We start from the raw sequence: 56,974 nt of genomic DNA, 5'->3' as shown, positions 1-56,974 counted from the left end.
TGTGGCTCAGCCAAGCCAGGGACTGCGGACCCGCGAGAATCCGCCCGCCTGGTCGTAGGCATGGCCCAGCTGCAGCACGGCGGCATCGGTCTGCGCGGGCCCGATGATCTGAATGCCGGCGGGCAGGCCCTGCGGCCCGAAACCGGCCGGCGCGGCGAGTGCCGGGAGACCGGCCATCGTCGCCGGCACCACGGTCTGCATCCAGCGGTGATAGGTGTCCATGTCGCGGCCGTCGATGGCGTGCGGCCAGTCCCATTCGGCGTCGAACGGAAACACCTGCGCGGCGGGCAGCACCAGATAGTCGTAGTGTGCGAACAGCTGGACCAGCGCCTGATACCAGGCGCTGCGCACGCACATCGCTTCGTACACGCGCGTGCCGGGCAGCGCCATGCCGCGCTCGATCTCCCATGCGGCCTCGGGCTTGAGCATCGCGCGCTTGGCGGGGTCGTGCCATAGCGCGGCATTGGCGCCGGCCACCGAGAAGCTGCGCAGATCGATCCATGCGTGCCACAGCTTTTCCAGATCGAATGCGGGCAGGGCGGGCTCGACCGTGCAGCCCAGCGTCCGGAAGTGGTCCAGCGCGCGGGCGCAGGTATCGAGCAGGCCCGGCTCGGTCGGCAATTGGCCGCCCAGATCGCCCAGCCAGCCGATCCGTACGCCGGTCCAGTCGCGCTCCGGCGGCAGCGCGAAACTGCCCGGCGGCTCGCTGCGGCGCGTCAGCGGCAGGCGCGCATCGAAACCAGCCTGCACCGACAGCAGCATCGCCAGGTCCGGCACGTTGCGCGCCATCGGGCCGGCCACGCTGAACTGCTGGAAGAAAACCTCGTCGGTCGGGCCGTGCGGCACCAGCCCGAACGACGTGCGCAGCCCGTACACGTGGTTGAACGCCGCCGGCGTGCGCAGCGATCCCATCATGTCCGAGCCATCCGCCACCGGCAGCATGCGCAGCGCGACGGCGACCGCCGCTCCGCCGCTGCTGCCGCCCGCGGAGCGCGAGGGGTCGAAGGCATTGCGCGTGGTGCCATAGACCGGGTTGTAGGTATGGCCACCGAGGCCGAACTCGGGGGAATTGGTGCGCCCGACGAACAGCGCGCCGGCCTTGCGCATGCGCGCGAAGATCGCGGCATCGGTCTGCGTGACCTGTCCGGCGAAGATTGGCGAGCCCTTGGTCGTGACCATGCCCGCGGCCGGGCTGATGTCCTTCGGGGCCTGCGGGAAGCCATGCAGGGGACCACGGCTTTGCCCCTTGGCGAGTTCGGCATCGCGCTCGGCCGCCTGGGCACGCAGCGGATCGCGGTCGAGCGGGGCGACGATGGCGTTGACGCGCGGATTGTGGCGGTCGATCTGGTCGAAAAAGGCGTCGAGCACCTCGACGCACGAGACCTCGCGCGCATGGATGGCGCGGGACAGCGCGACGGCATCGAGTTCGACGATCGGGTCGGTGGGCTGGGCGGTCGGCCGATTGGCGGGCTGATTCGTGGACTGGCTGGAAGCGGTCTGGTCGGGCGCCATGGTGGTGGTGTCTCCTTCGTTGTTCCGGAAAAGCATACGGGTCGGGCCGGGTTTCGCACAATCGACGATTATTTCAAATATCCTTGCGTAAAACGCAAACCAGAACGGGCCTTTGCGCCAGGGAGCCGGATCGATGCTGTCGCACCGCCTGCAGGACACAGCCCTGCGCTATTTCCTCGAAGTGGTACGCAGCGGCTCGCTGACCGAGGCGGCGCAGCGGCTCAACGTCACCGTATCGGCGGTCAGCCGCCAGGTGGCCGCGCTGGAAACGCTGCTGGGCGTGCCACTGTTCGACCGCCGCCCGCGCGGCATGGTCGCCAGCGCCGCCGGGGAAGTGCTGGCGGCCTATGCCTTGCGAGGCGCGCTGGAAGCGGACCGCGTCGTCTCGGAAATCGCCGCCCTGCAGGGCTTGCGGCGCGGCCGTGTTCGCATCGCCAGCTCCGCGGGCTTCGCCATCGAATTCCTGCCGCGCTGCATCGCCGAATTCCGCGAGCGCTATCCCGGACTGCACTTCCATGTCCGCGTGGCGTCGCCGGCCGATGTCACCGGCATCGTGCTGCACGGCGACGCCGATATCGGCATCACCTATAGCCGCGCTGGCGAGCAGGGCATCCGCGTCGAACACCGCCAGCCCGCGCCCGTGATCGCAATCATGCGCCCCGACCATCCGCTGGCGCGCTTTCGCAGCGTGACGCTGGCGCAGATGCAGCCGTATCCGCTGGCATTGCCGGAGGCCGACAACACGGTGCGCCAGCTGTTCGATATCGCCGCCGGCGAACGCGGCATCGTGTTCGAGCCGGTGCTGGTCACCAATCATTTCGAGACGCTGACCAGTTTCGTGCTGCACGGGGGAGGGTTGTCGATTTCCGGTGCGGTGACCGTAGGCGACCGCTTGCGCCGCGGAGAACTGCACGCCGCGGTGATCCGGGAGCGGGGGATGAAGGGCAGGGCGATCGAACTACAGACGCTGGCGGGGCGGACGCTGCCGGAGGGGGTGAGGGCGTTTCTGGGGTTTGTGAGGGAGAGGTTGGGGGCGGAGGCGGGGGCGGCGGGGTGAGCGGGCATTTCCGCTGCGCGATACCTTCAACTCCGTGGGAACGCCGCCGCCCCTCATGACATCCATCCCCATGAAAGAACCCGCTCGCCCACGCCCCCCGGCGCCGCGGCAACCGAGTCCACTTCATGGAGGAGCGATGAAATGAAACACATCCTGACGGCCCTATCCCTATGCTGCGCCGCGGCAATCGCCTCGGCCCAGTCCCCGAACGACGCCCAAATCGCGGCCATCGTGGTCACAGCCAATCAAGTCGACATCGACGCCGGCGAGCTGGCGCGGACGAAGGCGAAGTCCAAGGAGGTGAAGGAGTTCGCGGACCTGATGGTCACCGACCACTCCAGCGTCAACAAGTCCGCAATGGACCTGGCGAAGAAGCTCGATCTCAAGCCCGAAGACAACCCCACGGCGCAGACCCTGAAGCGCGGCGGGGAAACAAACATCGCCAAACTGAAGGGGCTCAAGGGGGAGGCCTTCGACAAGGCCTATGTCGATCAGGAGGTCGACTACCACCAGGCCGTACTGAACGCCCTGGACAAGACCCTGGTGCCGAGCGCCAGCAATGCCGAGTTGAAGGCTCTGCTGGTCAAGGTGCGGCCGGCGTTCGTCGCGCATCTGGAGCATGCGAAGCACCTGCAAGCCTCGCTGCCGAAGACCAAGAACGCGAAGACGAACAAGAAGCCATGAATTGGAGCCGGGGGACCATTCTGGGACCGCTGGTGATGGCGGCGGTCCTTGGCGGCACGGAGGTCGGTGCGGCGACCTATATTGTCACCATCGAGGGAATGGAATTTCGTCCTTCGACATTGATGGTGCACCGCGGCGATCGCGTCGTCTGGGTCAATCAGGATATCGTGCCGCATACCGCGACGTCGGCGGACGGCAGGACCTTCGATTCCGGCCATATCGCACCCGGTGCGTCATGGGAGCACGTGGTGCAGGGCGATGGATCGGTGCCCTACGTCTGCACGCTCCATCCGACCATGCAGGCGGTTCTGGATATTCGCAAGCGATGATCCCTTCCAGTGCAACGGCGCCCGCTACCGGCCAGCCTCATGGCGAAGACCAGGAGCTGGCCCGGCGTATCGCGGCGGGCGATCGTTCCGCGTTCGAATTGCTGATCCGGCGGAACAACCGGCGTCTGTACCGTCTGGCGCGCGCGGCGCTGCGTGACGATGCGGAGGCGGAAGACGCGCTGCAGGAGGCCTATCTGTCGGCCTATCGCGCGATCGGCGAGTTCCGCGGCGACGCGGCGCTGGCGACCTGGCTGTCGCGGCTGGTACTGAATCAATGCCTCGGTCGATTGCGACGCCACGCACGCCGCGAGAAGGTGATTCCGATGGTGGCTTCATCCGGGGATGACGCTATGGAGCACGACTATCCCGCACCCGACGACGATGCACCGGACAGGGCATTCGCGCGTACCGAATTGCGCGGACTGATCGAGCGCCAGCTGGACCGGTTGCCCAAGACGTTCCGTCTCGTTTTCGTGATGCGCGAAGTCGAGGAAATGAGCGTGGAGGAGACCGCGCAGTGTCTCGATATTCCGGAGGCCACGGTCCGCAGCCGGCATTTCCGTGCACGCAGCCTGCTGCGGGAAGCGCTCGCTCGCGAGATCGATCTCGCCGGTCGCGATCTGTACGAATTCGGCGGCGTGCGCTGCGACCGGATCGTGCAAGGCGTGATGGCGCGCCTGGACCGCGAGAACGCAGGCAAGGCTTGAGCGGAGGGGCGGAATCGACATCGCCGCAAGGAGACCCCACATGACAATTTCACTCTGGCGTGGCACCACAAATCCGACCGGCTGGCCCTTGCTGGTCGAGGACATCCAGACCGATATCGCGATCGTCGGTGGCGGCATTACCGGGGTCAGTCTCGCCTGGCGCCTCGTGCAAGCTGGCCGCAGCGTGGTGCTGCTGGAGGCGAATGGGTTGGGCGTCGGGGATACCGGCAATTCCACCGGCAATCTCTACGCAACGGTCAGCAGCGGCCTGCATGCGCTCCGGCAGAAGTGGGGCGACGATGTCGTGCGGCAGGTCACGCAGTCGCGCGCGGAAGCGGTGGATTGGATCGAGGAACATGTCCATCGCCTCGGCATCGATTGCGCCTTCCGGCGTTGCCCCTTGGTGCGCTATCCGGCCTCGGCCAACGCGCGCGACGGGATCGAAGCGGAATTCGAGGCCTCGCTGGCCGCCGGTCTTGCGATCCGCAGGGAAGGGGCCTTGCCGCCAGGATTGCCGCATGCGCACGGCGATGCGCTGGTGCTCGAGCAGCAGGCGCAATTCCATCCGCTTGCCTACGTGCTGGCGCTCGCCCGGCATGCGGCCGACAATGGCTGCCGCATCTTCGAGCGCTCGCCGGTGGTCGAAATCGACCGCGCGCAGCAACTGCTGCGAACGGAGCGGGGCAGCGTCAAGGCGCAGCACATCGTGCTCGCCACGCATTCGCCGAGCGGCTTCCATCTGATGCAAGCCGGCATGGTGCCGCATCGCGAGTACAGATTGGCGGCGCCATTGGACGGCGATTCGTTTCCGGTGGGGATCTTCTACGCCGAGGGCAGCGAGCGCCTGTCGGTGCGCGGGCTCGACACCACGCAGGGCAACTACCTGGTCTGCGTCGGCCAGACAGCGAAGACCGGTCAGCATGACGCGGCAGCGGCCATGGCAAAGCTCGAGGAATCGGCAAGGCAGCGCCTCGGCATTCGGCAGATTGCCTTTCGCTGGTCGGCACAGAATTTCCCGTCGCCGGACGGCTTGCCCTATATCGGCAAGGACGCCTTCGGCAGCTACGTCGCGACGGGCTTCGCCACCGACGGCCTGACCTACGGCACGCTGGCCGCGGCCATCCTCGCGGACCAGATTCTCGGCATCGACAATCGCTGGAGCGAGCTCTACAAGGCGACGCGGCTGACCGCGGTGAAATCGGCGAAGGGGACCGCCGAGGAAGTGGTCAGCATGGGGAAGGCGCTGATCCAGGACTATCTGACGCGTCGCCAGCACGAGCAGCTGCAGAGCCTCGCACCGGGAAGCGCCGCGATCGCGGAACTGGAAGGCGAACGCGTCGCGGCCTATCGCGATGCCGCGGGGCGCCTGTTCGCGGTATCCCCAGTCTGCACGCACATGAAATGCATCGTGCATTGGAATGCTGTCGAGATGAGCTGGGACTGTCCCTGCCACGGCAGCCGTTTCGCGCCGGACGGCAGCGTGTTGTCGGGCCCCGCGCTCGCGCCGCTGACCATCAAGCTGGTCCCCGATCAGGAAAGCGGAACCTGAGCCGGCGCGACCGGGCCTGCATCGCGCCCGTTCTGCCATGCGGAAAATGGCGGAAAACCCCAACGTGTCGCGGGCTGGAACAGCCACTAAGATGAACCGGCAGCAGCGGACCCCAAAATCAGCTGACCCAAAACAACAGCCGGAGACATCAGCATGGATCGACGACAGTTCCTCGGCGCGGCGGCCTGCGCCACCGCGACGCTCGCGGCAACCGGCCTGGCGCCAAGCGCATGGGCGGCGGATTGGCCGAGCCGGCCGATTCGGCTGGTGGTCGCCTATCCGCCGGGGGGCGGCACCGACGTGGTGGCGCGGCTGTTCGCCGATTACTTCACGAAGGTCATCGGCCAGTCGGTCGTCGTGGAAAACAAGCCGGGCGGGGCGACGATCCCCGCCACGCAGGACGTGATCCGCGCGAAGAACGACGGCCACACCTTGCTGGTCACGCTCGGCTCGTCGGCGACCTCCGGCGCCCATATCAACCGCGTGCCCTACGACCCGCTGACCGATCTGACCGCATTGGCGGAGCTGGGCAAGGCGCCGGTCGTGATGGTGGCGAACAAGGACGCGCCGTTCTCCTCGCTGAAGGAACTGATTGCCTGGTCCAAGGCCAATCCCGGCAAGCCGCTGCATTCCGCGTCGTACGGGCCAGGAACCTCGTCGCACTTCGGGCCGCTGCTGTTCAACCGGCTGTCCGGCACCCATATCGAGCCCGTGCTGTACAAGGGCTCGGCGCCGGCCACGCAGGACCTGGTCGGCGGCGTGGTGCCGTTGATGATCGACGGGCTGACCACGGGGGTGCCGCTCTATCAGGCGGGCAAGACCAAGGTGCTGGCGACCACGATTCCGGAACGTTCCGATCTCGCGCCCGGTGCGCCGACGTTCCGGGAACTGGGATTTGCCGAGATGGAGCAGTTGAGCGGCTATTTCGCGCTGTTCGGTCCCAAGGCCATGCCGAAGGACACCGTCGAGGCGGTATCGGCAGCCGTGCGCAAGGTGCTGGCGGACCCGGCCTATCACAAGCGGCTGGCGGGCGTCGGCGTATTGCCGCCGCAGGCCGTCACGCCGGAGGCCTTTGCCACGCAGATCAAGACCGATCATGCCCGGTGGGGCAAGTTCATCAAGGACATCGGCTTCAAGATCGACGGAACCTGAGCCCCTCCACGATGGCGGGTTTCCCATCCGGGGCGTGGTGCCCTATGCTACGGGCTTTGCGTGGCTTGCCAAGGCAGAGCAAGCACAGCGCAACCCGGCCATCCGGCCCGGTTGCGATCGCCACGCCAGCCTGGAATCAGAGGAATCCGCCTTGAAGGCCGAAAGCAGCGCGTCCACCGTCGACGACTACCAGAACCTGTTCGATCTCGCGCCAGTCTCGTTGTGGCTGGAAGACTATAGTGACCTGAAACGGCATCTCGATGGCCTGCGGGCCGCGGGCATCACCGATCTGCGCGCCTACCTGCATGGCCATCCCGACGAGGTTGCCCGTTGTTCGTCGCTGATGCGCATCGTCAATGTCAACCGCCGCACGCTGGAGCTCTACGGCGCCCGGGATCTCGCCGATCTGGTCGGAAATCTGGACAAGGTGTTCCGCGACGACATGTTCGAGCAGCACGTCGAGGAACTGGTGGACCTGTGGGACGGCCGCGGCGTCTTCGGCGGCCAATCGGTCAATTACACGCTCGATGGCCAGCGTCTCGATATCCAGCTGTCAGGCCGCGTGCTGCCGGGCCACGAGCAGCATTGGGACCGCGTGCTGCTGTCGATCGACGACATCACGCAGCGCCAGCGCGCCGAGCGGGAGCTGCGCAATAGCCAGCAATACGCGCTCGGGCTGTTCGAGCATTCGCCGGTGTCGCTGTGGGTCGAGGACTTCAGCGCGGTCAAGGTGTTGCTCGACGAGGTGCGCGCCGCCGGCATTACCGATTTCCGGACCTTCCTGAACGTCCATCCCGATTTCATCGCGCGCTGCATGCAGGAAATCCGCGTGATCGACGTCAACCAGCAGACCTTGCTGATGTTCAGCGCGCCATCCAAGCCGGTGCTGCTGTCGCGCCTTGGGGACGTGTTCCGCGATGACATGCAGGGGCACTTTGCCGAGCAGCTGGTCGATCTGTGGAACGAGAAGCTGTGGCAGCAGCGCGAGGTCGTCAACTATGCGCTGGACGGCCGCCAGGTCGATGTGTACATGCAATGGTCGGTATTCCCCGGGCACGAGGCCGAATGGGATCAGGTGCTGGTGTCGCTGACCGACATCACCGCGCGCAAGAAGGCCGAGGCCTACGTCGAATTCCTCGGCAAGCACGACGTGCTGACCAAGCTGTACAACCGCGCCTATTACGAGGACGAGCTGGCGCGTCTCGGCCGCAAGGGGCCGTGGCCGGTCAGCGTGATCGCCGTGGATCTGAACGGACTCAAGCAGATCAACGACAACCGTGGCCACGGCGATGGCGATGCGCTGCTGCGCCGTGCGGGAGAGGCCCTGAAGAAGGCGGTCGGCGACGGCTTCTGCATCGCCCGTGTCGGCGGCGACGAGTTCATGGTGCTGCTGCCGGACCGCGACGAACATGCCACGGCCTCGATCGTCGCGCAGATCGAGCAGGTCGTCGAACTGAACAACCAGTTCTATCCGGGCGCGGCGCTGAACTTCGCGATCGGCGCGGCCACCTGTGCGGTCGGCGAGCGCCTGACCGATACGGTCAAGCAGGCCGACGCGCGCATGTATGCGGCCAAGCGGGCGTACTACGAAAAGCTGCGGGCGGAGCGGGAGCGCCGCAGCAACTGAGCCACCCGACCAAGCGCGCCACCAGGCTCAGCGCCAACGTCACCACCAGGCCCACCGCTAAGCCCGGCCGCTAAGCCAAGCCCCGCCGACGGACCCCTCAGTCGCGTTCGCCCATCGCCGGGTCCGACACGAGGTCCTTGCCGGTCTCGATGCGCCCGGCAAAACGGCGGCGGAAGCTGCCTTGCTGGGTAGTCACCGTGAAGTCGTACCAGTTGCCCTGCGAGCCCACCGGCCAGTGCTGGTCCAGCTGCTTGCCGGCGGGGACTTCGAAGGTCCAGGGGCCATCGTTGCGATAGGCGTTCGGCACCACGGTGAAGGTGCAGGCGCTGGCGCCGGCATTGATCATCGTCAGGTAGACCGCCGCGTTGGCGATGTCGTAGCAGACGCGGATCTCCGGCGCGCTGGCACCCGCGGTGCCCAGCGTGCTGACGTCGCCGCGGAAGCTGCGATGAAAGCCATTGGGTCCCAGCACGAACAGGTCGTAGCGGCCTTCGTCGCCAGCAAAGACCTCATAGCGGCCGTCGAGCTGCTTGCCCGGTTCGACGGTGTAGCGGCGCGGCACGCGGTCCAGGTGCAGCCGGTCGTAAACATGGAACACGGCCGCGACCGTTCCGGTATTGCTGAACAGCAGCCACATCGCGCGGCCGCTGGGGTCTTCCCGGCCGCTGACGTGCAGTTCATACGGCAGCGCGCGCGAGGGGCGCGTGCCGGTCGCCTGCGCCGGCATCTGCTGCGCGGTCGTCGGCGGCAGCGGTACCTGGGGCAACTGGCCCTGCGCGGTGCGGATCGCATCGGCGCTGGTCTTGTCCCGCGTTGGCAGCGTCGGCAGCGTCTCGGTATTCGGATTGACGAAGTTGAACGCCGAGAGCAGATCGCCGGCGATCGCGCGGCGGTACGCGCTGATATTCGGCTCCATCACGCCGAAACGGGCTTCGAGGAAGCGCAGCACCGACGTGTGGTCGAACACCTGCGAATTGACCCAGCCGCCGCGGCTCCAGGGCGATACCACATACATCGGCACGCGGGGGCCGGGACCATAGGGCTTGCCGTCGGTGTGATACTCGCCGTCGGTCGCCACCGTCGAGGCGCCGGCCAGCGTGCCGTTGTCGAACGCGGGCGCGCAGGGCGGCGGTACGTGGTCGAAGAAGCCGTCGTTCTCGTCGAAGTTGATCAGCAGCACGGTGCGGCTCCAGACCTCCGGATTGGCCGTCAGCGCGTTGAGCACCTCTTGCGTATACCAGGCACCCTGCACCGGGCTCGACGGCCCGGGATGCTCGGAGTAGGTGGCCGGTGCCACGATCCACGACACCTGCGGCAGCGTTCCCGCCGCGATATCGTCCTTCAGTGCCTGCAGAAAGCCGCCATCCGGCATCGTGTTGCCGATGCCCTTGATCAGCGGGCTGATCGATTCGTCTGCCGGCGTGTAGGGCGGATACGGGCTGCCGTTGGGCAGGTTGCCGCGCGCCGCGTTGGCTTCGCGATATTGCTTGAAGCCCGCCAGCGGATTGTCGGTGAAGTTGTCCGGCAGGTTCTGGTAGACCTTCCAGCTGACACCGGCGGCCTGCAACCGCTCCGGATACGTGGTCCAGCGGTAGCTGATGCTGGTCGCATCGAGCGAATCGCCGCGGTTGTCGATCACCGGGCCACCCATCGCGCCGGTCGGATCGTTGGTGCCGGTCCAGTGGAACAGGCGGTTCGGGTTCGTGCCGCCATGGAACGAGCAGAAGTACGCGTCGCAGATCGTGAAGGCGTTGGCCAGCGCGTACTGGAAATCGAGTTCGGCTTCGGTATAGAAGCCCATCGAATGCGGCTCCTTGTACGTCGGCCACTGGTTCATGCGACCCAGGTCCCAGGCGTCCTGCGCATCGGGATAGCTGTGCGGCGTGCCGCTGACGCGCTGCGCGTTGCCGGCGCTGCTGTCCAGATGGTAGGGCAGCACGATGCGGCTGACGCCATTCTCGGTATAGGTCTGCTCGAAGACGTTGCGCCCGCCGGCAAGCGGAATCGGAAAGCGGTCGCCGAAGCCGCGCACGCCCTTCATCGTTCCGAAATAGTTGTCGAACGAGCGGTTCTCCTGCATCAGGATCACGACGTGCTCGACATCGCGGATGGTGCCGGTGGCGTTATTGGCGGGGATGGCAAGGGCGCGGCGGATCGCAGGCGGGAACGCGGCGAGGGTGGCGGCAGCGGCGGCGCCGGTGCTGGCGATCTTCAGGAATTGACGACGGCTGTTCGATGGCATGGCGAAAGGCGGCTGGGATGGCGGGATGGTACCGGCAGGGCGGCGATCGGGAAACCATTGGCGCCGGCGCCCGAGGCAGCGGGGCGCCGGACAGCCGAAGCCGGCACCGTACCGAACGGCGATGTCAGCGGCATGACGCGGCGATGACAAGGACCACTCCGCAACAGTGCGGGAGTTCGGCGTCGGGTCACAGTGCCGTCATGCAGGCGCACTAGGCTGGCGGGATTTTCCGAAGCCGGAAAAATCTCTCCCCCTTCTTTCCACGCCAGCGAAGGTTCCAATGCAAGCCCTGAGAATGACGAGAGCGCTGTTGGCCGTTCTTCTGACCACCGCCGTGCTGACCGCCTGCGGCGGCGACGACGACAAGCCGGGCGAAACGCCGAAGCCCCCCGAGACGCCCAAGCCGGAACTGCGCTGCGCTCCCTGAGCGCGATCCGCACCCGGCCCTCCGACTCCGCCCACAACAACAAACAGAAATGACCTCCCGCCGCAGATTCCTGCAGGCGAGCGCGGCCGCGGGCTTTTCGGCCGCGGCGCTCGCCGCCTTTCCTCCCAGCATTCGCCGCGCGTTGGCCATTCCGGCCCACAATGCCACCGGCACCATCATGGACGTGCAGCACGTGGTGATCCTGATGCAGGAGAACCGCTCGTTCGACCACTACTTCGGCACGCTGAGCGGCGTGCGCGGATTCGGTGACCGCATCACAATCCCGATGCCGAACGGCCGCAAGGTCTGGCAGCAGGAGCGCGCGAACGGCACGGTGATCACGCCCTACCATCTGGACGGCACCGCCAACAACGCGCAGCGGGTCGCCGGCACGCCGCACTCGTGGAAGGACAGCCAGGAGGCCTGGGATCACGGCCGCATGTCGCGTTGGCCCGTCGCCAAGACCGACACGTCGATGGGCTATTACAAGGAGCAGGAGATCCCGTTCCAGTTCGCGCTCGCCAATGCGTTCACGATCTGCGACGCCTACCACTGCTCGATGCACACCGGCACGGACGCGAACCGGGCCTTCCATCTGACCGGCACCAACGGGCCGGTGCCGCAGAACGTGGCCTTCGTCAACAACGAGTGGGATGCGATCAACGGCATCCCGTCGGACGCGAACGTCGGCTACACGTGGAAGACCTATGCCGAGCGGCTGGAAGAGGCCGGCATCAGCTGGATCAGCTACCAGAACATGCCGGACGAGTGGGGCGACAACATGCTCGGCGCCTTCCAGACCTTCCGCCGCGCCAATCTGGCGTCCGGCTTTCCGGTGTCGAGCGGCGGTGCGCCCGGCGCGCCGTACAACGATACGGGCCAGCCGCTGCCGTATCACGCCTACGATGCGGCGACCGACAACGCCAGCAATCCGCTCTACAAGGGCGTCGCCAACACGCTGCCGGGCAGCCAGCCGGACCAGTATCTCGACGCCTTCAAGCGCGACGTGCGCGAAGGCAAGCTGCCGCAGGTATCGTGGATCAATGCGCCGTCGATCTACTGCGAGCATCCCGGGCCCTCGAGTCCGGTACAGGGCTCGTGGTTCCTGCAGGAGGTCCTCGATGCGCTGACCGCCAATCCGGAGGTCTGGAGCAGGACGGTCCTGATCGTCAATTTCGACGAGAACGACGGCTATTTCGATCACGTGCCGTCGCCGTCGGCGCCGTCGCGCAATCCCGACAACACGTACGCCGGCAAGACCACGCTCAGCGAGGCAGAGTTGGCACCGGAGTATTTCACGCAGCCGCCGCCGCAGGGCAGCACCAGCCAGCCGGCGCCGGACGGCCGCGTCTACGGGCCGGGACCGCGCGTTCCGCTTTACGTGATCTCGCCGTGGAGCCGCGGCGGCTGGGTCAATTCGCAGGTGTTCGACCACACGTCGGTGCTGCGCTTCCTCGAGGCCCGCTTTGGCGTGCAGGAGCCGAACATCAGCCCGTTCCGGCGCGCCGTCTGCGGCGACCTGACCAGCGCCTTCAATTTCAAGACGCCGAATACCGAGGCGTTGCCGACGCTGGCGGGCCGCACCACGCGGGATGCGGCCGACGCGCTGCGCGCCGCGCAGCAGCGGCTGCCGGCCGTGCCGGTGCCGCGCGACATGGCGCTGCCGCTGCAGGCACCGGGCACGCGTCCTTCGCGCGCGCTGCCCTACGAGCTGCATACCAGCGCGCGTTGCCATGCATCGGGCCAGGGGTCGGGCCAGGTCGAGCTGCTGTTCTCGAATACCGGTACGCAGGCCGCCGTGTTCCACGTCTACGACGGCCACAAGCTGGACCGCATCCCGCGCCGCTATATGGTCGAGGCCGGCAAGACGCTGTCCGATACCTGGAACGCCGGGTCCGACAATTTCGGCCGCTACGATCTGTGGGTGCTCGGCCCCAACGGCCACCACCGGCATTTCAAGGGCGACCTGAACCGGCTCGGCGCTGCGCAGGCCGCGCCGGAGATCCGTGTCTGCTACGACATCGCCAACGGCGACGTCTACGTGGACCTGCTCAATCCGGGCGCCGCCGCGTGCCAGTTCGCCATCGCACCGCTGGCCTATCGTGCCGACGGACCCTGGCAGGTCGACGTCGCCGCGGGCGGCACGGCCTCGCGCCACTGGTCGCTGGCCGACAGCGGCCAGTGGTACGACTTCGCGGTGACATGCAGCAGCGATCCGGCCTTCTATCGCCGCTTTGCCGGCCGGGTGGAAACCGGGCGGCATACGGTCAGCGACCCGGCGATGGGCGAGGTCTGACGAGGCGGGTCAGTCATGAGGCGAGTCGCCACGCGAGTCGTCAGGCGAGTCGTCGGGCGAGTCGTCGGGCGAGGCGTCTGGCGAGGCGTCAAGTTAGTCGTCGGGTGCGATGGGCGGCGCGGCTTGCCCGCTCGCTTCCTTCACCCATCGCCATAGCGTCGCGCGGCTGATGCCCAGCCGCTGCGCGGCCTGCTGGCGGTTGCCGCCGCAGGCCGCCAGCACCTCCAGCACCCGCGCGCGAGACGCGGCGTTGGCGCCGGGGCCTGAGCCAACGTCCGAGCGAATGTCCGAGCGAATGTCCGAGCCCCCGCTATCCAACCCATAAAGCTCGGGACAGTCGTGGCGCAATTCGTCGAACGCGATCGCGTCGACGTGCTGCCACTGCGAGAAGAACACGGCCATCCGTTCGCACAGGTTCTCGAGCTCCCGCACATTGCCCGGCCAGCGGTAGGCTCGCAGCCGCTCGCGCAAGGGCGCGAGCAAGGCCGTCGCGTCCAGGTCGCTGTCGAGCCTGTCCAGGCTTCGCCGCAGCAGCACGGTGGCCAGCGCCTCGATGTCCTCCGTCCGCTCCCGCAGCGGCGGGATGCGCAATTGCAGCGTGTTGATCCGATAGTAGAGGTCCTGCCGGAATTGCTTCGCCGCGATCCGCTGCGGCAAGGGCTGGTGGGTCGCCGCGATGATGCGCACGTCGACGGGAATCGGTACGCCGCCGCCCAGCCGCACGATCTCGCGCTCCTGCAGCACGCGCAGCAGCCGCGTCTGCAACGAGACCGGCATGTCGCCGATCTCGTCGAGGAACAGCGTGCCGGTGTGAGCCGCTTCGAACAGGCCGCGCTTGCCGCCGCGGCGCGAGCCGGTGAACGCGCCTTCTTCGTAGCCGAACAGTTCGCTCTCGAGCAGCGCCTCCGGAAAGGCCGCGCAATTGACGGCGACGAACGGCTTGCCGGCGCGCTTGCTGTCGTTATGGATGGCCTGCGCGAACAGCTCCTTGCCGACGCCGCTTTCGCCGGAGATCAGCACGGTCAGGTCGGTCCGCGCGAAGCGCCTGGCGGTTGCGCAGGCCCGTAGAACGGACGGACTGCTTCCGATCAGATTGTCGAAACGATGGCGCGCGGTCGGCTGATGGCGGCGCTGCTGGCTGCGCAGGCTGGCGTCGGCGTCCTGGATATTGCGCGCGTCGTACAGCGTCAGGGCGGCACCGACCGTATCGCCGTGCTCGCGAATCGGCGTGCGATTGGCGATCCAGTCGCGCTGGGCGTAGCGCAGCACGCTGCCGCGCTCCTGCAGCCCGCTGTCCAGCGTGGTCCGCAGCGACAGCGCCGGCTCGATGTCGTCCAGATGCTGGCCGAGCAAGCGGGCGCGCACACGTCCCAGCAGCTTCTCCATCGGCGGATTGACCGCGATCAGGCGATTGTCGCGATCGACCGCCAGCACGGCTTCCTGCAGGTTGTGCAGCACGCCGTTCAGCTGCTCGTAGCGGCCCGCCTCGAGCCGGGCGACACGCGCCAGCTCGATCGCGTCCTCGATGCCCTGGCGCACCGCGCCGAGCGAGTAGGCGAGGCGGCCCTGCAAGCCATACTGCTCGGCCAGCTCCACCACGATGCTCGAGCCGACCACCACTTCGTAGCCGTCGCGGGCCAGCAGTTCGAAACACTGCCGGGCCTCGTCGGGCGTGCGGTAGGCGTACTGCGCCACCTTGATCTTCAGCAGGTCGCGCACCGCATCGAGCTCCGGGATGCACGCGCCGTACATCACCACGCCGACCTTGGACGAGATGCGCCGCGCGTTGAGCAGCGCCAGCAGGATGTCGAAGCCGGACAGCTTGATGGTGGCGACCGGTGCCACCACCGCGTTGCGCAGGATGGTGGCGTTGGCGCCGGCGCTGATCAGCGCGTCGGTCGAGCCGTCGCGGATGCGCTCGCGCGCGGCGTCGAGGGCCGCCTCGAACGAGGCGTTGACCACCTCGATCTCGGCCCGGTCCGCGTATTCGTCCAGCACGGTCATCGCGAACCGGCTCAGGTGCTTGTAGCTGATGAAGCAGAGCCGCGGCCGGGTGCCGCGGTCGTTCGGGGTGTTGCGCATGGTCTCCTCGCCGGCGGTCTGCGCGCTTCGTCCCGCCTCGAAGCTCAGGCCGCGCGCTTTCGCCGTGTTTCATCGATGTCTCGCCAGTGTTTCATGAAACGGTGAAACGCGAGTAGCAGAATGAATTATCCAAAATAATCAATGGCTTATCTCGCGCCGCAAAGGTGGCATGGGGCTTGCGGAACAAGCCGCATGCTACCGACGGAGGAAAGAATGCAGGCGCTCAGCCATATCACCGTGCTGGATTTGACCCATATGCTGTCGGGCCCGTACGGCACGATGCTGCTGGCCGATCTCGGCGCGCGCACCATCAAGGTCGAGCCGCCCGGCGCCGGAGAGGGGACGCGGCGGCTGCTGGCCGAGAGCGAGGACTATGCGCGCGACGGCATGGGCGCCTACTTCCTGACGCTGAACCGCAACAAGGAAAGCGTCTGCATCGACCTGAAGTCCGACGCCGGCCGCGCGGTGTTTCTCGATCTGGTGCGCCATGCCGATGTGGTGTTCGACAACTTCAGCGCCGGCGTCACCGAGCGGCTGGGTATCGATCATGCCGCGCTGTCGCAGGTCAATCCGCGCATCGTCACCTGCTCGGTGACGGGCTTCGGCCAGACCGGCCCGGACCGGCAGCAGCCAGCCTTCGACCAGGTCGTGCAGGCGATGGGCGGCGGCATGTCGATCACCGGCATGGCCGATGGACCGCCAGTGCGCAGCGGCATTCCGATCGGCGATCTGGGCGGCGGCGTGTTCGGCGCGATTGGCGTGCTGGCGGCGCTGGCCGAGCGCGAGCGCAGCGGCGTGGGACAGCACGTCGATATCTCGATGCTGGATGCGCAGATCTCGCTGCTGAACTACATGGCGACGATGCATCTGATGTCGGGCATCGTGCCGGAGCGGATCGGCAACAGCCATTTCGTGCACGTGCCGTACAACACGTATCCCACCCGCGACGGCCACATCATCATCGCCTGCATCGGCGATGCGTTCTTCGAGCGCTTCCTGAGCGTGATCGACCATCCGGAGTTGCGCCGCCCGGAATATCTGCGCCAGCCGGGCCGCTACGCCGACAAGGACCGCATCGACGCGATCATCGGCGATGTGCTGCGCGGCGAATCGTCGGCATATTGGCTCGACCGGCTGCGCCAGGCCCGCATTCCGTGCGGCCCGGTCAATGACTTCGCCCACGCGCTGCGCGAACCGCAGGTGCTCGGCCGCGACATGGTGGTCGAGGTCGAGCTCAAGACTGGCGAGACGGTGCGCATGCCCGGCAATCCCGTCAAGCTGTCGCGCGCGGCCGCGCCGGCGTACAGCTGTCCGCCCGCGGTCGGCGAGCACACGGAGGCCGTGCTGCGCGATCTGCTCGGCTACGACGCCGATCGGCTGGACCGGTTGCGCGCCGCCGGCGCGGTCGCATGACGGAGGCAACGACGATGGAACAGGAAACGATCGTCATCACCGATGTCGCGCCACGCGATGGCCTGCAGAACCAGGCCGTGGCGATTTCGACCGAGGGAAAACTGGAGCTGGTCCGCCGCCTTGCCGCGGCCGGTGTGCGCAGCGTCGAGGCGACCAGCTTCGTCTCGCCCCGCGCGGTACCGCAGATGGCCGATGCGGCCGACGTGGTGGCCCGCTTGCGCGGGGAGCTGCCCGATCTGCGCCTGTCGACGCTGGTGCCGAACCGCAAGGGACTGCAGCGCGCGCATGCCGCTGGCGCGCCGGAGATCGCCGTGGTGCTGTCCGCGACCGAGACCATGAACCTGCGCAACATCAATATGGATCTGGCGCAGGCCACCGCGGTCAGCGAAGAGACGCTTGCCCACGCACGCGAGCTCGGCCTGCGCACGCGCGCCTATGTCGCAGTCGCCTTTGTCTGTCCGTTCGAGGGCGAGGTGCCGCTCTCCACCGTGGTCCGGCTGGCGCAGCGCATGCGCGAGGCCGGTGCGCAGGAGATCGTGATTGCGGACACCATCGGCGCCGCCGCACCGGCCGGAGTCAAGGCGCGCTTTGCCGCGCTGGCCGACACCATCGAGATCGACCGGCTCGCGGTCCATCTGCACGACACGCGCGGCCTCGGTGCCGCCAATGCGTGGGCCGCGCTGGAAGCGGGCGTGCGGCGCTTCGACGCCAGCGTCGGCGGCATCGGCGGCTGCCCCTTCGCCCCAGGCGCGGCCGGCAATCTGGCGACCGAGGACCTGGTGTTGATGGCGGAGCAGAGCGGCTTTGCCACGGGTATCGCGCTGGAGGGCCTGCTCGATGCCGTCGGTTATGCGGAGTCGCTGCTGGGACGTCCGTTGGGCGGGCGATCCAGCGCATGGCTGCGGCGCCGGTACGGGGCTGAACCGGTGACATGAGTCCGCCGTCCGGATTCACGCCACAGCCCCAGCAAGCCCCGACAAGCACAACAAGCACAACAAGCACAACACACGACGAACACAACAGGAGACAACCGATGCTGAACCATCGCTGGATGCGCGCGGCCATGATGACCGTGGCCTGCCTGGCCACCGCCGCGCCTTGGAGCCACGCCGCCGCGAAATGGCCCGACAAGCCCGTCACGCTGATCGTGCCTTATGCCCCAGGCGGTGGCACCGATATCGTCAGCCGGCTGGTGGCGCAGAAGCTGTCGGAGCGCTGGGGCCAGTCGGTGGTGGTCGAGAACCGCTCCGGCGCCAACGGCGTGATCGGCACCGGCCACGTCGCCAAGTCGGCGCCGGATGGCCACACCTTGCTGATGGTGGTCGGCTCGCACGCGATCAATCCGGTGCTGATGAAGAGCCTGCCGTATGACACCGCCAAGGGCTTCACGCCGATCACGCGGCTGGCGGTGTCGCCGATGGTGCTGGTGGTCGCCAAGTCGAGCCCGTACAAGACGCTGAACGATCTGGTCGAGGCCGCGCGCAAGCAACCGCTCGGCGTGGGTTATTCGGAGGGGCAGACCCGACTGACCGGCGAGCTGCTGCGCCAGGTCGGCAAGCTGCAGACGATCCCGGTGTCGTACAAGGGCGGGGCGCAGATCATGGTCGACATCATCGGCGGCCATCTCGCCTCGGGCTTTACCAGCGTGCTGACCGCCTTGCCGCACGTCAACGGCGGCAACCTGCGCGTGATCGGCGTTGCCGCGGACGAGCGCATGCCGATCTTCCCCGACGCGATGACGTTCAAGGAAGCCGGCCTCGAGGGCGTGCAGTCGCTGAACTGGTATGGCCTGTTCGGACCCGCCGGCATGCCCGCGGCCACGGTCGAACAGATCCACCGCGACCTGCGCGAGGTCACGGCCGACCCCGCGGTCGCCAAGCAGATGCGGGACCAGGGCGCCGCCATCGTGCTGACTCCGCCGGACGCGTTCCGCGCGTTCATCGGCAGCGAGACGCAGAAGTGGGCCGAAGTGGCACGCCGCGGCGGCATTCGCCCCGAGTAGCGCAGCGCGGACGCAACGACCCGCGATATAACGAGCAGGAGGAGACAAGATGCAACGCCGCAAACTGATTCAGGCGCTGGGGGCCGCCGTGCTGGCGCTCGCCGCGGGGCCGGGCTCCAACGCCCTGGCCCAGGACTATCCGGCGCGGCCGATCCGGCTGATCGTGCCGTTCGCTCCCGGCGGGGTCTCGGACACCAGCGCGCGCGTGATCGCCGACAAACTGGGCCAGCGGCTCGGCCAGCAGGTCGTGGTCGACAACCGTCCGGGGGCGTCGGGCAATATCGGCACCGCGATGGCCGCGCAGGCGGCGCCGGACGGGTATACGCTGTTGCTCGGCTTCGACGGCACCATGGTGATCAACCCGCATGTGTTCGCCAAGGTCCCGTTCGACACGGTCAAGGATTTCGTGCCGATCAGCAAGATCGGCGATGCCGCGCTGATCCTGATCACCCATCCGTCGGTGCCGGCGAAGAACCTGAGCGAGCTGGTGGCGTACTCGCGAACCATCTCGGCGGGCCTGTCCTATGGCAGCGCCGGCACCGGCAGCACGCCGCATCTGGCCGGCGAACTGCTGAAGGCGCGCACCGGGCTGAACATGGTCCACGTGCCCTACAAGGGCGGCGGACAGGCCATGGGCGATCTGGTCGGGGGCACGCTGCCGGTGCTGTTTACCGCGGTGGCCGGCGCGCAGCAATACGTGAAGAACGGCAAGGCCAACGCGATCGCGGTGTCCGCTGCGAAGCGCGTGCCGTCGCTGCCGGACGTGCCGACGCTGGCGGAGTCGGGCGTGCCCGGTTTCGTCAGCGACTCATGGGTAGGGCTGCTGGCGCCGGCCCATACGCCGAAGGAGATCGTCGACAAGCTGGCGCGCGAGCTCAATGCAGTGGTCAATATGCCCGATACCCGTGAGCGGCTGGCGACGCTGGGGATCGTGCCGTCGGGCAATACTTCGGAGGCCTTCGCCAGCGAGATCCAGAACGACCTGAAGAAGTACAGCGAGATCGTCAAGACCGCGAAGATTCGCGTGCAGTGAGGGCTTGCGCGTCGGCGAAGCGATCGGTCGCGGCGATCAGCTGATCGAGGATGCCCGGCTCCGTCCACGCATGGCCGGCGCCCTCGATCAGATGGAAATCGGCCTGCGGCCAGGCCTGGTGCAACGCATAGGCATAGCGCGCGGGGCATGGCATGTCATAGCGGCCATGCACGATGACGCCGGGAATGCCGGCCAGCTTGTGCGCATCGCGCAGCAGCTGGCCTTCTTCCAGCCAGCAGCGGTGCGTGAAGTAGTGGTTTTCCAGCCGCGCAAACGCCAGCGCGAAATGGCCGTCGTCGTGCCTGGCGGCGATCGCCGGATCGGGCAACAGCGTAATCGTCTCGGCTTCCCACACGCTCCATGCGCGCGCGGCTTCAATTTGGCGGGCCTTGTCGTCGCCGGTCAGCAGCTTGCGGTAGGCCGCCATCATGTTGCCGCGCTCGGCCTCGGGCACTGGCGCCTGGAAACGTGCCCACTTGTCGGGGAACATCTCCGACACGCCATATTGGTAGTACCAGTCGAGCTCCGCCTGAGAGACCGTGTAGATGCCGCGCAGCACCAGCTCGCTGACGCGCTCGGGATGCTTCTGCGCATAGGCCAGCGCCAGCGTCGAACCCCACGAGCCGCCGAACACCAGCCAGCGTTCGACACCGGCCAGCGCGCGCAGCCGTTCGATGTCGTCGACCAGATGCCAGGTCGTATTGGCTTCTAGCCCGGCATGCGGTGTCGAGCGGCCGCAGCCGCGCTGGTCGAACAGCAATACGTCATAGCGTGACGGATCGAACAGGCGCCGATGGTCGGGCGAGATGCCGCCGCCTGGCCCGCCGTGCAGGAACACCGCCGGCTTGGCGCCGGGCGTGCCGGCACGCTCGTAGTAGATGACGTGGCCATCGCCGACATCGAGCGTGCCGGTCTCGTAGGGTTCGATTTCGGGATAGAGCGTGCGCAGCGAGGGCATGGATGCGGTCTCCGAGGAGGAATACCGCAGTGTACCGGGGGCGAACGCCCCCAACAGCCTCGACGGCCGCCACAGCCGCAACAGCGGCCCCAGCGCCCCCAGCGGCCCCCAATGGCGACAGCTGACACAGCCGCGGCAGGCCCCAGGATCAGGCCGCCATCGGCGCCGCGCCAAGCCAGATCAGCAGCGCCCCTGCTGCGATCAGCACGATTCCGGACAGGCGCGCCACCTGCAAGCCCTCGGGCCCCACTTTCTCCAGCAGCACGAGCAGGGCCAGCGCGGCGACCCAGGCCAGCGCCATCACGCCGGTCACGAACAGTACGCCCATCAGCGCCCAGCAGCAGCCCAGGCAGAACGCGCCATGCCGCATGCCCATCGTCAGTGCACCACGCTTGCCGTCGCGCCAGTTCGTCATCAGGAAGCCGAGCGGGCTGCGGCAGTGGGTCAGGCAGGCCCGCTTCCATGGCGTCAGCTGGTAGAGGCCCGCCGCGCAAAGGATCGCGCCAGCGGCCACGCGGCTCGACATCGCCATCGCCGGCGACAGCAGCAGGGCCTCGTGCAGGGCCCATTGCACGAGTGTCATGGCCGCGCTGAAAGCGGTCCAGACGGCCAGATAGCCAAGCCCGAAGCAGACCACCGTCGCCGGCAGCCTGCGGTTCTCCCGCCGGCGTTGCAGTCCGGCGTAGATCAGCACCACCGGCGCGGCGGCCGGCGCCATCATGCCGATCATCATGACGACCCACATTGCGAAGGTGTAGAGCAGGTCCGCGGCCGTCCAGGGCATCGGCATGTCCTTGCCCATGCCCATGCCGGCCATCATGGCGTCGTGATCCGCAGTGGGGGGCATCGACCGGTCCAGATGGATCAGATAGCCCCACGCAAGCGCCGCTATGGCGAGCATGCAGGCCCAGCCGAACAGCCGGTCGCGCCGCTGCAATGCGCCGTACCGGGCGGCGTCCCGACCGCCGTCTCTACCGCCGTCCCGATCGTTGCCCCGATCGTTGTCCCGAACGCCGGCCGGTAGCGGCACCGCGCCGGCGGGCTCAGGCTCCCTGCCAGGAGAATGGCGCATATTGGCCATTGTTGCGGCCGCTGTCGTCGTCCCAGACCAGGCCCAGCGCATGGACGTGGCTGCGTGCGGGGCGCGCCAGCGCGACGCGGTCCGCGGCCGGGTGGCCGGTGTTATCCAGATGGATCGGCTCGGTCGCATTCGGATTGATGCCCATCACGCCTTCGGCCGCCATGTCGACCAGGTTCGGCGCGGTGACCGACCAACTGCGGCTGTTGCGGTCGAAGCGGATCTGCGCCGATTCCACCCCGGCGAACGAGCCGACCAGCGGGGAGAGCGCCGCAATCGGCCCGCCCGCGGCTCCGCTGGCAATCGCGGTGATCGCATCACGCTGTGAGGCATCGGCGCGTTCGTCGACGATCACGCCGACGGACCAGTTGCCCTTGCCCATTTCCTCTGGCGTCGACCCCAGCACGATAAAGCCGAGCCCATCGAGCGACACCTCGCCATATCGGCCCTGCTCGATCTGGAAGCCCATGGCGAAGATGCAGTGCCCCTTGGTGGGCGGCGCGGCCAGCTGTCCCGGCAGGCACGGGCAGATGAAGTCGCAGTTGCAGGTCTCGTAATACTGACCCTCGATGTTCCAGTTGGGCGTGGCCATGGTTTGCCTCCTTGCCTTGCGTCCCGGACCGCACTCGCGTACCGCGGTGGAGCGGGCGGTACGCGGCGTCTCGGTTTCGCGGGTAGCGATTCACTGGAATATAGGTGAGCGGGCGGGGGATGCCGGCGGGGCCGGCAAAGTCAGTGATTTTTGCCTCAGGATGGCGGGCGAGAGCGGCGGTGCGGGGAAGGTGGCAGTGCGGGGAACGGCGGCAGTGCAGGGAAGGCGCGGGTGCGGGGAGGCGCGGAGCGGGGAGGCGCGGAGCGGGGAGGGGAGGCGGAGAACGGAGAACGGAGAACGGAGAACCGGGAACGGGGAACGGGGAACGGGGAACGGGGAACGGGGAACGGGGAACGGGGAACGGGGAACGGGGAACGGGGAACGGGGAACGGAGAACGGGGAACGGGGAACGGGGAACGGGGAACGGGGAGGCGGGGAATGGGGAGGCGGAGAGATGGGGCGCCGGTGCCGCCGGCGGGGCGGCGGCACCGGGATCATGCAGGCGTCGGCGAGACGCCCGGCGAAGCTGCGCTGCGGCTTATTCCACCGTTGCGCCGGACTCCTGCACGATGGTCTTCCACTTCTTGTAGTCGGACTGGACCAGATCGGCGAACTGCTTCTGCGACATCAGCTTCGGCTCGGCGCCCTGCTCGTGAATCGCCTGGATCATCGCCGGCGTGGCGAGCTGCTTGTTCACTTCGGCGGCCAGCTTGTCGACCACCTCGCGCGGCGTTTTCGCCGGCGCGAAGATGCCGTACCACGTGCTGACGTCGACCTGCTTGTAGCCGCTTTCGGCCAGCGTGGGCACATCCGGCAGCGAGGTGCTGCGCGTGGCCGAGGTCACGGCCAGCGCGCGCAGCTTGCCCGCCTTGATCTGCGCCATGGCCGACGGCACCGAGGCCACCATCAGGTCCACGTTGCCGGCGATGGCGTCCATCATCGCGGCGTTCGAGCCCTTGTACGGCACGTGCAGCAGCTTGATGCCCGCGGCCTGGCTGAAGATTTCCGCGGCCAGATGAATGGTCGTGCCATTGCCCGGCGAGCCGTACTTGATCGAGCCGGGCGCGCGCTTGGCGGCGGCCACTACGTCGGCGATGTTCTTGAACGGCGAATTGGCCGGCGCGACGATCATGATCGGTGTGTAGGCGACATGCGTCACCGCGACCAGGTCCTTGCTCGGGTTGTACTTGACCGTCTTGTACAGCCACGGGGCCACGACGAGGTTGTCCTTCTGGCCCATCACCAGCTCGTAGCCGGTCGGCGCCGCGCGCACGACCTCGGCAATGCCGATGGTGCCGCCGGCGCCCGGGCGATTGTCCGGCACCACGGTCCATTTGGCGCTCTGGGTCAGCTGATTGGCGACGAGGCGGGAGAGGATATCGGTGCCGCCGCCCGGAGGGAACGGAATCACCAGTCGGATCGGCTTGGCAGGCCAGGCCGTGTCGGCCTGCACCGGGGCGACGGCGGCCATGCCGCAGGCCGCCAGAAGGGCGAGCAACGCCTTCTTCATCGTCTGTCTCCTTGTTTGGGATGTCCCGAACCAGTCGTGTTGCTGGCTTGTCGCGGCCGGATGGCGCCGGTCCCGCTGGGCTGGAGCAAGTCTAGAGGGCGGGAGTGGAGCGGGCGAAGTCATATTTTCAGAGACCAGATATGCGTTTTAAAAATAGCGGAGGTTACCACTAACGGCGGTGGGAGGGAGATGGAGGGGTCTAAGGGAGGCCTATCGCGGGCGCTGAAGGGGGTAGGGAACGGGCAGCCGCAATCGCCCGAAGCGCCCGGCGCATGCAGGGCTTCGCCGCGCGTCCTAAACGGATCAGCTGGACGCCTGGCAGGACCGGGCCTTGGAGGCGGCGTGCCTGGATGACGTATTTCGCGCCTGAACCGCGCAAATGAGCCGCGAGAACGCGTAGGGCCGAGACTGGCCACAGGGCGATGCCCTTCCTTCAGCCTCGGCCGCGTCGGCAAAGATTCAGAAATCCACTTTCTGCCCCGGCTCCGGCACGATGACGCGGGTCGCATCCGTGGCGCCCAGCGCCGCGGTGAACTCCGCCGGCGTGCCGCGCAGCATGGGGCTGGTCAGATAGTGGATCGGGATCGCATACCGGGGGCGGATCATCTCGCGCACGGCGATCGCCGCCTCGCGCGGCCCCATGGTGAAATGCCCGCCAATGGGGATCAGCACCAGGTCCGGTTTGTAGAGCTCCGCCACCAGCCGCATGTCGGCGAACAGGCCGGTATCGCCCATGTGCCAGATGCGAAAGCCGTTCTCCATCTCGATGATGTAGCCCACCGGCTCGCCGCCGTAGTGGACCTCGTCCTTGCCCGAGCTCGGGTTCTTCCAGACCAGCTCGGAAGAGTGCTCGGCATGCACGGCGGTGATCTTCGGACCGTTGGCACCGAAGGGCGCGACCGTACCGCTCTTGCCGAAGCGCTGCGACAGGTTGGCCGGCACCATGCCGAGGCTGACGAGCGTCTGCCCCATGCCGCCACCGTTGTAGATCGGTGCGTTATGCATCTTCGCCAGCGCCGGCGCATCGCCCAGGTGGTCGCCATGGGCATGCGTGACCAGGATCAGATCGACCTTGCCGAGCGTCTGCAGCTGCTTGAATGGGGCGGGCGTCTTGGGGTTTCCCGTCAGCCAGGGATCGATCACGATGACCTTGCCGCCGGGCGTCGTGATGCGCGTGGCGGCCTGGCCCAGCCACAGGACCTCGGTTTTGCCTGCGGCAGTCTGGCCCGCGGCGGACGGCAGGAGGGCCGGTGTGGAGGCGGACGTCGCGGTGGGGGCGGTCGGGCCTGTAGGCGCGGTGGCGCATGCACCGAGCAACGTCAGCAGGGCGGCGAGCAGAAGGGGGCGCGCTTGTGGCATGGCTTCCTCCGGGCGTGGTGGGCGAGGACGACGTGGGCGCAGGCGTGATGCGAACCAAAGCGACTGCCAAGCGGCAGTATTGGTACGCGCCATGGCGGTGTCAACCTGACGGGGACTCGCTCGTCTTCTCCGCCCGGCCAGCGCCCGCTCGGTACATCGATGATCTCCGTATCCTCCAAGGTCCCGAATAGCGCCACCAACAAATATCAAAATATTTGAATAACAAGGCCAAACCACCGTACTTCTTCAGGCTCGGCGGACCTCTATAGTTCAGCACATGGACAACGCGACGGCGCAACAAACCCAAGCGCGGCAGCGTCCGGATCGATTCAAATCTGCTGACTAATAAAGGAGAAAGCCATGCCCAAGAACGCCACCCTGAAGATCGCCTCCGCTCTGCTGCTGTCGCTCGCCGGTGCCGGGATCGCGCAGGCCGCGACGGTCCCCGCCGACAAGTACGGTTACGAGTTCCGCACGCCGCAGACGTTCACCGATGGTGCCCGCACCTTCGACGTGCATAGCGATGGCGCCCGCAGCTTCGACCCGTACACGCAGGGCGCCCGCAAGGCCGACCCCTATGTCGACGGCGCGCGCAAGGTCGCCGGCCTGGATCGCGTGGGCGTCTCGGCCACGCCCGGTCGGGCCGCAGATGCGTACACGGACGGCGCCCGCGGCTTCGATGCCTTCAGCGAAGGCGCGCGCGGCTTCAATCCCTACCTCGACGGCGCCCGGGCCCAGGCCTGATGCCGGGCGGGGCGACCGGGTACACCCCGCCGCACTCGCTGTCCAAGGGGCAAGAGCGGATACTGGCGAAGGCGGCGGCGAGTTAGTGGGACGTGGTGACGATGTAGCCGGCCAGACAGCGGCGAAGCAGGCCGCTCAACTGCGCCCCATCAGCCGCCGGCCGCTGCCCACCGTCAGCGCCGCCAACACCAGCAGCACCGCGCCGCCGATCAAGGTCGCAGCGATGGAGATGCGGTCCAGCAGCATGCCGCCGAACGCGGCGCCCAGCATGATCGCCAGCTGGATCGCCGCCACCATCAGGCCGCCGCCGCTCTCGGGCTCGTCCTCGATGCCGCGGGACAGCCAGGTCGACCAGCAGACCGGGATCGCGGCGTTCAGCGCGCCCCATGCCACCATCGCGACAGCAACCGCCCAGAAGCTGTGCCCGAACGCCAGCATGGCGACGGTCGCGGCCGCCAGCGCCAAGGGCAGCCCCATCAGCAGCCGATACAGCGAGCGGCCCACCCACGCCGAGGCGAAGTACGTCCCGATAAAGCCCGCGACGCCGAGCCCCAGCAACAGCAGCGACAGCTCTGGCACGGTGACCTGCGTGTAGCGCTCCAGGAACGGCCGGAAGTAGGTGAAGGCCGCGAAGGCCCCGCCGAACGTCAGCATCACGGCGACCATCGCGATGGCAACATGCGGGCGCCCCAGCAGCCGGAAGACCTTGCCGACCGGATTGGTGGCCCGCGGCGGCATCGACGGCAGGCTGAACCATTGCCAGAGCAGATTGGCGAGCACGAACGGCACCAGTACCCAGAACACGCCGCGCCAGCCGATGATGCCGCCCAGGTAGCTGCCGATCGGTGCGGCAAACGCCGTGGCCATCCCATTGCCGGTGTACATGATGCCGAGCGCCTTGGGTACGTCGGCGGCTGGCACCAGCCGCATGATGGTCGCGGTCGCCAGGGCCCAGAAGCCGCCGATGGTGATGCCCAGCAGCCCGCGCGCCACCATCAGCACCGCGAAGTTCGGCGCGATTGCGATCAGCACCAGCGAGGCCAGCATGACGCCGGTCAGCGCCATCAGCACGCGGCGGCGGTCGAAGCGGCCGGCGACCGTGGCGATGAACAGGCTGGCGATGACGGCGAACAGGCCGGAAATCGAGATGGCTTGTCCCGCCATCCCTTCGGTGGCATGCAGGTCGGCGGCGATCGGCGTCAGCAGGCTGATCGGCATGAACTCGGAGGCGATCAGCATGGCCACGCACATGGTCATCGTGCCGATGGCGCTCCAGCGCTCGCGGCGGGAGGAAGCAAGGGGCAGGGCTGCGGAATTTGTCACGGTATCGAAGCGCATCGACGTCTGAATATCAATCCACGAAGGCGTGACGAGCCCTTGCGGCCGTTCGGCGCAATGGCGGGCACGTCGGAGGGCACGTCGGAGTAAAAGGGGGCCCCGCGCAGGTCAGCGTGACCTGCGCGAGGGGCGATCGGGACGGCGATCGGGACGGCGATCGGAGCGGAAAGCGCGGCGCTTACGCGACCGTGCGGACGGGCAGGCTGCGGATGCGTTTACCGGTGGCCGCGAAGATCGCGTTGCACAGCGCGGGCGCCACGGGCGGCACCGGGGGCTCGCCGACGCCGCCGGGCGGCGTGTCGTGGCTGCCGTTGACCAGGTGGGTGCGGATCACGCGCGGCGAGGCGTGGTGGCGCAGCACCTCGTAATCGTGGAAATTGCTCTGCTTCACGCGTCCTTTCTCGAAGCTGATCTCGCTGGTCAGCGCCAGGCTCAGGCCCATGATGGCGCCGCCTTCCATCTGCGCGCGGATGCGCTCCGGGTTGATCTGCGGCCCGCAGTCCATCGCCATGTCGACGGCGACGACCTGCACCTCGCCCTTGTCGTTCACGGCGACCTCGACCACCGTGGCCGTGTAGCTCATGAAGCTGTAGCAGAAGGCCAGGCCCAGGCCATGCCCGCGCGGCAGCTTGCGGCCCCAGCGCGCGCCGCGGGCGGCGGCCTCGATCACGTCGCGCAGCCGGCCGGTGTCGTAGGGATAGCGCTCCGGCGACTCGGTGTAGTTCCAGGTGTCCGCCATGGTGCGCGGATCGATCTTGCGTGCCGGGCCGATCAGGTCCAGCGCGAACTGCTTGTGGTCCTTGCCGGCGCGATGCGCCAGTTCGGCAATGAAGCACTGCGCGGCAAAGGCATGCGGGATATTGGCGACCGAGCGGAACCAGCCGATGCGGGCGTGGGCTTCGACCTCGGCGGTCTCGACCCGGACGTTCGGAATCCGGTACGGCATGTTGATGGCCGACATGCCCGACTCGAACAGCTGCTGGCCCTTGGCGCCCTGCGTAAACAGCGAGCCGATGGTCGGCGCCGCGCTGCGGTGCAGCCAGGTCTGCGGCCTGCCGTCCTTGCCGACCACGGCTTCGATCCGCTCCACCGACACCGTGTGCAGGTAGTCGTGATGGATGTCGTCCTCGCGCGTCCATACCAGCTTGACCGGCGTACCCGGCATGGCCTGCGCGACGATCGCGGCCTCGTCGACGAAATCCGGCTTGGACTTGCGGCCGAAGCCGCCGCCCAGCAGCAGCACGTTGACTCGCACGTCCTTGGGCTCGAGCTTGAGCCGCTTGGCCACGGCGGTCTGCGCGGCAACCGGATTCTGGATCGACGTCCATACCTCGGCGGACTTGCCGCTGACGCGCACGGTGGCAACCGGAGGCTCCATCGAGGCGTGGGCCAGATGGGGGACGTAGTATTCGGCGGCGTAGCGCTCGGCTTCGGCGCTGTTGTTCCAGGCGGCCGGCGCATCGCCTTCGTTGCGCACCACCTTGCCCGGTTGCCGCGCGGCGGCCTCCAGCGTGCGGCGATACGCGGCGGAGTCGTAGCCGGCGTTGGGCCCATCGTCCCAGTCGATCTCGAGCGCGGCACGGCCCTGCATCGCGGCCCAGGTATTGCGCGCGACCACGGCGACGCCGCCCAGCGGCTGGAAGGCCGGCGCGCCGCTGAACGGCGGGATTTCGACGACCTTCAGCACGCCCGGTACGGCCAGCGCCTTCTCGGCGCGGACGGCCCGCGCCTTGCCGCCAACCACCGGCGGCCGTGCCACCACGGCATAGACCATATTCGGCAGGCGCACGTCCATGCCGTAGGTGGCCTGACCCTTGCCGATCGCTTCCAGATCGACCATCCGCACGCGGTCCTTGCCGATGTAGCGGAACTGGTCTGGCGTCTTCAGCTTGAGCGTGCCCTCGGCAGGGACCGGCTGCTTCGCGGCGTCGGCGGCAAGCTCGCCATAAGGCAGGCGCCGGCCCGTCGGCAGGTGCACCACTTCATGCCGTTGCGCGCGGACCTCGCCGACCGGCACGGCCCAACGCGCGGCGGCCGCTGCTTCCAGCATCTGCCGTGCCGCCGCACCGACGCGCCGCATCGGCATCAGGAAGTGCCGCACGCTGCGGGACCCGTCGACGTTCTGGTTGCCGTAGCGGGTCTCGTTGGCCTCGGCCTGCACCACCTTGACGCGGTCCCAGTTCGCCTCCATCTCGTCGGCGACGACCATCGGCAGGCTGGTTCGCACGCCGGTGCCCATCTCGGCGCGGTGCGCGACGATGGTCACCGTGCCGTCCGCGCCGATCGAGACGAACACCAGCGGGTCGGACACCGTGCCGCCGGGCATGGAGTCGGCGCCGTATTTCTTCGGCGCGTCGTCGTCCGCGTGCGCCAGGCCAATGACGCCAATGACGCCATTGGCGCCGACCGCCAGCGACAGCGTGCCGAGCAGCGTTCCCTGCAGGAAGCCGCGGCGGGACAGGTCCGGTGCCTGGATCGAGTCGTTGTCGCGCATCACTTGCCTCCCTTGGCCAGGGCGCCGGCCGCCTGCTTGATGGCGGCGCGGATTCGCGGATAGGTGCCGCAGCGGCAGATATTGCCGCTCATCGCCTCGTCGATCTGGCGCTCGCTGGGGGCCGGCGTGGCCTTCAGCAGGCTGACCGCGGACATGATCTGCCCGGCCTGGCAGTAACCGCACTGCGCGACGTTGTTCTCTACCCAGGCCTTCTGCACCGCGCGGCCGACGCGATCGGCTTCCACGCCCTCGATCGTCGTGATGGCGTGCCCGTCCGCCGCGGAGACCGCGGTGATGCAGGCGCGAATCGGCGAGCCGTCCATATGCACCGTGCAGGCGCCGCACAGTGCCATGCCGCAGCCGAACTTGGTGCCGGTCATGCCCAGCTCATCGCGCAACACCCACAGCAGTGGGGTGTCGCCCGGGACGTCGACTTCCTTGATCTGACCGTTCAATTGGAGGCGTGCCATGGTGCAATAGGGGAGTAATGGAATGGGGGTGGGTTTTTTATTCGGCGGCGAGCCTGCAGCCGGGCTGCGCGTCAGCGCAATGATATTCGGTTATTTGGAATGGATCATTACGCCAATCGGCAAGCACTCATGTATTGTATTCATCAATGTTTTCCCCTGCAGGGGACGACGAAGACGATATTCCGCTATCCCGCCATCCCGCTATCCGTATGGAATGCGGGCAGTCACCGCAACGGCAATTGCAACCGCAAACCCCAACCGCAGCTCGCATGGCACGCGATAACATCAACGACATTCTCGCCTTTCTGGCCGTCGCCCGGGAACGCAGCTTCACGCGCGCGGCCGCCAGGCTCGGCGTCTCGCAATCCGCGCTCAGCCATACCATCCGCGCGCTGGAGACGCGGCTGGGCGTGCGGCTGCTGACCCGCACCACGCGCAGCGTATCGCCGACCGAGGCCGGTGAACGGTTGATCCAGACCGTGGCGCCCAGGCTGGAAGAGGTCGAGGCCGAAATTTCCGCGGTCAGGGAATTGGGCGACAAGCCGATCGGCACCGTGCGCATCACGGCGATCGATCATGTCATCGACAATATCCTGATGCCGCGACTGTCGAGCCTGCTGGCGGCCTATCCCGAATTGCGCGTCGAAATGAATTCGGACTACCGGATGGTCGATATCGCGGCCGAGCAATACGATATCGGCGTGCGCTGGGGCGACCAGATCGCCAAGGACATGATCGCGGTGCGGCTGACGCCGGATGTACAGATGATGATCGTCGGCGCGCCGGACTATTTCGCGGCGCACGGCGAACCACGCTCTCTCGAAGACCTGCTCAGGCACAACTGCATCACGCTGCGGCTCAGCGGCGGCGGCTTGTATGCCTGGGAGCTCCGCCACAAGCGGCGCGCGGTCCAGGTTCGCGTCAGCGGGCAGCTGACCTTCAACACCGCCTATCAGATGGTGCGTGCCGCGGCCAGCGGCGGCGGCCTGGCCTTCGTGACGGAGGACCTGGCCGAACCCTATCTGCGCGACGGGCGTCTGCGCAGGGTCATGGACAATTTCTGTCCGAAGTTTCCGGGACTGTTCGCCTACTATCCGAACCGGCGCCATGCCTCCCGGGCGCTGAGGCTGGTGATCGAAGCGATCCGCTGCCCGGAATGAGGCGAACAACGACGCGGCGGGGCGCGACTCGCGCCGCGCCCCGCCCGCCCCGCCGAAAGGGCCTCCCTACCGCAATGCAGCCCGCTCAGGGCTTCACTGCAATCGCCCCGATCTCCACGGCCACATCGCGCGGCAGCCTGGCTACCTGCACCGTCGCGCGCGCCGGCGTGACGCCGGTGAAGTAGGTCCCGTAGACCTCGTTCATCTTGGCGAAGTCGTTCAGGTCCTTCATGTAGACCGTGGTGGAAACCACGTTGGCCATCGTCATCCCGTCGGCGGCCAGCACCGCCTTCAGGTTGTCGAGCACCAGCCGGGTCTGCGCCTCGATCGGCGCGTCCTTCAGCAACTCCCCGGTCTTCGGGTGAATCGGGATCTGCCCCGCCAGGTACAGCACATTGCCGGCACGGACCGCCTGCGAATAGGGTCCGATGGCCTTGGGCGCATCGGGCGACGAGACGGCACGCAGTGCACCACCTTGCATGGCGCCGCCATGCTGGGCGCAGGCGGACAGCGATGCCACCCCGCAAGCCGCGGCGGCAATCAATGCGATCGATCGTTTCATGGGCTGACTCTTGTTGGAATTGGATTGGGGTCGGTTACGCCATGGCGCCGGACAGATTCCACATCGAATCCACCAGCCGGTCGATGTCGTTGGCGTCGTGCCACAGGTGCGTCGAGATTCGGATGCCGTAGTGCTGGGCGGGCGCGCCGATGACCTCGAAATTGACCGAGCGGATCACGAAGCCCGGCGAGAAGTCGCTCAGCATGCGGTTGACGAACGTCGTTGCCTTCTGCTGGTTCATCGCATCGTCGCGGTTGCGGAACGGGTTGAAGCAGGTCAGCGCCGAGACCAGCTTCGGATCATCCTTCGGCGAATACAGCGAATCGATGCCCCAGCGCTCGACGATCTTCTCCTTCAGATAGGCCGACAGCGTCAGATCGTAGGTCTCGATCTTCTTCCGGCCGATCGAGTCCCACATCTCGCAGGCGCGGGCGAGCGACTTGAACATCGGCACGTGCAGGCTGCCGCAGGACGTCACCGTGGCCGCGATGTCATAGGAGCCGCGCGGCTGCTGCCTCGCGTAGGAACTGGTATGGATCGGGAACCAGTCGGGCAGCGGCAGCGGGTTCGATGCGCGCATCTTGTTGCGGATGACCAGGATGCCGGTCGAGCCCGGGCCGCACTGCCACTTGTGTCCGGCGCCGGACATGAAGTCCATGCCAAGAGCGCCGTAGTCGTACGCCATCATGCCGGGCAGGTGTGCCCCGTCGACGATGCTGATCAGGCCGTGGGCCTTGACCACCTCCATCAGATCGGCGATCGGCAGCATGGTGCCGGTCTTGTAGGTGGGCGAGGACCACATCATCGCGCGCACCCGCTTTCCCTGGCCTTTCAACGCACGGATGCGCTCGTCGAACAACTGGACATAGGTGCTGGCGCTCTGGCGGTTGCCGGTCGGCAGCGGGATCATCGACACCTCGATGCCGTAGCGGTCCACCGCGATATTGAGCGGCGTCAGCCCGCCGCCGTGCTCATGGTTGGTGGTCACCACGACATCGCCCGGCTCCCACTTGATGCCCAGGATCGCATGGCACATGCCCGACGAGGTGTTGGCCGAGAAGGCCAGTTCGTCGCGATCGACGCCGAAGCCCTTGGCCACGGCCTCGCGCAGGTCGGCGAGGTTGCCATAGCCGCTGGCCGAGTCGGCCGCCTTGGCGAAGTTCTCCTGCTGGAAGGTATCGAGCACGACCTGCGGCATCGAGCCGCCGGTGCCGATGTTCATGTAGACCTTCTCGGGCTTGAGCACGAACATGCCCTGCACCTGCGCCCAGAAGGCTTCGTCCTGCGTCAGCCGCGAGCGCAGGTCCGAGGCCTGCGCCGACGCGTCGTCGGAGCAGGCGCCGATCAGCGGCCCCAGGGCCAGCGAGCCGGCGCCGTAGGCCAGCATGCGCAGGAATTCGCGCCGCTTGGGCGTCCACGTCGACAAGTCGTCCACCTGCGGTTGCGTCGCGACAGCCCGTCTCTGCGTTTGCTTCAACTCGTCCATGGTGCTCTCCCGTTTTCGTCCAGCGATCGGCGCATCGGCGCGTCCGCGTGTTCGAACGCATGGCGCCTGTCCAAAAAAGTCTACGCAAACTACGGTTCCTGCATCAGGACGACTTTCCCCTACGCAGTAATACCGAGAGCGGGTTTTCCGGGCATGCACAAGAGCGATGCGCAAGCGGTCTTGCGCAGTGCAAACGGCACCATCAGGCACCATCAAGGGGATGGCACCGCAACAGGAAAGATCGTCAGCAGTCTGCCGCTAATGCCTCGTCGGCCAATCCGATCGCATGCAGATCGGAGAAATGCACCGCGTATTTGACGAGCTCGGCGCGCCCGCCGACCTGCAGCTTGCGGCGGACGTGCAGACGATGCGTCTCGACGGTGCGTACCGAGGTGCCGAGCCGCTCGGCGATCTCCTTGTTGGAGTAGCCCTCGGCCACCAGCTTCAGCACGGTGGCCTCCTTGGGCGTCAGCGTCCGGCGCGAGGAGGGAGGCGGTTCGTCGGTCTGCAGGAAGGCCTGCAATTCGGTATTCAGATAGGTGCCGCCCGCGGCGACCGTACGGATCGCTGTCACCAGCTCATGCGCGGGCGCTTCCTTGAGGACATAGGCCGCGACGCCGAGCGCGAAGGCGCGGCGCACGTACTCCGGGTCCTTGTGCATCGACAACGCGACCACCCGTATCGACGGAAACCGCTCGGCGAACCGTGTCGCCAGCTGCAGGCCGTTGGCATCGGGCATGTGAATGTCCGAGACAACCAGGTCGGGACGGCGCTGCTCGGCCAGTACGACGGCGTCCTCCACATTGGACGCCTCGCCGACCACCGTCATTTCGCCGGTGGCCTCCAGGCGCAGGCGGACACCGTCCAGCACGAAGGGATGGTCATCGACGAGCAGCACTCGCAGGTTCGAGGTCATGCAGCAGGGCTCCTTGCAGGGGAACGGTGGCCGGAATATCGGGCTGGATGCCGGGGCGGCCGTCGGCGCGGATCTCCGCGCGGAAGTCGGCGCGGAAATCAGCGCGGCTGTCGGACTCGGGCTCGGGCGCGCGCAGCGCCAGCCGTACCTCGACGCGCGTGCCGTCCGCTCCGGTATGGATGGCGAAGTCGCTGCCCTCCAGGCTTTCGATGCGTTCGCGCATATTGCGCAGGCCGATGCCGCCCTTGCGGTCGGCCCGCACCTTCTTCAGATCGAAGCCGCGGCCGTTGTCCTCGATCGTCAGCACGAGATGGCGGTCGGTGCCGGTCAGCGCGATCTGGACCCAGCCGGCATGGGCGTGGGAGAGGGCGTTGTTCAGCGCTTCCTGCGCGACGCGGAACAGCGCCGTGGCCTGCGCCTCGGACAGCGCCGGTATCGCGCCCTGCTCGGTGAAGCGCAGATCGACGGGGCACTGCGGCCGCAACTGTTCGACCAGCATGCGCAGCGCGGCGGCCAGGCCCAGGTCGCTCAGCAGGGCCGGATGCAGGCCATGCGAGACGCGGCGGATCTCGATCAGCGCCTCCTGCAGGCGGCCCAGCCCCTGCGCCAGCAGTTCATGCGGGGCGTGGCGCCGCGCCGGCGGCGGGGCGTCGTTCCGGCCCTGTACGGGTCCTTTTTCCTGTTCCTGTTCCTGTTCCAGATGGACCTGCGCCGTTTCCAGCAGGTACTTGGACGACACCAGCACCTGCACCACGCCGTCATGCAGCTCGCGCGCGACGCGGGCACGCTCCTCTTCCTGCGAGCTGACCACGCGCCGCGCCAGCCGGCGCAGCTTCTCGCCCGATATGCGGGAGTTGTGCAGGTTCAAGGCGAGGCCGCCCAGGCTGATCAGCATGATCGATCCGAGCGCGAAGGCGCTGATCCGGATCTGCGTCTCGCGCAGCGTGCGGGCGGCATTGGCATCGAAGGCCGCCAGCTCCCGCTCGATGTCGTCCATGTAGAGACCGGCGCCCAGAATCCAGCCCCATTGGTCGGCGGCCCGCACGTAGGACATCTTGGGCGCTTCGGTACGGGAAGAGGGCTTGATCCAGTTGTATCGAACAATACCGCCGCCGGAACGGGCCTTGTTGATCAGCAACATGGCCTGGTCGCTGCCGGCATCGGCCGGATCGCAGAAATCGACGCCTTCGATTCCCATGCTGCCCGGGTTCAGCAGCACATTGCCGAGGCGGTCGTAGACGAAGAAGTAGCCGTCATTGCCGAAGTGCATGCGCGACAGGGCGGCGAGCGCCTGCTGCTGCAGGTCCGCCTCCTCGCCGCTGCCGTGGGCGATGCGCACCAGCGTGGCATGCCCGAGCTCGACGTAGTGACGCAGCTCCTTTTCCTTGCTGGCCACGTAGACGGCCTGTACCTGCTGACGATCCTGCCGCGAATGGCTGACCATCTGGTACGAGACCGCCCAGGTCACCAACACGAAGACCACCAGCATGAAGGCCGCGGACAGCGCGACCGTTCTCATGCGGATCGTCAGGCTTTGCACACGTGGGGGCAAATGGATCATCGAGGGGCGCCCAAGAGCCGGTCGTATTCGGGTTCGGCAAGCCGATCGGATGGCCGCCGACGAAACACCGAGGCGGCGCCGCGCAACATGCCGACGCCGCCGAACAAATCGATTCCTCCCAGTTCGATTTATCGAATCAGCCCGCTGCGCGAGTTCGTTGTCCGCGCTTTGTCAGGCTGATTCTCGACCCCTCGTGCCATCGGCGAACAAGGACTGTTCGGTCGACAAGCATGACGAAAGCTATGACGTTTTTTAGCAAAATGCAAGGAACGGGCCAACAGGTGGCAGACCGTGCAACGCAAGCGATGCGCGCCCCGAAAAGCGGCGCGCATGGATCCGAAATGTCAATGCGGGTCGCCACGAAGAACAATGCAGACATGCGGGTCCAAACGCGGCAAGACGCAGCGAGACGCAGCGAGACGCAGCGAGACGCGGCAAAGGCAATCACCGCGTCGGCGCCGGCACGGCTGCGGCACTGCACGAATACCTTTGGGGGCAGCGCTCGCCGTGCCTTAGCCGCCGTTGGTCTTGCGCCCCACGCTGCGAACCAGCTGCGTGACCCGCGTCATGTAGCGGTCGAAGACCTGATTGGCCTGGGCCTGGGTGTCGATCGGCTGCGCGACGGTGCGGCCCTCGGCCTCGAGCCGGGCGCGGATGTCGGGCTTGGCCAGCGCTTCGCCGATCGCCTTGCGCAGTACCGCCACCCGGTTCTCGGGCGTGCCGGCCTTGACGAAATACCCGCCGCTGATCGTGTACTCGAAGTCGGGCACCAGGCGGCTCTGCGAGATCAAGGGAATGTGCTTGAGCGCCGGGGGCAGGGCCTTCGAGAAGCTGGTCAGGATGCGCAGCCGCCCCTGCTGCTGCATGGCGTCGAAGCTGGACTGGTAGGGCAGGATGGCGAAGTCCACCTCGCCGCCCGCGAGGCCCTGCAGCGCCGGCGCGCCGCCCTTGTATGGCACATGCAGGAAGGTGGTGCCCAGCCTGGCTGCCAGCGCGTCGCCCATCAGGTGGTAGATCGAATCGATGCCGACCGTGGCATAGGTCAGCGGCTTGTCCTTGCCCTGTCTGGCCTGTTCGAGAAACCGGTCGAAGGTCTCCGCCGACAGCCCGCTGCGCACCATCAGCACGATGGTGGCGTCGCTGATCGGCGCGGCCAGCATGAAGTCCTGCGGCTTGTAGCGTGCGGCCGGATTGAGCATCGGCGCCAGAAAGACCTCGTTGATCGAGCCGTGGAAGAAGGTGTAGCCGTCGGCGGGCGCGCTCAGCACCTTGTTGGCGCCGATCAGGCCGGTACCGCCGCCGTAGTTTTCGACGACGACCTGCTGCTTGACCGTCTTGCTGATCGATTCCCCGAAGATGCGGGCGGACGTGTCGCTGGCACCGCCGGCCGGGTAGGGCACCACCAGGGCCAGCGGCTTGACGGGAAAGCCGTCCGCGCGCGCGGGCAGCGCGCCGAGCAGCGAGGTCCCGGCGACAGAGCCGGCATATTGCAGGAAACGGCGGCGATTCAGAGATGGCATCGATGTCCCCGGGGATCGGTTGTCAAACCAGATAGCTTTGTGCCAGGTGCGCCCAGAACGCGGCGCCGACCGGCAGAGCCTTGTCGTTGAAGTCGTACAGCGGGTTGTGGACCATGCAGCCGCCGTCCTCGCCCAGGCCGTTGCCGAGCCGGACATAGGCGCCGGGCCGGTGCTCCAGCATGTAGGCGAAATCCTCGCTGCCCATCACCGGCGGCCGCTCGACCACGTTGTCGGCGCCCAGCAGCCGGATCGCGGCCTGCCGCGCAAATTCGGTCTGCGCGGCATGGTTGACCAGCACCGGATACTTGCGCTCGTAGACCACCTCGCTTTGCAGCCGGAAGCTCTCGGCCTGCGCCGCCACGAAGCCGCGGATGCGTTCCTCGACGAGGTCGCGCACCTTCGGGTCGAGCGTGCGTACGCCGATCTTGATCGTCGCGGTTTCCGGCACGACGTTGTATGTGCTGCCGGCCTGGATGGAGCCGACGGTGATGACGGCCGACTTCAGCGCATCGATTTCCCGGCCGACGATCGATTGCAGCCCGAGCACGATGCTGGCGGCGCATTGCATCGGGTCGATGCCGTGATGCGGCATGGCCCCGTGCGCACCGCGCCCGCGCAGCGTGACGGTGGCGCGGTCGAACGAGGCCATGGCCGGCCCGGTGATGAGACCGATCTGCCCGACCGGCAGGCCGGGCGAGTTGTGCAGTGCATAGATTTCGTCGCAGGGAAACCGGTCGAACAGTCCTTCCTCGACCATGCGCAGCGCGCCGCCTTCGTTCTCCTCGGCGGGCTGGAAGATCAGGTTCAGCGTGCCGTTGAAATCCACCGACTCGGCCAGATACCGGGCCGCGCACAGCAGGATGGCGGTGTGGCCGTCATGGCCGCAGGCGTGCATCTTGCCTGCGACCGTGCTGGCATAGGGCAGGCCGGTCTTTTCCTGGATCGGCAGCGCGTCCATGTCCGCGCGGATGCCGAGCGTCTTCTGCCCGCGCCCCTTGGTCAGGCGGCCAACCACGCCGGTGGTGCCCAGCCCCCGATGCACCTCGTAGCCCCATGCCGCGAGCCGTTCGGCGACCAGTTCGCTGGTCTGGCGCTCCTCGAACGCCAGTTCGGGGTGGGCGTGGATGCGCCGGCGGATCTCGACGAATTCCGCGGACAGCGTGGCGATCGATTGCCGCAGGTCGGCAAGGTGGGAGGTGTGCATGGCGGTCAGCGAGCGAATGGTGCGCACCATTCTGCTTCCATGGACCGCTCCGCATCCATGACAATGATGGGCCTAAATCGTTGTATAAACAGCAACATTAAAAAAATCCGCGCCGGCGCCTCCGCGTCGCCGACCGCGGCAAACAAGGGGAGAGAGACGTCATGGAGCATGTGCTGGACCGCAAGCGGGCGCTGTGTTTGCTGCAGATCATCGAAACCGGCACGGTGCGCGGCGCCGCCGAGGTGCTGGAGCTCGATCCCTCGGTGGTGAGCCGGGCCGTGGCCAAGCTGGAGCAGGATCTCGGCGTGACGCTGCTGGAGCGGCGAGGGCGCGGGGTCGTGGCGACCGATGCCGGGCGGCTGCTGGCGCTGTTCGCCCGGCGCCAGCAGGACCTGAGCGATACCTTTCTGGCCGAGATCAACAATCTGAAGAACGCGCAGCGCGGGCACGTGGAGCTGGTCTTCGGCGAGGGCTTCGTCGACCTGGTGCTCGAGCCGGTGCTGCAGGGCTTCCTGCGCACGCACCCCGACGTGACCTACAGCATCCAGGTGGCCGGCACCGACGAAACGGTGCGGCATATCCTCGAAGACCTGGCGCATATCGGCTTTGCCTTCCAGCCGCCCAACGATGTCCGGCTGCGCTCTCACTATTCACGGGTGTCGCCGATCCGGGCGCATGTCCGCAAGGATCATCCGCTCGCGCGCCGGCGCCGCGCGCTGACGCTGGCCGACCTTGCGCCCCACCAGGGCGCCGCGCTGGCCGAATCGTTCGGCGTGCGCAAGCACGTGCAGGCGGCCGAGCTGGAGGAACACATCACGCTCAAGCCGATGCTGGTGACCAACTCGTTCAAGGTGCTGTGGGAATTCGCGGCGATGGGGCTCGGCTACATCCTGACGCCGCGTTCGGTGCCGCTGAAGGGGCCGCAGTTCAAGCAGCTGGTGTCGCTGCCGCTGGCCAGTCCGATCCTCAACAACAGCCGGATCCACGTCATTACCCGGGCCGGCAGGCCGCTGTCCCCGGTGGCCGACAGCCTGCTGCGGCATGTGGTCAAGGCCTTCCCGCTGATCTGAGGCTCGGCGCTGCCCCCGCAATGAACGTTGCGCCGGATGCAATGATCTTCCCGTTCTTAATCAACGCTTAATGTCGCCCTGTCATCATCGCGCGCCCAGCGACTTTCCCTACCGTTTCCCATGACAAGCGCCATGGACCTGCTGCTGGTCGAAGACGATCCCATGCTGGCCGAGGTCATCTGCGATGGCGCCCGGCAGAACGGCTGGCATATCGACCATGCCGATTGCGCCGCCGCGGCCCGCGCCGCGCTGGTCGACCATGCCTATTCCGCGGTGCTGCTGGATATCGGGCTGCCGGGCGAGTCCGGCCTGACCGTGCTGCGCGCCATGCGCGCCGGCTACGACGTGACGCCCGTGCTGATGCTGACCGCACGCGGCCAGCTGAGCGAGCGGATCGAAGGGCTGGACGCCGGCGCCGACGACTATCTGGTCAAGCCGTTCCAGGTCGACGAACTGTGGGCCCGGGTGCGCGCCGTGATCCGGCGCAGCCAGGGCAGGGTGGTGCCCGTGTTCAGCTGGGGCGAAATCGAGCTCGACCGCAGCCGCCGCGTGGTCACGCGCGCCGGTGCCCGGGTGCCGCTGAGCGCCCAGGAGTACCGCACGCTGCTGGCGTTGCTCGAACGCCCGGGCCGCGTCGTCACGCGGGAACACCTGGAGCGCGTGGTATACGGCAACGCCAGCACGATCGAGAGCAATACCATCGCGGTGTTCATCCATCAGCTGCGCCGCAAGCTGGGCGAGGGCCTGATCACCACGGTCCATGGCCACGGCTACATGATCGGGGAGTCCGGCGCATGAAGTCGCTGCAGGGACGGCTGCTCGCGGTGATGGTCGGTGTCATCGTGCTGTGCTGGGTGGTGTCGCTGGCCGCGCTGATGGTCTATCTGCAGCACAGCCGCTCCAGTATCTGGGACGACAAGCTGCAGGCCTTCGCCACCCGCATCGTGCGCGCGCTGCCGGCGAACAAGCAGTCGTTCAATCTGGTCGGGCCCGGCCGGGAGGTGCGCGACGACGACCGCGCCAGCGAATTTGACCTGGTGATCCAGATCTGGTCGCAGCGCAGGCTGCTGACCGTGCAGAGCCCGCGTCCCCGCGTGCAGGCCAATACGCCGGTGGCCGCGCTGAAGCCGGACTTCGTGGATGGATTTGCCACGCGTGTCATCGATGGCGAGCGCTGGCGCGTCTATGCCGTCTCCGACAGCACCGGCACCATGCAGGCGCAGGTTGGCATCCCGCACGAGGTCATCAACGCCGAGGTGCGCGAGGCCGCGATGCAGGCGCTGCTGGCCATCAGCGTGCTGCTCGCGCTGGTCGGCGTGCTGTTGTGGCACACCATGCGCCGGTCGCTGAAGCCCGTGGCCGCCCTCGAACGGCTGGTGCGCGATCGCAAGACCTTCGACCTGACACCGCTGCCATCGACCTCGCTGCCCACCGAACTGCAGCCGCTGGTGCAGTCGTTCAACCGCGTGCTGGCGCAGCTCGATCAGGCGGTGGAGAGCGAACGGCGTTTCATCGGCGATGCGGCCCACGAATTGCGCACGCCATTGTCAGCGCTGCAGGCGCAGGTCGAGATCGCGCTGCGCGCGCCGAGCGGCAAGGACAAGGACACGGCGCTGGAAAAGCTGCTGGCCACCGCCAAACGGACGACGCGGCTCGCCGAACAACTGCTCGACCTTGCCCGGCTGAATGCCTGCGGCCAGGCGCCGCACGAACCGGCGGACCTCGGCAACCTGGTGCAGCATGTCGCCAGCGAGTTCGAGGTGCAGGCCGAGCTGCAGGCGCGCAGGCTGTCGGTGGAAACGGGCGGCGGCCGCATCGCCTGCAATATCGACGAGATCGGCATCCTGCTGCGCAACCTGGTCGACAACGCGCTGCGGTATACGGCGCCGGGTGGGCGGATCAGGATTGCCTGCGGCACCGCGGGTGCCGGCGATGCGGTCTATCTGGAAGTCGCGGACGACGGGCCGGGCGTGCCGCAAGCCGAGCATCAGGCGATCTTCCGGCGATTCCACCGTGCCAGCGGCAATCGGGTGCGCGGCAGCGGCATCGGACTCTCGCTGGTGGCCACCATTGCGCAATCGCATGGGGCCACCATCGAGACGGGCCGCGGCCTGGATGGGCGCGGCTTTCGCGTACGCGTCGTCTTCGCGCAGGCCGCGCCGGTGGCCTGACGGGGCGGCCGGTCAGAACCGGCGATCAGAACCGGTACAGGTAGCCCACCGCCACGCTGGTCATGTTCGAGCGATCGACGATCGGGCTGTCCTTGATCGCCGAGCCCAGTCGCGTCGCGCTGACATCGAGAAACAGCTGGTGATGCCGCGCAAGCCGGTAATCCACCCGCAAGCCCGCGGTCAGGTTCACCGTCGAATCGCCCTGGTATTGCGGCCTGCCGATGCGCGCCTCGGATGCCCTGACGCCGTAGTAGTAGTCCACGTTGTCGGTGCTGAGCCATTGCGCCGCTACGTGGGGCGTCAGCCGGAAATTGCCGTACTGGAAGCCGCGGCTGACCTGGAGGGTGGCCTTGTTCCCGTCGGCCGATCCGAGCCATTCGGCCGAGACATCGGCAATGGGGTTGTGCCAGATCGCCGCCCCACCGAACCAGAGGCGGGCGTGGCGATCGGCCATGCCTTCGAGCGCGGCGGAGTCGGAGGCCTCATAGCCGTCGCTCAGGCCGTAGCGGGTGCGCAGCCGGAACGAAACCGGGCCGAGCGAAGGCAGCTTCAGGTCCGCTGTCAGGCCGGACACGTGCAGCCAGCGGTTTTCGTACGACAGCACGGGAATCGCCCGGTAATCCGTGCCGACGTCGCGATAGGGCTTGCGGCGGGCAGCCGCGCCGACGCCGAGTCCCCATTGCGGTTCGGCGGGCTCGAGCGCGGCGTCGCCGCCCTGGGCCCAGCCCTGTGGCGTCCACAGGCTGGCCAGCAACGCGATGGCCGCCGCAGCGGCCGGGGTTCGAAAGGAGGCCGCATGGCGACCGGGTCTTGTTGCGTTCATTCGGGTTTCGTCGGGCAAGAGTCGATCGGAAAGTCAGCAGGGCGGCCGCCGATGGGCGGCGCCTGGTTCCGGCGTGCCGCGGCAAGGGTCCGGCAACGCAGACAAAGGCATCGACCGTCCATGGCGGCCGCAGGGCCGCCATCCGACGTCGCGGGCGCACGCAGGGTAGCGCGCGGAGGGAGCATGGGGATTGGCACGAGGAACCTTGCTGTTTGCTGTGGCGGCCGGCGATGGCCGTCGTCCACGGTTCGAATCGTGCCGAGGTGGGTTTAAGAAGTTATTAGGGCTTGCGGCGACCGATGAGGACCTGCGAGGCCTGCCGCATCCGCGCCCGCTTCATGGCCTGGCGCGGCGGTCCAGGCGCGCGCGGCGTCAATGCCCCGCGCTGAACGCCTGTCTCAGGCGCCGTCGGCATGGACGTCGCGGCCGCCCGTGGCAGCGCCGTCGCTGAACACATCGCGCGTTCCCCCGCGTGCGCCGTCGGTGAAGGGATCGACGTGGCCCTGATGGGCGCCATCCGCGTAGACATTGCGTGCACCGAGACTGCCGGCGTCGATGGCACTCGCGCCCGCCAGGGCGGGCAGGGCGGCCAGGGCCAGGGTGGTGGTGAGCAGGGCGTGCTTGAGCAGCTTCATCGTCAGTGTTCTCCGAAAGGGTGGCCGGTAATGATCGGTAGCGACCGGTGAAGGCAGTCTACGAAGACGCCCGCCACAGGAGCATGACGACCCCATGACAATGCTGTCATTTGGCCGAACGCCGCCATCGCCACGCCACCACCACGCCATCGCCACGACCACTCCCGCGCCGTCGCGGCGCCAGCGCGACATGCGTCGCGCGACGTTGCGCCACGCCGCCGCAATCTGACGACGACATGACAAATTTGTCATGATCGGCCGCCGGCGCCGGGATTGCGGTACCGTTACCGTCTTGCCGGCGGTCCGGCGATTCGTTGAATGTCGATGCGTGTACTGATTGTCGAGGATGAACCCAAGGCCGGTGCCTACCTGCACAAGGGCCTGACCGAATCCGGCTTTATCGTGGATCTGGCCCGCGACGGCGTCGATGGCCTGTCGCACGCCCGCGCGCAGCCCTACGACCTGATCGTGCTCGATGTGATGCTGCCCGGCATGGATGGCTGGCAGATGCTGCGAGAACTGCGGCGCGACCAGGACACGCCGGTGCTGTTCCTGACCGCCCGCGACGATCTGGCCGATCGCCTCAAGGGCCTCGAGCTCGGGGCCGACGACTACATCATCAAGCCATTCGCCTTTGCCGAGCTGGTCGCGCGGATCCGCACCATCCTGCGCCGCGGACCGGTGCGCGAGAAAGAGTGGATCGAGGTGGCGGACCTGCGCATCGACGCGGTGCGCCGGCGGGTCACGCGTTCGGGACAGAAGATCGAGCTGACCTCCAAGGAGTTTGCGCTGCTGCATCTGCTGGCGCGCCGGCGCGGCGAGGTGCTGTCGCGCTCGCTGATCGCGTCGCAGGTCTGGGACATGAACTTCGACAGCAACACGAACGTCGTCGACGTATCGATCCGGCGCCTGCGCGCCAAGGTCGACGACCCGTTCCCGGCCAAGCTGATCCACACGCGCCGCGGCATGGGTTACGTGCTGGACGATATCGCGCGGTAGCGGCCATGCTCGCCATCTCGAAGGCGCTGGCCGCGCGCCTGCTTCCTCAATCGCTGACGGCCCGCATGGCGCTGGCCTTCGGCGCGGTGGCAGCGGCCATCATGGCCGCGATGGGTACCTATCTCGCGTGCGCGCTGTCGACCCAGCTGCAGGAGCGCGACGAGGCCGAGCTGGTCGGCGAGGTGGTCCTGGTCCGGCATCTGTTGTCCGAGGTGGATTCGGAAACCGCCGTGCGCGAGGGCATGCACCGGTTTGCCGATATCGCTCTCGGTCATGAAGGGCTGATCCTGCTGGTGCGCAGCCGCCAGGGCGAGCCGCTGGTGACGCTGAACCCGCGCCACGAGGCGGTGCCGCCGCTCAAAGCGCTGCCGGCCGACGTCCATCCCGAACCGTCGATGCTGCAGACCTGGTATCCGCGCAATGGCGTGCCCTCGCGCGCGATCGCCGCGCTGGGCCGGCTCGGCGACACCGACGAGGCCGTGGAGATCGTCGTGCTGCGCGACGCTGGTTACCGCGCGGTGCTGATGCGCGATTACCAGTTCCATGTCTTCTGGGCGACGCTGTGCGCGACCGTCGCCGCCGCGGCGCTCGGCTATCTGCTGGCGCGCCGTGGGCTGCGCGGCCTGCGCAGGATGGCCGAGGAGGCGTCGGCCGTCACGACCAGCCGTCTGGCGACCAGGCTCGATGCCGGCACCGCGCCCAGCGAATTGCGGGAGCTGGCCGACGCCTTCAACGGCATGCTGGCGCGCCTGCAGGACAGCTTCTCGCGGCTGTCGGAGTTCTCCGCCGACCTGGCGCACGACTTCCGCACGCCCCTTAGCAATCTGATCGGACAGACCGAGGTCACGCTGGCCCAGGCGCGCAATGTCGCGGAATACGAGGCCCTGCTGGAATCGAACCTGGAAGAATACGACCGCCTGTCCCGCATGATCGAGAACATGCTGTTTCTCGCCCGCGCCGACCACGCGCAGGTCGCGCTGGCGCCGCGCACGCTGGACGCGCGCGCCGAGGTGGAAGCGGTGGCGGAGTACTTCGAGGCGGTGGCGGCGGAGCGCGCGATCTCGCTGTCGCTGCAGGGACATGCGCCGGTGCGCGCGGACCAGACCCTGCTGCGCCGCGCGCTGACCAATCTGCTCGACAACGCGCTGCGCCATGCGCCGCAGGGCAGCCGGGTCTCGGTGATCGTCAGCGCCGAGCGCGAAGCGACCCGCATACGCGTCGCCAATGGCGGCGCCGGCATCCCGCCCGAGCGGCTGGCGCATATCTTCGGACGCTTCTACCGCGGCGATCCCGCGCGCAGCAACTCGGCGCACTCGACGGGCCTGGGCCTGGCCATCGTCGATTCCATCATGCGGCTGCACGACGGCCGCGCGACCGTGTCGAGCCGGCAGGGGCTGACGGTGCTGGAGCTGGCGTTTCCGCTGCCGACGCCGTGAAGGAGAGGGCAGCGGGGTGACGGCGCGCCATCAGGCCCCGCCATGAGGCCGCGTCATTGGGCTGCGCCATCAGGCCGCGTCATTGGCCTGCGCCATGAGCCCGCGGTATGAGAGACCGCGGTGCGACCGCGATTACGTCGCGCTGATGCCCTTCGCCTTGACGATGGCGCTCCAGCGGTCGTAGTCCTTGTTCAGGCGCGCCTGCATCTGCTTGCCGTCCTGGAACGAGGCGATCGCGCCGGCCGTCACCAGCTTCTGCTGCAGTTCCTTGTCGTTGGACAGGATGTCGCGCGTTTCGCTGGCGATGCGGTCGACGATCGGCTGCGGGGTATTGAGCGGCGCGATCAGGCCGCCCCACGAATCGAAGTCGAAGCCGCGGAAGCCTTGCTCCGAGACCGTCTTCACGCCCGGCAGCAGCACCTTGGCATTGGGCGAGCTCAGCGCGATCGCCTTGAGCTTGCCGGCGCGGATATGCGGCAATGCCGCGACCACATCGGCGAACATGGTGCCGACCTGGCCGCCGAGCAGATCGGCGACCGCGGGCGCGCTACCGCGGTAGGGCACGTGCATCATGTCGAAGCCGCCCAGGTCCTTGAGCTGCTCCATCGCCAGATGGCCGAAGCTGCCGGTGCCCGAGCTGGTGTAGTTCAGCGGCGTCTTGCTGGCCTTGGCGAAGCGGATCAGGTCCGCCAGCGTTTCCACGCCCGGCACCACGTTCGGGTTGATGACGATGGCCATCGGCAGCACGTAGACGGTGGCGACGGACTGGAAGTCCTTCTTCACGTCATACGCGCTGTTGTTGTACATCAGCGGGGCCAGCAGCGCCGGCATGCCGAACATCGACAGGTTGTAGCCGTCGGGCGCGCTCTTGATGAAGCTGGCGGTGCCGATCGAGCCCGACGCGCCGGGCTTGTTCTCGATGATGACCTGCTGCCCCAGGCGTTCGGAGAGCTTCTGCGCGACGATGCGGGCGGCGGTGTCCGTCGGGCCGCCGGCGGGGAAGGCCACCACCATCTTGATGATCTTGTCGGGCCAGCCGCTGCGTGCGAGCGCGGCGGGCATCATCGCGGCCATCGAGGCGGCGGCCCCGGCCTTCAGTATCTGGCGGCGGCTTAGGGTCAGCTTGGTCATTGTCTTGTCTCCGTCCATTGAGAGCGGCTATTGGGAATCGGGAATCGGGAATCGGGAATCGGGAAATTCGGGGCTCAGATGACGCCGCGGGACCGCAGATCCGCGATCTCGTTGTCATCGAGCTGCAGCAGTTCCTTGAACACCTGCTGCGTGTGCTCCCCCATATGCGGCGGCGGCATGCGCACCGGCATCCGCTCGCCGTCGAGGGCATACGGCGGCGCCAGCACCGACTGCGCGCCCGCCTCGCTGTCCTCGTAGCGATGCAGCAGGCCGGCCTGCGCGGTGCGCTCGGACTGCAGCGCCTCGAACATGCCGAGCACCTCGCCGCAGGGAATCTGCGCGGCGGTCAGGCGCTGCAGCAGCTCGGCGCGCGTGAATCGGCGCAGGGCCTCGCGCAGCTGCGGCAGCAGCGTGTCGCGATGCTGCGAGCGCGCGGTGTTGGTGGCGAAGCGCGCATCCTCGGCCCACTCTGGCCGATCGATCACGTCGCGACAGAATCGCTGGAATTGCCCGTTGTTGCCGACGGTGATCACCAGCGGACCATCGGCGGCCTCGAACACGCCGTAGGGCACGATGGACGGATGCGCATTGCCGAACTTGGCCGGGTCGCCGCCCTGCAGCAGTGCTTCCATGCCGTAGTACGAGGTAATCATCAGGCCGCAGTCGTACAGGGCCATCTGCACGTGGCGCCCGCGGCCGGTCGACTGGCGCGCGTACAGCGCGGCGAGGATCGCCTGCGCCGAATACATGCCGGTAAACATGTCGACCGCCGCCACGCCGAATTTGAGCGGGCCCTGGCCTGCCTCGCCATTGGTGGCCATCACGCCGGCCTCGCCCTGCACGACGAGGTCGTAACCGGGCCGCTCGGCCTCGGGCGTGAAGCGCGCATAGCCGGATATCGAGCAGTACACCAGGCCGGGATTGAGCTCGGACAGCTGCTCGTAGCCCAGGCCGAGCTTTTCCGCGCCGCCGACCTTGAAGTTCTGGATCACCACGTCGCTGCGCGCTGCGAGTTCGCGCGCCAATTTCAAACCCGCCTCGCTTTGCAGGTCCAGCGTGATCGAGCGCTTGTTGCGGTTGGCGCTGTTGAAGTACGAGGTGTTGCGCGTGCCGATCCGCAGGCCCCAGTCGCGGGTGTCGTCGCCGCGGGCCGGGTGTTCCACCTTGATGACGTCCGCGCCGAGGTCGGCCAGTGCCATCGCGCACATCGGCCCGGCCAGCACGCGCGACAGGTCCAGTACCCGCACGCCGGCCAGCGGCAGCGATGCGCCTTTGTTTTCCTGATGCATTGAGCAACGTCCCCTGCCGGGAACGGTCCGGTTATTTTGGTCAGCGCAGATTGTCTATATGTTGATAAAGTTTGACAATTGCAACCAGGAATCAACATAGATGACAACTCGGAGTTGACAATGGATTTGAGCGCGCTGTCGTTGCTGGTGGACATCATCGACGCCGGCAACCTGAGCCGGGCGGCCCGGCAGCTGGGCATGAGCCGCGCCAACGTCAGCAAGCGCCTGAACCATTTCGAGCGGCAATTGGGCGCGGAACTGCTCCGGCGCAGCACCCGCCAGCTCGAGCCGACCGAACTGGGCCGGCAACTCTACGAACACGGCCGCGCCATCCGGCAGGAACTGATGGCGGCGCGCGAGTCCGTGCAGAACCTGGGCAAGCGGCTGAGCGGCACGGTGCGCCTGAGCGTCCCGAGCGGCTTCGGCCAGCACACGATGTCGGCCTGGTTCATCGAGTTCATGCGGATGTACCCGGCCATCACGCTCAACGTGATCTTCGACAACGACATCGAGGACCTGATCAAGGGCGCGGTGGACTTTTCCATCCGCGTGATGGGCGAGACGCCGACCAATGCCGTGGCGCGCAGCCTCGGGGACATCGAATACGTTGCCTGCGCCACGCCGGAACTGGCCCGCGACGTCGGCATGCCGAGTTCGCTGGAGCAGTTCCGCGACCTGCCGCTGATCACCTCGGAGCTGACCGGCGAGCGGCTGCAGCTGGCCGGGCTGGCGGGAACGGCCGCCGGCCGGGCGCAGATCCGCCCGCGGCTGATGTCGGCCAACTTCTTCTTCCTGCGCGACGCCATCCTTCAAGGCATCGGCGTGGGCCTGGTGCCGCAGTACATGGTGGCGTCCGATCTGGCGGCCGGGACCCTGGTTCGCCTGCCGCTGCCGCCGCGTGACCTGGCCTTCCTGCGCACCACGATGTATCTGCTGTATATGCCGGCGCGCTACCAGACGCGCGCCGTGACGACGCTCATTGCCTTTCTGCAGCAGAAGGCGGCGGCGATGGCGGGGTAGGCGAAGGAGGCGAGGGAGGCCGGGCAGGTGGGGCAGGCGCCGCGGCCAGTTCCCGGCCCTGCGCGATGGCCTGGCCGATGGCCGCGACGATGTCCTCGCGCTTGCCGGCGTCATCGACGCGCAACGCATAGGACGGGTGCCAGGTGGCAACGACCCAGGCGTCGCCGAGCCGCACCGGCCGGTTCAGGTAGTCCCGCAGGCTGGCTTTCTGGCCCAGGATCGCCGCCAGCGCCGTCGCGCCCAACGTGACGATGACCGCCGGCCGCACCCGCGCCCGTTCCTCGTCGAGCCAATGGGCGCAGGCCTCGACCTCGCGCTGGCCCGGCGTCTTGTGCAGGCGCCGCTTGCCGCGCGGGATCCACTTGAAGTGCTTGACCGCGTTGGTGACGTATACCGAGTCGGGTGGCACGCCGGCGCGGCGCATCGCCTCGTCCAGCACCTTGCCCGCCGGCCCCACGAAGGCGCGGCCGGCAAGGTCTTCCTGATCGCCGGGCTGTTCGCCGACCAGCATGATGCGGGCCGTTTCGGGACCGTGGCCCGGCACGGCCTGGGTAGCATGGCGCCAGAGTTCGCAGCGGCGGCATTGATCCAGCGACGAGGGCGCCGGACGCAGCGGCTGCGCGTCCTGCGCATCGACCGCAACCGGCTTGCCCTTCATGGTGCCGACGGCGCCCGCCTGCGCGACGCGGCGGGCGCCGTTGCGGGCGTCGGCGATCATCGCCGGAATCAGCCGTCCCTCGGGCAGCCCCTTCCAGAAGCGCACCGGCATGTGCTGCTCCAGTGCGGCTTCGTTCAGGCGGGCCGGATTGAAGATGCTGCGGTAATAGGCGAGCCACAACGGCTCGATGTTGTCGGCGGCCGCGCCCGCCCGGAGCGCGGCGATATCGGCGGTGGCCAACGCATCGGCCGGTGTCCCGGAGAACTGCAACGCATGCCCGTCCCACAGCGCCGCGCCTTGCGGCGTGCCGATCCACCACGACGCAGTCCCCATGCGGCGCGCGAAGTGGTCGGCGGCGTCGGCCAGCACGTCGTGCTCGGGCTCATACCAGGCCAGGTACTGCGGCATGCCGTCGCCGCCGCGCCGATGAAAGCGCACGTAGGCAATCATGTCGTGGTGGGCACGCCGCACGGCCTTGGCCATCGCATGCAGCCGCGCGCCGTCTTCATCGGCGGCGGAAGCTACGGCGCGATCGCCTTCGTACCACCGCCACAGGATGCGATACAGGAAGGCCCAGCGTTGCGGCGAACGGTAACGCGAGGCGTCCTGCAGCAGGGCGGCCAATGCCTTCGACACGCGCACGTCCGGGGCGGCGCCCGTGGTGTCCGGGCGGGCTGCCGGCACCGCGTCGTCTCCCGCGCCCCGTGCGTTGTCGCCCGAGACCGGCGCGTTGTCGCCTGGGACCGGTGCGTCGTCTCCCGAGACCGGTGCGGCGCCGGGACCGAGCAGCATCAGCTGTTCGGTTCCCCCGCTTGCCGCCGAGCCGCGCTCCGTCCATGTGACCGTCTCCGGCGGCCAGCCCGCCGCCAGCGCCCGCAAGGCCTGCGCGCGCCAGCTTGCGTAGCCGCCATCGACGCCGCCATCGACGCTGCACTCAACGCCGCACTCGACCACCAGCGTGCGCGGTCCTGCGCCGCTCATAGCAAGGCCAGCTGCACGGGCGCCGGTGACAGCGCCCGCCGCAACTGTTCGGACGGTGAATCCGCCAGCGCCGGCCGGTAGTCCTGCACCACGACGAAGGGTTTGACCTTGTCCATCGGGCAGCGCAGCCGCGCCAGGTCCTGATAGCGGATCGCGCGCGAACGGCGCAGCTCCACCAGCCGCTTCGCGTTGCGCATGCCGATGCCGGGCACCCGGGCGATCAGGGCCTGCGGCGCGCGGTTCAGGTCGACCGGAAACGACTCGCGATGCGCCAACGCCCAGGCCAGCTTCGGATCGATGTCCAGCGGCAGGTCGCCGCCGGCCTGGAACAGCTCCTCGGCCTGGAAGCCGTAGCCGCGCATCAGGAAGTCGGCCTGATACAGCCGATGCTCGCGCAGCAACGGCGGCGCCTGCGCGGGCAGGCCGGACGGGCTGTCGGGAATCGGGCTGAACGCCGAGTAATAGACCCGCTTGAGCTTGTACGCGCCGTACAGCGTCTGCGCGGTCTGCAGGATGGTGCGGTCGTCGGCGTCGTCCGCGCCCACGATCATCTGCGTGCTTTGCCCGGCCGGCGCGCGGCCCGGCGCCTGCCTGTCGCTCTCGGCCTCCTCCTGCGCGAGGCGGATCGAGCCCATGGCACGCTTGATCGTATGCGCGTTCTTCTCCGGCGCCAGCCGTTGCAGCCCGTCGTCGGTGGGCAGCTCGATATTGACGCTGAGCCGGTCGGCATACTGCCCGGCCTGCGAGATCAGCCGGGGATCGGCGTCCGGAATCGTCTTCAGATGGATATAGCCGCGGAACTGGTGTTCGTCGCGCAGCGAACGCGCGACCTGGACCAGCTGCTCCATGGTGTAGTCGGCGCTGCGGATGATGCCGGAACTGAGAAAGAGCCCGTCGATATAGTTGCGCCGGTAGAAGTCCAGCGTCAGGTCGACCACCTCACGCGGCGAGAAGCGCGCCCGCGGCACGTTGCTGGAGCGGCGGTTGACGCAGTACTGCCAGTCGTACTGGCAGAAGTTGGTCAGCAGGATCTTCAGCAGCGAGACGCAGCGCCCGTCGGGCGTGAAGCTGTGGCAGATGCCCGCGCCGGTACTGGCGCCCAGTCCGCTTTTGCCGAGCGAATCCCGTTTCGGCGCGCCGCTGCTGGCGCACGAGGCGTCGTACTTGGCGGCGTCGGCCAGGATTTCCAGCTTGGTGAGCAGTTCCATCGGGTGCTGATACTGTATGGATATACAGTATTATAGGCGCTATCGCGTTTGCGCGGCCGATTTCCCGCGGGACAAGGCGGCAAGGTTGGCCGGCGCCATGCCGCCCGGCCTCAAGCCTTGACCTCGTGCGGCGGGAGCCCCGGCTCAATACCGATGTCCGCCGCCACCGAAGCCTGCGAGGATGGCGCCATCGTGGCCGTCAAGGGGAGAGGCCGATGTGCTACGCCGCGCAGATCAAGGCCGATTTCAGGAAATTCACGCGCGAATACGGCGCGGTGATGAGCCTTCGCCAGTTCTTCGAATTGTTCTGGCAGAAGCGCAAGGACCAGGAATGGCAAAAGGTGCCCAAGGCGATGCGCATGGCCTTCGCGCAGGCCGGTTCCAGCTCCGACGAGGAGTGCGAGCTCGCGGCGCTGATCGCCGCGGGCGACCGCGAACAGGCCAATGCGCTGGAGGCCGAACTGTTTCGCCAGAAGACCCGCCTTGCGCAGGCGGAGCGCGCGCTTGCCGGCCGGCCCACCCGCAAGGCCGAGAACGAGCAGCGCATCGCCGCCGACAAGATCGCCCGCCTGCAGCAGAACCTGGCCGACCTGCAGCGTGCGGTGCCGGTGCCGGAGGACGCGATGATCTTCCCGGGTTATTACGCGCCCGTGATGATCATGATGGACGGCCAGCGCGTGATCGTACCGATGCGCTACCGCTGCCGGCTGCCCGGCTGGGACGTCGCCATGGAAAGAAAGAAGCCCGGCACCTACAACGCGCGCCGCGACAATCTCGAGACGGCGTGGCGCCAGCTGTTTGGCTATCGCCACGGCATCCTGCCGATCCGCGCCTTTCATGAACACGTGGCCCGGCACCGGCTGGAGCGCCGCGAGCTCGGCCCGGACGAAAAGGAGCAGAGCGTCGTGCTGGAGTTCCGTCCCGAGCCGCCGCAGGATCTATTGATCGCCTGCCTCTGGTCGCATCACAAAGGCGAGGCCGGCGAGCCGGATCTGTATTCGTTTGCCGCGATCACCGACGAGCCGCCCCCGGAAGTCGCCGCGGCCGGCCATGACCGTTGCGTCATTCCGATCAAACCGGAGCACGTGGACGCCTGGCTCAATCCAGACCCCGGCAATCTGGCCGCCCTGCACGCGATCCTGGACGACCGGGAGCGGCCGTTCTTCGAATATCGGTTGGCGGCTTAGCGGGGGCGCAGCGGGAGGCGGCGATGGCTTACCAATGACGGCTTACCAATCCTTCTACTGAACTTGCTTATTCATCCACTCGGGAGGTCGCGCTTTACCAATTCATCTACTGAGCGCGCCGGTTCTTGCCAATTCATCTACTGGGAGCGCCGCGACTTACCGTTTCCTCTACATCGCCAAACCTCAGCGCCGGAACCAGAGGATCGACAGCCCGCTCGCCGCCATCAGCAGCAGCACCGCCACCGCCGCGAACAACGCCCCGACCTCGGTTTCCCGGCGCTCCAGCGCGAAGCGCGTGTTCAACTGGCGATAGACCTGGCTGAGATCGGCTTCCGAGCCCGCGTGGAAATATTCGCCGCCGGTGATCTTGGCGACCGCGCGCAACGCGGGTTCATCGAGCTGCATGTAGTAAGACATGACGGAACCCGAACCGCCGGCCGTCGTGCTGTCGCGGGAGCCAAAGCCGACGGTATAGACGCGCACGCCTCGTTCGGCGGCCATGCGGGCGGCGATGACGGGGTCGGGGCCGGTGGTGCGGCGGCCGTCGCTGAGCAGGATCACGGCGCCGTGCCGATAGGAGCCGGGTTCGGCCGCAGGCCGTTCCTCGCGTCTGGCGCGTTTCTGGCGCAGAGCGTCGGCCGCGGCCGATTCGTCCAGCGGCCTGCCCTGATTCTCCGGCGGCTCCGAAGCGTCGCCGAACAGCACCGCCTCCAGGTCGATGCCATCGTTCGGGAACAGGACCGCCAGCGCTTCGATCAGGCCACTGCCCGTCGCGGTGCCTCGCTGAAGCTGGAAGCGCTCGATCGCCTCGAGCATGTCCTGCCGGTTGTCGGTTGGACTGAGCACCACCGACGCGGTCCCGGCGAACGACACGATGCCCAGCCGCACCTTGGCCGGCAGCCCGATGACGAGATTCATGGCGGCCTGCTGTGCGGCGGCGAGGCGGGTCGGGGCGACATCGGTCGCTTCCATGCTGCGCGAGACGTCCATCGCAAGCACCAGCGTGATGGTGTCGGCCGGCAGCGTGATCGTCGCACTGGGCCGCGCGCAGGCGAGCAGCGCGGTGCCGAGCGACAGCCAGAAGAGCAGGGGAGGGAGGTGGCGCCGGAGCCATTGCCGGGGACCGAGCGCCGCGCGCGGCAGGGTGAGGCTGGCGTAGAGCAGAGCCGCCTTCCTGCGCCGGGCGAGCACGTAGAAGTAAGCCGCTGCCAGCACGGGAAGCACGAGCAGCAGCCAGAGCATTTGAGGCCAGAGAAACTGCATGCCCTGCTCCTTGGCGCGTGGTTAAGATCGATGGTACTGTAGTTTCCGACGCGTGAACTCGGGGCGGCGATGAAACGGGTGACGATCTACGGAACAGCCTTGGCGGCGATCGCACTCGTCTTCGCCGCGGGCATCGGTTCCGCCTGGCTGTTGCAGCCGAAACAGCGCGTCTTGACGCAGTCGGACATCGATTCGGCCGTGCTCCACACGCTGAACAACAAGGACCTGCCGTCGCGCGCCGCCCGCGCCGCCGAGGCGATCCGCCAGTCGGTGGTCGAGGTCCGCAGCTATCCGGCCGCCGATACCGCCGCGGAAAAGCCGCGCGCCGACAAGGCAGGACGCGATCGCCCCGCCAGGCCGCCCGAATCCTCCGCCCCTTCCAAACGCACGCCGCGCGACGAGACCGCAAAGGGCAAGGCCCCCGGCGACAAGGCCCCCAGCGACAAGGTCGCGCCCGACGCCTTGCCCGACGGCCGGCACATTGGCACCGGCGTGGTCGTCACCGAGAGCGGCGTGATCCTGACCAACTACCACGTCGTCGCCGGCGCCCGCCGCGTCGAGGTCCGCTTCCACGACGGGCATACCGCCGAGGCCACCGTGCTGCAGGCCGTGCCGGAGAAGGACCTCGCCATCCTGCAGCCCAGATCGATTCCCGACGACCTGCCGCCCGCGACGCTCGGTTCCAGCCGCGAACTGGCGCCCGGCAGCGAGGTGGTCGCGGTCGGCTTTCCGTTCGGCATCGGCCCGTCGGTGACGGCCGGCGTGGTGTCCGGGCTCGACCGGCAGTTCGTGTCCCCCGACGAGAAGCAGCAGCTGGACAAGCTGATCCAGTTCGATGCCGCCGCCAATCCGGGCAACTCGGGCGGGCCGCTGGTCAACATGAAGGGCGAGGTGGTGGGAATCGTCACCGCCATCCTCAATCCCAACCAGAGCGGCAATTTCCTTGGCATCGGGTTTGCCATCACCATCGAAAGCGCGGGCGGCTCCGTCGGCGCTTCGCCCTTCTAGCCTTCCCTACAGAATTCCACACCACAGCGAGAGGCCCATGAACGACCAAGCCCGGGACGCCATCGAAACCGCCAACCTGATGGAGCGCCTGCTGTACGAGGTCAAACGCGTGGTCGTAGGCCAGGACCATTTTCTCGAGCGGGTGCTGGTGGCGATCCTTGCCGGCGGGCATCTGCTGGTCGAAGGCGTGCCGGGGCTGGCCAAGACGCTGACCGTCAATACGCTGGCGAGAACCATGCGCGGGACCTTCAAGCGCATCCAGTTCACGCCGGACCTGCTGCCGGCCGACCTGGTCGGCACGCGCATGTACCACCAGGGGACCGGCGAGTTTTCCACGGTGCGCGGGCCGGTCTTCGCCAATCTGCTGCTGGCCGACGAGATCAACCGCGCGCCGGCCAAGGTGCAGAGCGCGTTGCTCGAGGTGATGCAGGAAAAGCAGGTCACCATCGCCGGCGAAACCCATCGGGTGCCGATGCCCTTCCTGGTCATGGCCACGCAGAACCCGATCGAGACCGAAGGCACCTATCCGCTGCCGGAGGCGCAGGTCGACCGCTTCATGATGAAGGTGCTGGTGGGTTATCCGAGCGAGGACGAAGAGGTCGTGATCGTCAACCGCGTCACCGGTCCGCGGATCGACGTGAGCCCCATCGCCACGCCCGAGCAGCTGACCGCGCTGCAGGAGGAATGCCGCGCGGTGTACGTCGATCCCGGCCTGATCCAGTACGCGGTGCGTGTGGTCTCGGCCACGCGCCGGCCGGCCAGCTACGGGCTCGACGATCTGGACCGTTACGTGACCTTCGGCGCCAGTCCGCGCGCCACCATCGGCCTGATCGAAGGCGCGCGCGCGCTGGCGCTGCTGCGCGGCCGCCACTATGCGGTGCCGGAAGACGTGATCGATCTGGTGCCCGACGTGTTGCGCCATCGGCTGTCGCTGTCCTACGAGGCGATGTCCGACGGCATCACCCCAGATGCCTTGATCGGCCGCATCGTGCAGGCCATGCCGGTTCCCGAACGTCCGCTGGAATCCCATG

47 protein-coding genes are annotated in these 56,974 nt (G+C 67.6%); 23 read left to right on the top strand and 24 right to left on the bottom strand.

What is annotated here, in order from left to right:
* Positions 1 to 6: 6 nt before the first annotated feature.
* Positions 7 to 1,512 (bottom strand): amidase, encoded by a 1,506-nt coding sequence (locus tag AC6EI8_RS02975; RefSeq protein ID WP_226105756.1) that lies wholly within the window; start codon positions 1,510 to 1,512, stop codon positions 7 to 9.
* Between the two features lie 133 nt (positions 1,513 to 1,645).
* Between AC6EI8_RS02975 and AC6EI8_RS02970 the strand changes: the two genes are divergently transcribed.
* The 7 genes from AC6EI8_RS02970 to AC6EI8_RS02940 all read left to right on the top strand — a co-directional run bounded on the left by AC6EI8_RS02970 (position 1,646) and on the right by AC6EI8_RS02940 (position 8,617).
* Complete coding sequence (locus tag AC6EI8_RS02970; RefSeq protein WP_150083909.1) at positions 1,646 to 2,569, top strand: LysR family transcriptional regulator; 924 nt, start codon at positions 1,646 to 1,648, stop codon at positions 2,567 to 2,569.
* A gap of 141 nt (positions 2,570 to 2,710) precedes the next feature.
* Positions 2,711 to 3,253 carry a DUF4142 domain-containing protein gene (locus tag AC6EI8_RS02965; protein WP_498381250.1) on the top strand — a complete coding sequence of 181 codons (543 nt, stop codon included), beginning with the start codon at positions 2,711 to 2,713 and terminating at the stop codon, positions 3,251 to 3,253.
* Between the two features lie 35 nt (positions 3,254 to 3,288).
* Complete coding sequence (locus tag AC6EI8_RS02960; RefSeq protein WP_150083991.1) at positions 3,289 to 3,582, top strand: plastocyanin/azurin family copper-binding protein; 294 nt, start codon at positions 3,289 to 3,291, stop codon at positions 3,580 to 3,582.
* Positions 3,579 to 4,289 carry an RNA polymerase sigma factor gene (locus tag AC6EI8_RS02955; protein ID WP_498381249.1) on the top strand — a complete coding sequence of 237 codons (711 nt, stop codon included), beginning with the start codon at positions 3,579 to 3,581 and terminating at the stop codon, positions 4,287 to 4,289. The genes AC6EI8_RS02960 and AC6EI8_RS02955 overlap by 4 nt, the downstream gene beginning before the upstream one ends.
* Before the next feature lie 40 nt (positions 4,290 to 4,329).
* Positions 4,330 to 5,838 (top strand): FAD-dependent oxidoreductase, encoded by a 1,509-nt coding sequence (locus AC6EI8_RS02950; protein ID WP_498381248.1) that lies wholly within the window; start codon positions 4,330 to 4,332, stop codon positions 5,836 to 5,838.
* A gap of 153 nt (positions 5,839 to 5,991) precedes the next feature.
* Positions 5,992 to 6,990 (top strand): Bug family tripartite tricarboxylate transporter substrate binding protein, encoded by a 999-nt coding sequence (locus AC6EI8_RS02945; RefSeq protein ID WP_149315969.1) that lies wholly within the window; start codon positions 5,992 to 5,994, stop codon positions 6,988 to 6,990.
* Positions 6,991 to 7,141: 151 nt separating this feature from the next.
* Positions 7,142 to 8,617: a sensor domain-containing diguanylate cyclase gene (locus tag AC6EI8_RS02940; protein WP_498381247.1), complete on the top strand. Its 1,476-nt coding sequence runs from the start codon at positions 7,142 to 7,144 to the stop codon at positions 8,615 to 8,617.
* A 97-nt stretch (positions 8,618 to 8,714) separates the two neighbouring features.
* Here the strand turns inward: AC6EI8_RS02940 and AC6EI8_RS02935 are convergent, their stop codons facing one another.
* Positions 8,715 to 10,859 (bottom strand): phosphocholine-specific phospholipase C, encoded by a 2,145-nt coding sequence (locus AC6EI8_RS02935; protein WP_498381246.1) that lies wholly within the window; start codon positions 10,857 to 10,859, stop codon positions 8,715 to 8,717.
* Positions 10,860 to 11,335: 476 nt separating this feature from the next.
* Between AC6EI8_RS02935 and AC6EI8_RS02930 the strand changes: the two genes are divergently transcribed.
* Positions 11,336 to 13,582 (top strand): phosphocholine-specific phospholipase C, encoded by a 2,247-nt coding sequence (locus AC6EI8_RS02930; protein ID WP_498381245.1) that lies wholly within the window; start codon positions 11,336 to 11,338, stop codon positions 13,580 to 13,582.
* A gap of 93 nt (positions 13,583 to 13,675) precedes the next feature.
* On the opposite strand, the gene prpR is transcribed toward AC6EI8_RS02930, so the two are convergent.
* Complete coding sequence (prpR, locus tag AC6EI8_RS02925; protein WP_226105745.1) at positions 13,676 to 15,664, bottom strand: propionate catabolism operon regulatory protein PrpR; 1,989 nt, start codon at positions 15,662 to 15,664, stop codon at positions 13,676 to 13,678.
* Between the two features lie 213 nt (positions 15,665 to 15,877).
* Between prpR and AC6EI8_RS02920 the strand changes: the two genes are divergently transcribed.
* From AC6EI8_RS02920 to AC6EI8_RS02905, 4 genes are all read left to right on the top strand, one after another.
* Positions 15,878 to 17,077 (top strand): CaiB/BaiF CoA transferase family protein, encoded by a 1,200-nt coding sequence (locus AC6EI8_RS02920; RefSeq protein ID WP_149315964.1) that lies wholly within the window; start codon positions 15,878 to 15,880, stop codon positions 17,075 to 17,077.
* A complete protein-coding gene (locus AC6EI8_RS02915; RefSeq protein ID WP_498381244.1) occupies positions 17,074 to 18,012 on the top strand; it encodes a hydroxymethylglutaryl-CoA lyase in 939 nt (312 codons plus the stop codon). The genes AC6EI8_RS02920 and AC6EI8_RS02915 overlap by 4 nt, the downstream gene beginning before the upstream one ends.
* 98 nt (positions 18,013 to 18,110) lie before the next feature.
* Positions 18,111 to 19,079: a Bug family tripartite tricarboxylate transporter substrate binding protein gene (locus tag AC6EI8_RS02910; protein WP_498381243.1), complete on the top strand. Its 969-nt coding sequence runs from the start codon at positions 18,111 to 18,113 to the stop codon at positions 19,077 to 19,079.
* A gap of 49 nt (positions 19,080 to 19,128) precedes the next feature.
* Positions 19,129 to 20,112, top strand: a complete 984-nt coding sequence (locus AC6EI8_RS02905; protein ID WP_498381242.1) for a Bug family tripartite tricarboxylate transporter substrate binding protein — start codon at positions 19,129 to 19,131, stop codon at positions 20,110 to 20,112.
* On the opposite strand, the gene pip is transcribed toward AC6EI8_RS02905, so the two are convergent.
* From pip to AC6EI8_RS02880, 5 genes are all read right to left on the bottom strand, one after another.
* Positions 20,084 to 21,070: a prolyl aminopeptidase gene (gene pip, locus AC6EI8_RS02900; RefSeq protein WP_149315961.1), complete on the bottom strand. Its 987-nt coding sequence runs from the start codon at positions 21,068 to 21,070 to the stop codon at positions 20,084 to 20,086. The two genes, AC6EI8_RS02905 and pip, sit on opposite strands and share 29 nt — an antisense overlap.
* A gap of 148 nt (positions 21,071 to 21,218) precedes the next feature.
* Positions 21,219 to 22,193: a DUF2182 domain-containing protein gene (locus AC6EI8_RS02895; protein ID WP_498381241.1), complete on the bottom strand. Its 975-nt coding sequence runs from the start codon at positions 22,191 to 22,193 to the stop codon at positions 21,219 to 21,221.
* Positions 22,114 to 22,740, bottom strand: a complete 627-nt coding sequence (locus AC6EI8_RS02890) for a DUF1326 domain-containing protein (RefSeq protein WP_498381240.1) — start codon at positions 22,738 to 22,740, stop codon at positions 22,114 to 22,116. The genes AC6EI8_RS02895 and AC6EI8_RS02890 overlap by 80 nt, the downstream gene beginning before the upstream one ends.
* 538 nt (positions 22,741 to 23,278) lie before the next feature.
* Positions 23,279 to 24,250, bottom strand: a complete 972-nt coding sequence (locus tag AC6EI8_RS02885) for a Bug family tripartite tricarboxylate transporter substrate binding protein (protein ID WP_498381239.1) — start codon at positions 24,248 to 24,250, stop codon at positions 23,279 to 23,281.
* 459 nt (positions 24,251 to 24,709) lie between these two features.
* Complete coding sequence (locus tag AC6EI8_RS02880; protein WP_149315958.1) at positions 24,710 to 25,609, bottom strand: metal-dependent hydrolase; 900 nt, start codon at positions 25,607 to 25,609, stop codon at positions 24,710 to 24,712.
* Between the two features lie 360 nt (positions 25,610 to 25,969).
* Here AC6EI8_RS02880 and AC6EI8_RS02875 point away from each other — a divergent pair, with 360 nt between their 5' ends.
* Positions 25,970 to 26,353: a hypothetical protein gene (locus tag AC6EI8_RS02875; RefSeq protein WP_498381238.1), complete on the top strand. Its 384-nt coding sequence runs from the start codon at positions 25,970 to 25,972 to the stop codon at positions 26,351 to 26,353.
* Between the two features lie 135 nt (positions 26,354 to 26,488).
* On the opposite strand, the gene AC6EI8_RS02870 is transcribed toward AC6EI8_RS02875, so the two are convergent.
* The 3 genes from AC6EI8_RS02870 to AC6EI8_RS02860 form a co-directional block, all read right to left on the bottom strand.
* A complete protein-coding gene (locus AC6EI8_RS02870; protein WP_498381236.1) occupies positions 26,489 to 27,676 on the bottom strand; it encodes an MFS transporter in 1,188 nt (395 codons plus the stop codon).
* A gap of 193 nt (positions 27,677 to 27,869) precedes the next feature.
* Entirely contained in the window at positions 27,870 to 30,185 is a 2,316-nt protein-coding gene (locus tag AC6EI8_RS02865; protein ID WP_226105734.1) for a xanthine dehydrogenase family protein molybdopterin-binding subunit, read from the bottom strand.
* On the bottom strand, positions 30,185 to 30,655 hold the full coding sequence (locus tag AC6EI8_RS02860; protein WP_150083924.1) for a (2Fe-2S)-binding protein: 471 nt from the start codon (positions 30,653 to 30,655) through the stop codon (positions 30,185 to 30,187). The genes AC6EI8_RS02865 and AC6EI8_RS02860 overlap by 1 nt, the downstream gene beginning before the upstream one ends.
* Before the next feature lie 269 nt (positions 30,656 to 30,924).
* Here AC6EI8_RS02860 and AC6EI8_RS02855 point away from each other — a divergent pair, with 269 nt between their 5' ends.
* Complete coding sequence (locus tag AC6EI8_RS02855; RefSeq protein WP_498381235.1) at positions 30,925 to 31,815, top strand: LysR family transcriptional regulator; 891 nt, start codon at positions 30,925 to 30,927, stop codon at positions 31,813 to 31,815.
* Positions 31,816 to 31,900: 85 nt separating this feature from the next.
* Here AC6EI8_RS02855 and AC6EI8_RS02850 read toward each other — a convergent pair whose 3' ends face one another.
* From AC6EI8_RS02850 to AC6EI8_RS02825, 6 genes are all read right to left on the bottom strand, one after another.
* Complete coding sequence (locus AC6EI8_RS02850) at positions 31,901 to 32,377, bottom strand: RidA family protein (RefSeq protein ID WP_322784946.1); 477 nt, start codon at positions 32,375 to 32,377, stop codon at positions 31,901 to 31,903.
* A gap of 34 nt (positions 32,378 to 32,411) precedes the next feature.
* On the bottom strand, positions 32,412 to 33,863 hold the full coding sequence (locus AC6EI8_RS02845) for an aminotransferase class V-fold PLP-dependent enzyme (RefSeq protein ID WP_149315941.1): 1,452 nt from the start codon (positions 33,861 to 33,863) through the stop codon (positions 32,412 to 32,414).
* 244 nt (positions 33,864 to 34,107) lie between these two features.
* Entirely contained in the window at positions 34,108 to 34,779 is a 672-nt protein-coding gene (locus AC6EI8_RS02840) for a response regulator (RefSeq protein WP_149315940.1), read from the bottom strand.
* The gene (locus AC6EI8_RS02835) at positions 34,745 to 36,298 is read right to left on the bottom strand and encodes a cache domain-containing protein (protein ID WP_498381234.1); all 1,554 of its coding nucleotides are present in this window, start codon (positions 36,296 to 36,298) and stop codon (positions 34,745 to 34,747) included. Before AC6EI8_RS02835 ends, AC6EI8_RS02840 begins: the two co-directional genes overlap by 35 nt.
* 554 nt (positions 36,299 to 36,852) lie before the next feature.
* A complete protein-coding gene (locus tag AC6EI8_RS02830) occupies positions 36,853 to 37,860 on the bottom strand; it encodes a tripartite tricarboxylate transporter substrate binding protein (RefSeq protein ID WP_149315939.1) in 1,008 nt (335 codons plus the stop codon).
* A 22-nt stretch (positions 37,861 to 37,882) separates the two neighbouring features.
* Positions 37,883 to 39,064, bottom strand: coding sequence for a M20 aminoacylase family protein (locus AC6EI8_RS02825; RefSeq protein ID WP_498381260.1), 1,182 nt, complete (start codon positions 39,062 to 39,064; stop codon positions 37,883 to 37,885).
* A gap of 161 nt (positions 39,065 to 39,225) precedes the next feature.
* Here AC6EI8_RS02825 and AC6EI8_RS02820 point away from each other — a divergent pair, with 161 nt between their 5' ends.
* The 3 genes from AC6EI8_RS02820 (at position 39,226) to AC6EI8_RS02810 (ending at position 42,305) form a co-directional block, all read left to right on the top strand.
* Entirely contained in the window at positions 39,226 to 40,134 is a 909-nt protein-coding gene (locus AC6EI8_RS02820) for a LysR family transcriptional regulator (protein WP_149315938.1), read from the top strand.
* A 132-nt stretch (positions 40,135 to 40,266) separates the two neighbouring features.
* Positions 40,267 to 40,932 (top strand): response regulator transcription factor, encoded by a 666-nt coding sequence (locus AC6EI8_RS02815; protein ID WP_149315937.1) that lies wholly within the window; start codon positions 40,267 to 40,269, stop codon positions 40,930 to 40,932.
* Positions 40,929 to 42,305, top strand: coding sequence for a sensor histidine kinase (locus tag AC6EI8_RS02810; RefSeq protein ID WP_498381233.1), 1,377 nt, complete (start codon positions 40,929 to 40,931; stop codon positions 42,303 to 42,305). Before AC6EI8_RS02815 ends, AC6EI8_RS02810 begins: the two co-directional genes overlap by 4 nt.
* Positions 42,306 to 42,330: 25 nt before the next feature.
* Here the strand turns inward: AC6EI8_RS02810 and AC6EI8_RS02805 are convergent, their stop codons facing one another.
* Together AC6EI8_RS02805 and AC6EI8_RS02800 are read right to left on the bottom strand one after the other, a co-directional pair.
* On the bottom strand, positions 42,331 to 43,128 hold the full coding sequence (locus AC6EI8_RS02805; RefSeq protein ID WP_498381232.1) for a MipA/OmpV family protein: 798 nt from the start codon (positions 43,126 to 43,128) through the stop codon (positions 42,331 to 42,333).
* Positions 43,129 to 43,526: 398 nt separating this feature from the next.
* Entirely contained in the window at positions 43,527 to 43,763 is a 237-nt protein-coding gene (locus tag AC6EI8_RS02800) for a hypothetical protein (RefSeq protein WP_150083932.1), read from the bottom strand.
* 324 nt (positions 43,764 to 44,087) lie between these two features.
* Here AC6EI8_RS02800 and AC6EI8_RS02795 point away from each other — a divergent pair, with 324 nt between their 5' ends.
* Positions 44,088 to 44,762, top strand: a complete 675-nt coding sequence (locus tag AC6EI8_RS02795; protein ID WP_498381231.1) for a heavy metal response regulator transcription factor — start codon at positions 44,088 to 44,090, stop codon at positions 44,760 to 44,762.
* A gap of 5 nt (positions 44,763 to 44,767) precedes the next feature.
* Complete coding sequence (locus tag AC6EI8_RS02790; protein ID WP_498381230.1) at positions 44,768 to 46,198, top strand: heavy metal sensor histidine kinase; 1,431 nt, start codon at positions 44,768 to 44,770, stop codon at positions 46,196 to 46,198.
* Between the two features lie 132 nt (positions 46,199 to 46,330).
* On the opposite strand, the gene AC6EI8_RS02785 is transcribed toward AC6EI8_RS02790, so the two are convergent.
* Both AC6EI8_RS02785 and AC6EI8_RS02780 read right to left on the bottom strand, forming a co-directional pair.
* Positions 46,331 to 47,329, bottom strand: coding sequence for a tripartite tricarboxylate transporter substrate binding protein (locus tag AC6EI8_RS02785; RefSeq protein WP_498381229.1), 999 nt, complete (start codon positions 47,327 to 47,329; stop codon positions 46,331 to 46,333).
* 74 nt (positions 47,330 to 47,403) lie between these two features.
* Positions 47,404 to 48,618: a CaiB/BaiF CoA transferase family protein gene (locus AC6EI8_RS02780; protein WP_498381227.1), complete on the bottom strand. Its 1,215-nt coding sequence runs from the start codon at positions 48,616 to 48,618 to the stop codon at positions 47,404 to 47,406.
* A 120-nt stretch (positions 48,619 to 48,738) separates the two neighbouring features.
* Between AC6EI8_RS02780 and AC6EI8_RS02775 the strand changes: the two genes are divergently transcribed.
* A complete protein-coding gene (locus tag AC6EI8_RS02775) occupies positions 48,739 to 49,638 on the top strand; it encodes a LysR family transcriptional regulator (RefSeq protein WP_498381226.1) in 900 nt (299 codons plus the stop codon).
* Here AC6EI8_RS02775 and AC6EI8_RS02770 read toward each other — a convergent pair.
* The gene (locus tag AC6EI8_RS02770; RefSeq protein ID WP_498381225.1) at positions 49,595 to 51,277 is read right to left on the bottom strand and encodes a UdgX family uracil-DNA binding protein; all 1,683 of its coding nucleotides are present in this window, start codon (positions 51,275 to 51,277) and stop codon (positions 49,595 to 49,597) included. The genes AC6EI8_RS02775 and AC6EI8_RS02770 overlap by 44 nt on opposite strands.
* The gene (locus AC6EI8_RS02765) at positions 51,274 to 52,485 is read right to left on the bottom strand and encodes a putative DNA modification/repair radical SAM protein (protein WP_498381224.1); all 1,212 of its coding nucleotides are present in this window, start codon (positions 52,483 to 52,485) and stop codon (positions 51,274 to 51,276) included. The genes AC6EI8_RS02770 and AC6EI8_RS02765 overlap by 4 nt, the downstream gene beginning before the upstream one ends.
* A gap of 215 nt (positions 52,486 to 52,700) precedes the next feature.
* Between AC6EI8_RS02765 and AC6EI8_RS02760 the strand changes: the two genes are divergently transcribed.
* Positions 52,701 to 53,672: an SOS response-associated peptidase family protein gene (locus AC6EI8_RS02760; protein WP_498381223.1), complete on the top strand. Its 972-nt coding sequence runs from the start codon at positions 52,701 to 52,703 to the stop codon at positions 53,670 to 53,672.
* A gap of 183 nt (positions 53,673 to 53,855) precedes the next feature.
* Here AC6EI8_RS02760 and AC6EI8_RS02755 read toward each other — a convergent pair whose 3' ends face one another.
* A complete protein-coding gene (locus tag AC6EI8_RS02755; RefSeq protein ID WP_149315926.1) occupies positions 53,856 to 54,935 on the bottom strand; it encodes a VWA domain-containing protein in 1,080 nt (359 codons plus the stop codon).
* A 69-nt stretch (positions 54,936 to 55,004) separates the two neighbouring features.
* On the opposite strand from AC6EI8_RS02755, the gene AC6EI8_RS02750 reads away from it, so the two are divergent.
* Together AC6EI8_RS02750 and AC6EI8_RS02745 are read left to right on the top strand one after the other, a co-directional pair.
* Positions 55,005 to 55,943 carry a S1C family serine protease gene (locus AC6EI8_RS02750; protein WP_370639470.1) on the top strand — a complete coding sequence of 313 codons (939 nt, stop codon included), beginning with the start codon at positions 55,005 to 55,007 and terminating at the stop codon, positions 55,941 to 55,943.
* Between the two features lie 37 nt (positions 55,944 to 55,980).
* The coding region (locus AC6EI8_RS02745) for an AAA family ATPase (protein WP_498381221.1) at positions 55,981 to 56,974 on the top strand (994 nt) is incomplete at its 3' end.

It is taken from the genome of Cupriavidus sp. R6-3 (assembly GCF_059772245.1).
Note: the sequence above shows the minus strand (reverse complement) of the source record. Positions and strands in the feature narration are given on the sequence as shown.

Bases quoted from the DNA above. Each gene is read 5' to 3' on its own strand.
- AC6EI8_RS02975 (WP_226105756.1), bottom strand. From the start codon at position 1,512: ATGGCGCCCGACCAGACCGCTTCCAGCCAGTCCACGAATCAGCCCGCC.
- AC6EI8_RS02970 (WP_150083909.1), top strand. From the start codon at position 1,646: ATGCTGTCGCACCGCCTGCAGGACACAGCCCTGCGCTATTTCCTCGAA.
- AC6EI8_RS02965 (WP_498381250.1), top strand. From the start codon at position 2,711: ATGAAACACATCCTGACGGCCCTATCCCTATGCTGCGCCGCGGCAATC.
- AC6EI8_RS02960 (WP_150083991.1), top strand. From the start codon at position 3,289: ATGGCGGCGGTCCTTGGCGGCACGGAGGTCGGTGCGGCGACCTATATT.
- AC6EI8_RS02955 (WP_498381249.1), top strand. From the start codon at position 3,579: ATGATCCCTTCCAGTGCAACGGCGCCCGCTACCGGCCAGCCTCATGGC.
- AC6EI8_RS02950 (WP_498381248.1), top strand. From the start codon at position 4,330: ATGACAATTTCACTCTGGCGTGGCACCACAAATCCGACCGGCTGGCCC.
- AC6EI8_RS02945 (WP_149315969.1), top strand. From the start codon at position 5,992: ATGGATCGACGACAGTTCCTCGGCGCGGCGGCCTGCGCCACCGCGACG.
- AC6EI8_RS02935 (WP_498381246.1), bottom strand. From the start codon at position 10,859: ATGCCATCGAACAGCCGTCGTCAATTCCTGAAGATCGCCAGCACCGGC.
- AC6EI8_RS02930 (WP_498381245.1), top strand. From the start codon at position 11,336: ATGACCTCCCGCCGCAGATTCCTGCAGGCGAGCGCGGCCGCGGGCTTT.
- prpR (WP_226105745.1), bottom strand. From the start codon at position 15,664: ATGCGCAACACCCCGAACGACCGCGGCACCCGGCCGCGGCTCTGCTTC.
- AC6EI8_RS02920 (WP_149315964.1), top strand. From the start codon at position 15,878: ATGCAGGCGCTCAGCCATATCACCGTGCTGGATTTGACCCATATGCTG.
- AC6EI8_RS02915 (WP_498381244.1), top strand. From the start codon at position 17,074: ATGACGGAGGCAACGACGATGGAACAGGAAACGATCGTCATCACCGAT.
- AC6EI8_RS02910 (WP_498381243.1), top strand. From the start codon at position 18,111: ATGCTGAACCATCGCTGGATGCGCGCGGCCATGATGACCGTGGCCTGC.
- AC6EI8_RS02905 (WP_498381242.1), top strand. From the start codon at position 19,129: ATGCAACGCCGCAAACTGATTCAGGCGCTGGGGGCCGCCGTGCTGGCG.
- pip (WP_149315961.1), bottom strand. From the start codon at position 21,070: ATGCCCTCGCTGCGCACGCTCTATCCCGAAATCGAACCCTACGAGACC.
- AC6EI8_RS02895 (WP_498381241.1), bottom strand. From the start codon at position 22,193: ATGCGCTGGGCCTGGTCTGGGACGACGACAGCGGCCGCAACAATGGCC.
- AC6EI8_RS02890 (WP_498381240.1), bottom strand. From the start codon at position 22,740: ATGGCCACGCCCAACTGGAACATCGAGGGTCAGTATTACGAGACCTGC.
- AC6EI8_RS02885 (WP_498381239.1), bottom strand. From the start codon at position 24,250: ATGAAGAAGGCGTTGCTCGCCCTTCTGGCGGCCTGCGGCATGGCCGCC.
- AC6EI8_RS02880 (WP_149315958.1), bottom strand. From the start codon at position 25,609: ATGCCACAAGCGCGCCCCCTTCTGCTCGCCGCCCTGCTGACGTTGCTC.
- AC6EI8_RS02875 (WP_498381238.1), top strand. From the start codon at position 25,970: ATGCCCAAGAACGCCACCCTGAAGATCGCCTCCGCTCTGCTGCTGTCG.
- AC6EI8_RS02865 (WP_226105734.1), bottom strand. From the start codon at position 30,185: ATGCGCGACAACGACTCGATCCAGGCACCGGACCTGTCCCGCCGCGGC.
- AC6EI8_RS02860 (WP_150083924.1), bottom strand. From the start codon at position 30,655: ATGGCACGCCTCCAATTGAACGGTCAGATCAAGGAAGTCGACGTCCCG.
- AC6EI8_RS02855 (WP_498381235.1), top strand. From the start codon at position 30,925: ATGGCACGCGATAACATCAACGACATTCTCGCCTTTCTGGCCGTCGCC.
- AC6EI8_RS02850 (WP_322784946.1), bottom strand. From the start codon at position 32,377: ATGAAACGATCGATCGCATTGATTGCCGCCGCGGCTTGCGGGGTGGCA.
- AC6EI8_RS02845 (WP_149315941.1), bottom strand. From the start codon at position 33,863: ATGGACGAGTTGAAGCAAACGCAGAGACGGGCTGTCGCGACGCAACCG.
- AC6EI8_RS02840 (WP_149315940.1), bottom strand. From the start codon at position 34,779: ATGACCTCGAACCTGCGAGTGCTGCTCGTCGATGACCATCCCTTCGTG.
- AC6EI8_RS02835 (WP_498381234.1), bottom strand. From the start codon at position 36,298: ATGAGAACGGTCGCGCTGTCCGCGGCCTTCATGCTGGTGGTCTTCGTG.
- AC6EI8_RS02830 (WP_149315939.1), bottom strand. From the start codon at position 37,860: ATGCCATCTCTGAATCGCCGCCGTTTCCTGCAATATGCCGGCTCTGTC.
- AC6EI8_RS02825 (WP_498381260.1), bottom strand. From the start codon at position 39,064: ATGCACACCTCCCACCTTGCCGACCTGCGGCAATCGATCGCCACGCTG.
- AC6EI8_RS02820 (WP_149315938.1), top strand. From the start codon at position 39,226: ATGGAGCATGTGCTGGACCGCAAGCGGGCGCTGTGTTTGCTGCAGATC.
- AC6EI8_RS02815 (WP_149315937.1), top strand. From the start codon at position 40,267: ATGGACCTGCTGCTGGTCGAAGACGATCCCATGCTGGCCGAGGTCATC.
- AC6EI8_RS02810 (WP_498381233.1), top strand. From the start codon at position 40,929: ATGAAGTCGCTGCAGGGACGGCTGCTCGCGGTGATGGTCGGTGTCATC.
- AC6EI8_RS02805 (WP_498381232.1), bottom strand. From the start codon at position 43,128: ATGAACGCAACAAGACCCGGTCGCCATGCGGCCTCCTTTCGAACCCCG.
- AC6EI8_RS02800 (WP_150083932.1), bottom strand. From the start codon at position 43,763: ATGAAGCTGCTCAAGCACGCCCTGCTCACCACCACCCTGGCCCTGGCC.
- AC6EI8_RS02795 (WP_498381231.1), top strand. From the start codon at position 44,088: ATGCGTGTACTGATTGTCGAGGATGAACCCAAGGCCGGTGCCTACCTG.
- AC6EI8_RS02790 (WP_498381230.1), top strand. From the start codon at position 44,768: ATGCTCGCCATCTCGAAGGCGCTGGCCGCGCGCCTGCTTCCTCAATCG.
- AC6EI8_RS02785 (WP_498381229.1), bottom strand. From the start codon at position 47,329: ATGACCAAGCTGACCCTAAGCCGCCGCCAGATACTGAAGGCCGGGGCC.
- AC6EI8_RS02780 (WP_498381227.1), bottom strand. From the start codon at position 48,618: ATGCATCAGGAAAACAAAGGCGCATCGCTGCCGCTGGCCGGCGTGCGG.
- AC6EI8_RS02775 (WP_498381226.1), top strand. From the start codon at position 48,739: ATGGATTTGAGCGCGCTGTCGTTGCTGGTGGACATCATCGACGCCGGC.
- AC6EI8_RS02770 (WP_498381225.1), bottom strand. From the start codon at position 51,277: ATGAGCGGCGCAGGACCGCGCACGCTGGTGGTCGAGTGCGGCGTTGAG.
- AC6EI8_RS02765 (WP_498381224.1), bottom strand. From the start codon at position 52,485: ATGGAACTGCTCACCAAGCTGGAAATCCTGGCCGACGCCGCCAAGTAC.
- AC6EI8_RS02760 (WP_498381223.1), top strand. From the start codon at position 52,701: ATGTGCTACGCCGCGCAGATCAAGGCCGATTTCAGGAAATTCACGCGC.
- AC6EI8_RS02755 (WP_149315926.1), bottom strand. From the start codon at position 54,935: ATGCAGTTTCTCTGGCCTCAAATGCTCTGGCTGCTGCTCGTGCTTCCC.
- AC6EI8_RS02750 (WP_370639470.1), top strand. From the start codon at position 55,005: ATGAAACGGGTGACGATCTACGGAACAGCCTTGGCGGCGATCGCACTC.